This is a genomic window from Idiomarina sp. HB, assembly GCF_048059115.1.
Taxonomy (GTDB): Bacteria; Pseudomonadota; Gammaproteobacteria; order Enterobacterales; family Alteromonadaceae; genus Idiomarina; species Idiomarina abyssalis.
In genome coordinates this window covers 1-57,423 of the sequence record NZ_JAYLVU010000001.1, presented here as the reverse complement: position 1 = coordinate 57,423, position 57,423 = coordinate 1, and the positions used below count along the sequence as shown (strand labels likewise).

At 47.0% G+C, this 57,423-nt stretch carries 57 protein-coding genes, 1 tRNA gene and 1 other RNA gene (1 of these 59 only partly in view); 20 read left to right on the top strand and 39 right to left on the bottom strand.

From position 1 onward, the window contains the following. Positions 1-1,662 carry the 5' portion of an ATP-dependent DNA helicase gene (locus tag VBY75_RS00295; RefSeq protein ID WP_416510512.1) on the bottom strand. Its footprint begins 291 nt before the window's first position, so 1,662 of the gene's 1,953 nt are visible here — the first part of the coding sequence; it begins with the start codon at positions 1,660-1,662; the stop codon falls past the left edge of the window. Positions 1,663-1,712: 50 nt separating this feature from the next. After that, positions 1,713-1,988: a hypothetical protein gene (locus tag VBY75_RS00290; RefSeq protein ID WP_054491036.1), complete on the bottom strand. Its 276-nt coding sequence runs from the start codon at positions 1,986-1,988 to the stop codon at positions 1,713-1,715. A 336-nt stretch (positions 1,989-2,324) separates the two neighbouring features. On the opposite strand from VBY75_RS00290, the gene hisG reads away from it, so the two are divergent. The 8 genes from hisG to hisIE are packed head-to-tail and all read left to right on the top strand — an operon-like array spanning position 2,325 to position 9,364. Then, positions 2,325-3,218: an ATP phosphoribosyltransferase gene (hisG, locus tag VBY75_RS00285; RefSeq protein ID WP_011235066.1), complete on the top strand. Its 894-nt coding sequence runs from the start codon at positions 2,325-2,327 to the stop codon at positions 3,216-3,218. 2 nt (positions 3,219-3,220) lie between these two features. Continuing rightward, a complete protein-coding gene (gene hisD / locus VBY75_RS00280) occupies positions 3,221-4,534 on the top strand; it encodes a histidinol dehydrogenase (protein WP_416510509.1) in 1,314 nt (437 codons plus the stop codon). After that, the gene (gene hisC, locus VBY75_RS00275; protein ID WP_416510507.1) at positions 4,531-5,589 is read left to right on the top strand and encodes a histidinol-phosphate transaminase; all 1,059 of its coding nucleotides are present in this window, start codon (positions 4,531-4,533) and stop codon (positions 5,587-5,589) included. The genes hisD and hisC overlap by 4 nt, the downstream gene beginning before the upstream one ends. Beyond that, positions 5,586-6,662 carry a bifunctional histidinol-phosphatase/imidazoleglycerol-phosphate dehydratase HisB gene (gene hisB / locus VBY75_RS00270; protein WP_416510505.1) on the top strand — a complete coding sequence of 359 codons (1,077 nt, stop codon included), beginning with the start codon at positions 5,586-5,588 and terminating at the stop codon, positions 6,660-6,662. Before hisC ends, hisB begins: the two co-directional genes overlap by 4 nt. Next, entirely contained in the window at positions 6,659-7,249 is a 591-nt protein-coding gene (gene hisH / locus VBY75_RS00265) for an imidazole glycerol phosphate synthase subunit HisH (RefSeq protein ID WP_199493843.1), read from the top strand. The genes hisB and hisH overlap by 4 nt, the downstream gene beginning before the upstream one ends. Next, positions 7,243-7,980, top strand: coding sequence for a 1-(5-phosphoribosyl)-5-[(5-phosphoribosylamino)methylideneamino]imidazole-4-carboxamide isomerase (gene hisA, locus VBY75_RS00260; protein WP_416510503.1), 738 nt, complete (start codon positions 7,243-7,245; stop codon positions 7,978-7,980). The genes hisH and hisA overlap by 7 nt, the downstream gene beginning before the upstream one ends. Then, complete coding sequence (gene hisF, locus VBY75_RS00255) at positions 7,962-8,759, top strand: imidazole glycerol phosphate synthase subunit HisF (protein ID WP_222235613.1); 798 nt, start codon at positions 7,962-7,964, stop codon at positions 8,757-8,759. Before hisA ends, hisF begins: the two co-directional genes overlap by 19 nt. Further along, entirely contained in the window at positions 8,756-9,364 is a 609-nt protein-coding gene (gene hisIE, locus VBY75_RS00250; RefSeq protein ID WP_416510500.1) for a bifunctional phosphoribosyl-AMP cyclohydrolase/phosphoribosyl-ATP diphosphatase HisIE, read from the top strand. Before hisF ends, hisIE begins: the two co-directional genes overlap by 4 nt. On the opposite strand, the gene VBY75_RS00245 is transcribed toward hisIE, so the two are convergent. The 19 genes from VBY75_RS00245 to VBY75_RS00155 form a co-directional block, all read right to left on the bottom strand. Next, a complete protein-coding gene (locus VBY75_RS00245; RefSeq protein WP_416510498.1) occupies positions 9,361-10,749 on the bottom strand; it encodes an MATE family efflux transporter in 1,389 nt (462 codons plus the stop codon). The two genes, hisIE and VBY75_RS00245, sit on opposite strands and share 4 nt — an antisense overlap. 18 nt (positions 10,750-10,767) lie before the next feature. Beyond that, the gene (locus VBY75_RS00240) at positions 10,768-11,559 is read right to left on the bottom strand and encodes an alpha/beta fold hydrolase (protein WP_054491054.1); all 792 of its coding nucleotides are present in this window, start codon (positions 11,557-11,559) and stop codon (positions 10,768-10,770) included. Positions 11,560-11,568: 9 nt separating this feature from the next. Further along, entirely contained in the window at positions 11,569-11,976 is a 408-nt protein-coding gene (locus tag VBY75_RS00235; protein ID WP_054491056.1) for an MAPEG family protein, read from the bottom strand. 75 nt (positions 11,977-12,051) lie between these two features. Then, positions 12,052-12,699: an adenylate kinase gene (adk, locus tag VBY75_RS00230; RefSeq protein ID WP_054491058.1), complete on the bottom strand. Its 648-nt coding sequence runs from the start codon at positions 12,697-12,699 to the stop codon at positions 12,052-12,054. A gap of 117 nt (positions 12,700-12,816) precedes the next feature. Further along, positions 12,817-14,730, bottom strand: coding sequence for a molecular chaperone HtpG (gene htpG / locus VBY75_RS00225; RefSeq protein WP_416510495.1), 1,914 nt, complete (start codon positions 14,728-14,730; stop codon positions 12,817-12,819). A 65-nt stretch (positions 14,731-14,795) separates the two neighbouring features. After that, positions 14,796-15,401: a recombination mediator RecR gene (gene recR / locus VBY75_RS00220; protein ID WP_054491062.1), complete on the bottom strand. Its 606-nt coding sequence runs from the start codon at positions 15,399-15,401 to the stop codon at positions 14,796-14,798. Positions 15,402-15,417: 16 nt separating this feature from the next. Further along, positions 15,418-15,744 (bottom strand): YbaB/EbfC family nucleoid-associated protein, encoded by a 327-nt coding sequence (locus VBY75_RS00215; RefSeq protein ID WP_199493850.1) that lies wholly within the window; start codon positions 15,742-15,744, stop codon positions 15,418-15,420. A 29-nt stretch (positions 15,745-15,773) separates the two neighbouring features. Next, complete coding sequence (gene dnaX, locus VBY75_RS00210) at positions 15,774-17,723, bottom strand: DNA polymerase III subunit gamma/tau (RefSeq protein WP_416510492.1); 1,950 nt, start codon at positions 17,721-17,723, stop codon at positions 15,774-15,776. Positions 17,724-17,748: 25 nt separating this feature from the next. Next, the gene (locus VBY75_RS00205; protein ID WP_416510490.1) at positions 17,749-18,282 is read right to left on the bottom strand and encodes an adenine phosphoribosyltransferase; all 534 of its coding nucleotides are present in this window, start codon (positions 18,280-18,282) and stop codon (positions 17,749-17,751) included. Positions 18,283-18,298: 16 nt separating this feature from the next. Beyond that, positions 18,299-18,676: a response regulator gene (locus VBY75_RS00200; RefSeq protein WP_416510488.1), complete on the bottom strand. Its 378-nt coding sequence runs from the start codon at positions 18,674-18,676 to the stop codon at positions 18,299-18,301. 35 nt (positions 18,677-18,711) lie between these two features. Further along, positions 18,712-18,834: a hypothetical protein gene (locus tag VBY75_RS00195; protein ID WP_268766552.1), complete on the bottom strand. Its 123-nt coding sequence runs from the start codon at positions 18,832-18,834 to the stop codon at positions 18,712-18,714. Positions 18,835-18,900: 66 nt separating this feature from the next. Continuing rightward, a complete protein-coding gene (locus tag VBY75_RS00190; RefSeq protein WP_222235617.1) occupies positions 18,901-19,656 on the bottom strand; it encodes a DNA-binding domain-containing protein in 756 nt (251 codons plus the stop codon). Continuing rightward, the gene (locus tag VBY75_RS00185) at positions 19,649-20,458 is read right to left on the bottom strand and encodes a DUF692 domain-containing protein (RefSeq protein WP_278358822.1); all 810 of its coding nucleotides are present in this window, start codon (positions 20,456-20,458) and stop codon (positions 19,649-19,651) included. The genes VBY75_RS00190 and VBY75_RS00185 overlap by 8 nt, the downstream gene beginning before the upstream one ends. 69 nt (positions 20,459-20,527) lie before the next feature. Beyond that, positions 20,528-21,826 (bottom strand): tetratricopeptide repeat protein, encoded by a 1,299-nt coding sequence (locus tag VBY75_RS00180; RefSeq protein WP_199493856.1) that lies wholly within the window; start codon positions 21,824-21,826, stop codon positions 20,528-20,530. Positions 21,827-21,829: 3 nt separating this feature from the next. Continuing rightward, positions 21,830-22,441 carry an energy transducer TonB gene (locus tag VBY75_RS00175; protein ID WP_054491078.1) on the bottom strand — a complete coding sequence of 204 codons (612 nt, stop codon included), beginning with the start codon at positions 22,439-22,441 and terminating at the stop codon, positions 21,830-21,832. 1 nt (position 22,442) lies between these two features. After that, positions 22,443-22,844 carry an ExbD/TolR family protein gene (locus VBY75_RS00170; protein ID WP_199493857.1) on the bottom strand — a complete coding sequence of 134 codons (402 nt, stop codon included), beginning with the start codon at positions 22,842-22,844 and terminating at the stop codon, positions 22,443-22,445. 12 nt (positions 22,845-22,856) lie between these two features. Next, the gene (locus VBY75_RS00165; RefSeq protein WP_199493858.1) at positions 22,857-23,381 is read right to left on the bottom strand and encodes a MotA/TolQ/ExbB proton channel family protein; all 525 of its coding nucleotides are present in this window, start codon (positions 23,379-23,381) and stop codon (positions 22,857-22,859) included. Positions 23,382-23,384: 3 nt separating this feature from the next. Further along, the gene (locus VBY75_RS00160) at positions 23,385-24,752 is read right to left on the bottom strand and encodes a MotA/TolQ/ExbB proton channel family protein (RefSeq protein WP_199493859.1); all 1,368 of its coding nucleotides are present in this window, start codon (positions 24,750-24,752) and stop codon (positions 23,385-23,387) included. Further along, complete coding sequence (locus VBY75_RS00155; protein ID WP_199493860.1) at positions 24,749-25,537, bottom strand: DUF3450 domain-containing protein; 789 nt, start codon at positions 25,535-25,537, stop codon at positions 24,749-24,751. The genes VBY75_RS00160 and VBY75_RS00155 overlap by 4 nt, the downstream gene beginning before the upstream one ends. A 466-nt stretch (positions 25,538-26,003) precedes the next feature. Between VBY75_RS00155 and VBY75_RS00150 the strand changes: the two genes are divergently transcribed. The 3 genes from VBY75_RS00150 to VBY75_RS00140 are packed head-to-tail and all read left to right on the top strand — an operon-like array spanning position 26,004 to position 27,739. Further along, positions 26,004-26,534, top strand: a complete 531-nt coding sequence (locus VBY75_RS00150) for a primosomal replication protein (RefSeq protein WP_271331187.1) — start codon at positions 26,004-26,006, stop codon at positions 26,532-26,534. After that, complete coding sequence (locus VBY75_RS00145) at positions 26,521-27,474, top strand: histone deacetylase (protein WP_199493862.1); 954 nt, start codon at positions 26,521-26,523, stop codon at positions 27,472-27,474. Before VBY75_RS00150 ends, VBY75_RS00145 begins: the two co-directional genes overlap by 14 nt. Further along, complete coding sequence (locus VBY75_RS00140) at positions 27,464-27,739, top strand: late competence development ComFB family protein (protein WP_054491086.1); 276 nt, start codon at positions 27,464-27,466, stop codon at positions 27,737-27,739. The genes VBY75_RS00145 and VBY75_RS00140 overlap by 11 nt, the downstream gene beginning before the upstream one ends. Positions 27,740-27,756: 17 nt before the next feature. Here VBY75_RS00140 and ffs read toward each other — a convergent pair. The 3 genes from ffs to VBY75_RS00125 all read right to left on the bottom strand — a co-directional run bounded on the left by ffs (position 27,757) and on the right by VBY75_RS00125 (position 29,795). After that, positions 27,757-27,853, bottom strand: an RNA gene (gene ffs, locus VBY75_RS00135) — signal recognition particle sRNA small type. 83 nt (positions 27,854-27,936) lie between these two features. Further along, on the bottom strand, positions 27,937-28,686 hold the full coding sequence (locus tag VBY75_RS00130; protein WP_222235626.1) for an enoyl-CoA hydratase-related protein: 750 nt from the start codon (positions 28,684-28,686) through the stop codon (positions 27,937-27,939). Between the two features lie 20 nt (positions 28,687-28,706). Then, a complete protein-coding gene (locus tag VBY75_RS00125; RefSeq protein ID WP_054491088.1) occupies positions 28,707-29,795 on the bottom strand; it encodes a ketoacyl-ACP synthase III in 1,089 nt (362 codons plus the stop codon). A 129-nt stretch (positions 29,796-29,924) separates the two neighbouring features. Between VBY75_RS00125 and VBY75_RS00120 the strand changes: the two genes are divergently transcribed. From VBY75_RS00120 to VBY75_RS00105, 4 genes are read left to right on the top strand one after another with little or no spacing between them, the layout of a single operon-like run. After that, positions 29,925-30,470, top strand: coding sequence for a YajG family lipoprotein (locus VBY75_RS00120; RefSeq protein ID WP_199493864.1), 546 nt, complete (start codon positions 29,925-29,927; stop codon positions 30,468-30,470). Positions 30,471-30,472: 2 nt separating this feature from the next. Further along, positions 30,473-31,063 carry a peptidylprolyl isomerase gene (locus VBY75_RS00115; protein ID WP_222235628.1) on the top strand — a complete coding sequence of 197 codons (591 nt, stop codon included), beginning with the start codon at positions 30,473-30,475 and terminating at the stop codon, positions 31,061-31,063. Next, positions 31,063-32,406 carry an AmpG family muropeptide MFS transporter gene (locus tag VBY75_RS00110; protein ID WP_199493866.1) on the top strand — a complete coding sequence of 448 codons (1,344 nt, stop codon included), beginning with the start codon at positions 31,063-31,065 and terminating at the stop codon, positions 32,404-32,406. Before VBY75_RS00115 ends, VBY75_RS00110 begins: the two co-directional genes overlap by 1 nt. Beyond that, complete coding sequence (locus VBY75_RS00105; protein ID WP_416511466.1) at positions 32,396-33,289, top strand: ketopantoate reductase family protein; 894 nt, start codon at positions 32,396-32,398, stop codon at positions 33,287-33,289. The genes VBY75_RS00110 and VBY75_RS00105 overlap by 11 nt, the downstream gene beginning before the upstream one ends. Here VBY75_RS00105 and ribBA read toward each other — a convergent pair whose 3' ends face one another. From ribBA to glyA, 4 genes are read right to left on the bottom strand one after another with little or no spacing between them, the layout of a single operon-like run. Next, the gene (gene ribBA / locus VBY75_RS00100) at positions 33,290-34,405 is read right to left on the bottom strand and encodes a bifunctional 3,4-dihydroxy-2-butanone-4-phosphate synthase/GTP cyclohydrolase II (RefSeq protein ID WP_222235629.1); all 1,116 of its coding nucleotides are present in this window, start codon (positions 34,403-34,405) and stop codon (positions 33,290-33,292) included. 12 nt (positions 34,406-34,417) lie between these two features. Then, complete coding sequence (gene ribD / locus VBY75_RS00095; RefSeq protein WP_278356336.1) at positions 34,418-35,545, bottom strand: bifunctional diaminohydroxyphosphoribosylaminopyrimidine deaminase/5-amino-6-(5-phosphoribosylamino)uracil reductase RibD; 1,128 nt, start codon at positions 35,543-35,545, stop codon at positions 34,418-34,420. Next, positions 35,538-35,987 (bottom strand): transcriptional regulator NrdR, encoded by a 450-nt coding sequence (gene nrdR / locus VBY75_RS00090; RefSeq protein ID WP_054491095.1) that lies wholly within the window; start codon positions 35,985-35,987, stop codon positions 35,538-35,540. The genes ribD and nrdR overlap by 8 nt, the downstream gene beginning before the upstream one ends. Before the next feature lie 39 nt (positions 35,988-36,026). Beyond that, positions 36,027-37,283 (bottom strand): serine hydroxymethyltransferase, encoded by a 1,257-nt coding sequence (gene glyA / locus VBY75_RS00085; RefSeq protein WP_222235631.1) that lies wholly within the window; start codon positions 37,281-37,283, stop codon positions 36,027-36,029. Positions 37,284-37,442: 159 nt separating this feature from the next. On the opposite strand from glyA, the gene ettA reads away from it, so the two are divergent. Further along, positions 37,443-39,107, top strand: a complete 1,665-nt coding sequence (gene ettA, locus VBY75_RS00080) for an energy-dependent translational throttle protein EttA (protein WP_416510478.1) — start codon at positions 37,443-37,445, stop codon at positions 39,105-39,107. A 47-nt stretch (positions 39,108-39,154) separates the two neighbouring features. On the opposite strand, the gene radA is transcribed toward ettA, so the two are convergent. Beyond that, positions 39,155-40,519, bottom strand: coding sequence for a DNA repair protein RadA (gene radA, locus VBY75_RS00075; RefSeq protein WP_054491098.1), 1,365 nt, complete (start codon positions 40,517-40,519; stop codon positions 39,155-39,157). 65 nt (positions 40,520-40,584) lie between these two features. Between radA and VBY75_RS00070 the strand changes: the two genes are divergently transcribed. Continuing rightward, complete coding sequence (locus tag VBY75_RS00070; RefSeq protein ID WP_222235633.1) at positions 40,585-43,089, top strand: PilZ domain-containing protein; 2,505 nt, start codon at positions 40,585-40,587, stop codon at positions 43,087-43,089. Here the strand turns inward: VBY75_RS00070 and serB are convergent. Continuing rightward, a complete protein-coding gene (gene serB, locus VBY75_RS00065; RefSeq protein ID WP_199493871.1) occupies positions 43,063-43,725 on the bottom strand; it encodes a phosphoserine phosphatase SerB in 663 nt (220 codons plus the stop codon). The two genes, VBY75_RS00070 and serB, sit on opposite strands and share 27 nt — an antisense overlap. Positions 43,726-43,752: 27 nt before the next feature. On the opposite strand from serB, the gene VBY75_RS00060 reads away from it, so the two are divergent. Then, positions 43,753-44,385, top strand: a complete 633-nt coding sequence (locus VBY75_RS00060) for a YtjB family periplasmic protein (protein WP_416510474.1) — start codon at positions 43,753-43,755, stop codon at positions 44,383-44,385. Here the strand turns inward: VBY75_RS00060 and VBY75_RS00055 are convergent. From VBY75_RS00055 to VBY75_RS00015, 9 genes are all read right to left on the bottom strand, one after another. Further along, positions 44,342-45,139: a TatD family hydrolase gene (locus tag VBY75_RS00055; protein ID WP_416510472.1), complete on the bottom strand. Its 798-nt coding sequence runs from the start codon at positions 45,137-45,139 to the stop codon at positions 44,342-44,344. The two genes, VBY75_RS00060 and VBY75_RS00055, sit on opposite strands and share 44 nt — an antisense overlap. Positions 45,140-45,144: 5 nt before the next feature. After that, positions 45,145-46,734 (bottom strand): peptide chain release factor 3, encoded by a 1,590-nt coding sequence (prfC, locus tag VBY75_RS00050; protein WP_054491102.1) that lies wholly within the window; start codon positions 46,732-46,734, stop codon positions 45,145-45,147. 123 nt (positions 46,735-46,857) lie between these two features. After that, on the bottom strand, positions 46,858-48,054 hold the full coding sequence (locus tag VBY75_RS00045) for a phosphopentomutase (RefSeq protein WP_416510470.1): 1,197 nt from the start codon (positions 48,052-48,054) through the stop codon (positions 46,858-46,860). A 2-nt stretch (positions 48,055-48,056) separates the two neighbouring features. Beyond that, positions 48,057-49,391 (bottom strand): thymidine phosphorylase, encoded by a 1,335-nt coding sequence (gene deoA / locus VBY75_RS00040; RefSeq protein ID WP_416510468.1) that lies wholly within the window; start codon positions 49,389-49,391, stop codon positions 48,057-48,059. Between the two features lie 3 nt (positions 49,392-49,394). Next, entirely contained in the window at positions 49,395-50,141 is a 747-nt protein-coding gene (gene deoC, locus VBY75_RS00035; protein WP_416510466.1) for a deoxyribose-phosphate aldolase, read from the bottom strand. A 10-nt stretch (positions 50,142-50,151) separates the two neighbouring features. Next, positions 50,152-50,613 carry a ribosomal protein S18-alanine N-acetyltransferase gene (gene rimI / locus VBY75_RS00030; RefSeq protein WP_222235638.1) on the bottom strand — a complete coding sequence of 154 codons (462 nt, stop codon included), beginning with the start codon at positions 50,611-50,613 and terminating at the stop codon, positions 50,152-50,154. Further along, positions 50,594-50,920, bottom strand: coding sequence for a hypothetical protein (locus VBY75_RS00025; protein WP_054491107.1), 327 nt, complete (start codon positions 50,918-50,920; stop codon positions 50,594-50,596). Before VBY75_RS00025 ends, rimI begins: the two co-directional genes overlap by 20 nt. Before the next feature lie 67 nt (positions 50,921-50,987). Beyond that, a tRNA-Trp gene (locus VBY75_RS00020) sits at positions 50,988-51,064 on the bottom strand. A gap of 95 nt (positions 51,065-51,159) precedes the next feature. Then, positions 51,160-52,017, bottom strand: coding sequence for an HDOD domain-containing protein (locus tag VBY75_RS00015; RefSeq protein WP_054491108.1), 858 nt, complete (start codon positions 52,015-52,017; stop codon positions 51,160-51,162). A gap of 86 nt (positions 52,018-52,103) precedes the next feature. Between VBY75_RS00015 and VBY75_RS00010 the strand changes: the two genes are divergently transcribed. Together VBY75_RS00010 and VBY75_RS00005 are read left to right on the top strand one after the other, a co-directional pair. After that, complete coding sequence (locus tag VBY75_RS00010; RefSeq protein WP_416510463.1) at positions 52,104-53,831, top strand: autotransporter assembly complex protein TamA; 1,728 nt, start codon at positions 52,104-52,106, stop codon at positions 53,829-53,831. Beyond that, entirely contained in the window at positions 53,828-57,202 is a 3,375-nt protein-coding gene (locus VBY75_RS00005) for a translocation/assembly module TamB domain-containing protein (protein WP_278356344.1), read from the top strand. Before VBY75_RS00010 ends, VBY75_RS00005 begins: the two co-directional genes overlap by 4 nt. The last annotated feature ends 221 nt before the right edge of the window (positions 57,203-57,423 follow it).

Sequence of the window (57,423 nt, the reverse complement as noted above, 5' to 3'; positions counted from 1 at the left end):
ATTCAACAATGGATCATCGGGTGATGCAAACGGGAGTTTATCAATAATAACGCAGCGTAGCGCCTCACCACGTACATCGACCCCTTCCCAAAAAGAAGAGGTCCCCAGCAGAACGGCATTGCCCTTTTTCGTGAAGGTTTCCAATAATTCTGTTTTGCCCGACTCGCCCTGAACCAGAATATCCCGGTCCAGCCGGTCCCTTAATATTGCTGCCATTTGTTGCAGCATTCGGTGGCTGGTAAACAACAAAAATGTGCCGCCTCGGTTTACCTGAACGCACTGCTCAGCAATTTCTGTCAGCATTTGATGCCGGTTTGGATCATTGGCCTCGGGCAAATAACGTGGCAGACACAATTTAGCCTGGCTGGCGAAGTCAAATGGGCTTTCCAGCAACAGCGTATCGGCCTCTTCTATACCCAGACGCTTGGTAAAGTAGTCAAACTGGCCGTTAACAGCCAGCGTTGCGGAGGTAAACACCCAGCTCATTTTGTTGCGTTTGATATAACCACCAAAGGTTTTAGCAACGCTTAACGGTGTCTGGTGCAAACTGACATGCCTCGGCGTGGTTTCGAACCAGAAGCTGTAACCCGTGCGATCCACATCCATTAACTGACGCCAGATGTAGAGGTGCTGCTCGGCACGTTCATGCAAGTTATCCAGGTCTTTATTACGGCCTATGGCGGTTTTCATAACCTCGGTCAGCAAAGTCAGACGTTCCTGCACACGCTCTGCAACTTCCGCCACCTCCGGCTTTTTACGCCAGTCACGCCAATTGCCGCGCATAGGGTCTCGTGGAAACAGTAATCGCCAGTCTTTCAGAGTCTGCAATAACGTACGAGCCATAGCGCTGCCCTGAGACAAGTCCTTAAGCTCAGTCATACACAAACGTTGAAGCTCTTCACACAATTCGGATAATTGTCGACTGGAAACTGTTTCGCCAAAGTACTGGCTGGCGATATCCGGAATTTGATGCGCCTCATCAAACACCACAGTATCAACACTGGGAATCAGCTCGCCAAAGCCCGTGTCCTTTAGCGCCATATCGGCAAAGAAAAGGTGATGATTCACCACCACAATGTCGGCTTCCATGGCTTCTTTGCGGGCTTTGACTAAGTGGCAGTCTTCATACACCGGGCAGTCTCGGCCCAGGCAGTTGTCCTGAGTACTGGTAACCTGAGGCAAAACCGAGGCGTCTTCCGGCAGAGCGTTCAACTCCCCCATGTCGCCGCTGCGTGTCGATGTCGACCAACGCTTAACGGTAATCAACTGACTCTGAATGTCTTTATTGAATTGGCCTGCTTGCTGAACCGCCTGTTCCATGCGGTGCAGGCACAAATAATTTGAACGACCTTTAAGTAAGGCGACAACTTTTTCAGGCGCCAGCACTTTTCTTAGCGTGGGTAAGTCACGGTGGAACAATTGTTCCTGGAGGTTTTTAGTTCCGGTGGAAATAATGGCCTTACCTTTACCCAGCAGAACTGGAGCAAGGTACGCAAAAGTTTTCCCGGTACCAGTTTCGGCCTCAACAACAAGTTGGCCTTTTTTCTTAACGGTGGCAGCTATGGCTTCTGCCATTTGCTGCTGAGCAGCCCGCGGCTGGAAGTTTGTAATTGCCTGCGCCAGTTCGCCTGTCGGCTTAAATACTGATAGAACTGTTGCCATAACCCTAACCGCTAAAAAAAATAGACGCGTATTATGACATAGATGTTTGCTCAGGCGTAGGTGTCTATATGTCCTGAAGATGAGGTTTCATCGTCATCTGCAAGCTCTTCAACTTCCGTTTGAGCAGATGGCTGGCCTTGCTGCTGGTGTTGCTCATTTTCCTGTCTTTGCTTGTCGCTGTTAACAGTCGAACCTTCTTCTTCATTGACGGCGCGAAGCTCTTGTATTTTTTCAACCTGGTTGATTTTCATCTGCTCACGGGCGTGGTCCACAGGCACACGAGTGTCTTTGGGGATCAGCGGAACCATTGCATCAAAGTTAGCCATTGCTTTTGTCTTACGCCTCTTCAGAAGGTTTGTTATTTATTTGACTATACAACCACTGGTTAAATAATAACCTGATATCGACTGAATAACCAATAAGTTTACTCTTGCATTACATTTCTCAAGTGTTATAGTGCTATACAACTTAACGAAGTACATTTATTTCTTTGGAGCGTTAATCATGCATTTTGTTCACAGCCACCACCATCATCATTGGAATTGTATGGCTTAGCCGTGAACTTAATGTTTGGGCTAGCCGTATAAACGCTAGCCTTTCGATTGACTATACAACCCCCGAAAGGCATCCACCTTCGGGGGTTTTTTATTTTAGGAGCTGTTATGACTGACCGTTTAACCATCGCGATACAGAAATCTGGACGACTGAGTAAAGAATCTATGGCACTGCTGAACGCCTGTGGCGTGAAATTCAGTGTTAACGAAGCGCGTTTAATTGCGCACAGCACCAGTCATCCTATCGATTTACTGCGCGTTCGTGATGATGACATTCCCGGTCTGGTTATGGACGGTGTGGTAGATTTAGGTCTGGTTGGCGAAAACGTGCTGGAAGAAGCCCGGTTAGAGCGCATTGCAACCGACTCTGTCGCGGCCTATCAGCCATTACGTGGACTTGAGTTCGGTCAGTGCCGATTGTCACTGGCGGTTCCACGAGAAAGCCAGTATCAGTCATTGAAAGATTTAGACGGCTTAAGAGTCGCAACCACCTACCCTCAGTTGCTTAAGCGTTACCTGAAAGACAACGGCGTGAATGCGCGTACGGTAATGCTGACTGGTTCTGTGGAAGTTGCTCCCCGTGCCGGTCTGGCTGAAGCTATCTGTGACTTAGTATCCACCGGTGCTACGCTGGAAGCGAACGGACTCGTAGAGAAAGATGTGATATTCCGTTCCCAGGCTCAGCTAATACAACGCGCTGACAGCCTGTCGGAAGAAAAACAAGCCATGATAGATCAGTTGCTGCCACGCATAGACGGTGTGCAAATGGCGCGGGAAAGCAAATACATTATGCTGCACGCTCCAAAGAACAAATTAGAGCAAGTGGTCGAGTTATTACCCGGTGCAGAAACACCCACCATTTTGCCGCTTAGCCACACCGACGAACAAGTTGCCGTACACATGGTCAGCACCGAGAAGTTATTCTGGGAAACCATGGAAGATCTTAAGTCTATGGGCTGCAGTTCAATACTTGTATTGCCTATTGAAAAAATGATGGGGTGATCATGAGTGGATTACAGATACCCATTGAAAAATGGATGAGCCTGTCGGAAGCGGAGCAAGCTCAACGTTTAGCGCGCCCCGGACGGGCTCAGGCGGAATCTTTACGTGAGAAAGTCTCTGTTATTCTAAGCGACGTGCGTGATAACGGTGAGCGCGCGGTACTGAATTATACCCGTCAGTTCGACAATTCGGAGGCGACATCACTGCGCATGAGCAGTGGACAAGTCGATGCGGCTATAGCGGGTTTAGGTGACAAGATAAAACGCGCCATAGATACTGCGTACCAAACCATTTACCGCTTTCACGAAGCACAACGTCCGCAGAACTTAAGTATTGAAACCGCGCCAGGCGTGCAATGTGAGCTACGTTATGCGCCGTTAGATGCGGTCGGTTTATACATTCCCGGTGGCAGCGCAACCTTGCCATCCACTGCATTAATGCTGGGTGTGCCGGCGCAAATTGCCGGGTGTCAGCGTGTGGTTATGGTTAGCCCGCCTAATAAGCAGGGTGAATTACCAGCCGCCCTGCTCTACGCGGCTAAGTGTTGCGGAGTGACTGATATTCTGCTGTGTGGCGGCGCTCAGGCAATTGGCGCGCTGGCCTACGGCATAGAGTCATCGCCCGCGGTGGGTAAAGTCTTTGGTCCGGGAAACAGTTTTGTGACCGAAGCCAAGCAACAGGTTAGTCAAAATGACAGCGGCTGTGCCATGGACTTACCGGCAGGCCCCTCCGAGCTTTTGGTTATTGCTGATGACAGTGCAAACCCCGCTTATGTGGCGGCGGATTTACTCTCGCAGGCTGAGCACGGCCCTGACTCTCAGGTTATTTTGCTTACGCCATCAATGGCTGTAGCCGAAAATGTACGACAGGAGCTGATTGCACAGTGCGTTCAGTTAAGCCGTGCCGATATTGCCGAGCAGGCATTACAGGCCAGTCGTCTACTGGTGGTTTCAGACATGAATGAAGCCATAGCCATTAGCGAAACCTACGCGCCCGAACACCTCTCTATTCAGACGGATAACGCGCGTGAGCTGCTGCCACAGTTAACCCGCGCAGGCTCTGTCTTTGTCGGACACTATACGCCGGAATCCGGCGGTGATTACGCCACCGGCACCAACCACGTACTGCCAACCTATGGCTATGCCCGCAATTACAGCAGCCTTGGACTGGTCGACTTTTACCGTCGCTATACGGTACAGGAAGCCAGTCAGGATGGGCTACGCCAGTTAGCAGAAGCCATTACCACTCTGGCCGACGTTGAAGGCTTAGACGCACACAAGCGTGCCGTAACTATTCGCACGGAGGCTAAGCCATGAGCATTGTTGACCAGTTACAGCGCCAGCACCTGAAGCAGTTAACGCCTTATGCGTCAGCGCGTCGCAGTATGAGCGGCGGCAATATCTGGCTGAACGCAAACGAGTCTCCGTACAGTAACTCGTACACGGTCGATGACAGCAAGCTTAACCGTTACCCGGAGTTTCAGTCTCAGCCTTTAAATCAGGCTTACGCTGAATACGCTGGAGTTGAATCCTCACAGGTATTAAGCAGCCGCGGCTCAGACGAAGGTATCGAGTTACTGATACGAGCCTTTTGTGAACCCGGTCAGGACAAGGTACTGATTTGCCCACCAACTTACGGTATGTACGCTATTTCGGCTAAAACCTTTGCCGTTGGTGTTACCGAAGTTCCGTTACTGAAGAGCTGGCAACTGGACACCGAGTCAGTGATAGACGCAGCAGCTGATTCTAAGGTTATCTTCTTATGTTCACCTTCAAACCCTCTGGGCAACAGGTTGAATCCGGATGACATTGAACAAGTTTTACAACACTCTCCAAGCTCTATTGTGGTTGTCGACGAAGCCTATATTGAGTTTAGCTCTGGTAACAGCGTTGCCGGTTGGCTGGAACGATACCCGAACCTGGTAGTGCTACGCACCTTGTCTAAAGCTTTTGCTCTGGCCGGAATTCGCTGCGGTTTTTTGCTGGCGAATGACGACATCATTGAGTTACTGCAAAAAGTTCTGGCGCCGTACCCTTTGCCAGACCCGACAGTGCAAATTGCGGTTCAGGCTTTGCAGACAAGTTCGCTGGAACGACTTCAGCAGCAGGTAGCAAGCTTATTAGCCGAGCGCGACCGTGTGCAAACAGCTTTAGAGCAAACACCACTGACTCTGGTATCGGAAAGTGACACAAACTTTTTACTGTATCAGTGTGAAGATGCCACTGGTTTAGTGAAGGCACTTGCCGATAACGGCCTATTAATACGTAATCAGTCGGCGCAGCGGGGCCTAAACAACGTTGTTCGCATAACCATTGGTAGCGCCGCCGAAAATGACGAACTGATTCAACAGTTAAAGGATTATTTTTCATGAGCCAGAAGCCTATTTTATTTATCGACCGTGACGGGACTCTGGTAGAAGAGCCCGCTATAGACAAACAGCTGGACAGCTTTGAGAAGCTGGTATTTGAGCCCAACGTGGTACCGGCTTTGCTGAAACTACAACAGGCCGGTTATCAGTTGGTGATGGTATCGAATCAGGATGGTCTGGGGACGGACAGCTTCCCGCAGGCTGACTTTGACGCACCACATAATTTGATGATGGCGGTGTTTGAATCACAAGGTATTCGGTTTAATGACGTTCTGATTTGCCCTCACTTTGACAGTGATAACTGCAGCTGCCGTAAGCCTGCGCTTGGGCTGGTAAAGTCGTATCTGAAAGAAGGCCGTGTGGATTTTACCAATTCCTACGTTATTGGTGACCGTGAAACCGACCTGCAACTGGCTGAGAATATGGGTGTTGAAGGCCTGCGCTACAGCCGTGGCGAGCTTAACTGGGATGCCATTGTTCACCAGCTACTGGACAACCCGCGTACAGCGTCAGTTACACGTACCACCCGGGAAACGGATATTAACATTAAGGTGGATTTAGACAGCCAGGCACCGCGCGAATTTGATACCGGTATTGGCTTCTTTGATCACATGCTTGAGCAAATAGCCACACACGCAGGTTTCTCGCTTTCGGTTAAGGTTAAGGGTGACTTGCACATTGACGATCACCACACCATTGAAGACACCGCTCTGGCACTGGGACAGGCATTGCGCTCTGCACTAGGTGACAAACGTGGCATTGGTCGCTTTGGCTTTGCTCTGCCTATGGATGAATGTCGCGCGGAGTGTCTGATCGATTTATCCGGACGTCCCTATTTGAAATGGGAAGCCGATTTCACCCGCGACAAAGTCGGCGAGTTATCCACCGAAATGGTTGAACACTTCTTCCGCTCGTTAACCGACGCCATGGCAATGAGTCTGCACTTGTCGACGACTGAAGGTAATACTCACCATCAGGTTGAAAGCCTGTTTAAGGTGTTTGGCCGGGCTCTGCGTCAGGCTATAACAAAAACCGGAGACCAACAGTTGCCGTCGAGTAAGGGGATGCTGGCATGAATGTGGTGATTGTCGATACCGAGTGTGCCAACCTGACATCGGTCCGCTTTGCGGTTGAACGGCTGGGCTACTCGGTTCTTATTACCGATAGCGCAGAAAAAATAAGAGCCGCAGACCGTGTCATTTTGCCCGGTGTAGGCACTGCTGCGGCGGCTATGCGTAACTTGCAGCGAAAGCAACTCGTAGAGCCGCTGCGGGAATTAACCCAGCCCGTGCTGGGTATTTGTCTGGGCATGCAATTATTGACCTCGCACTCAGAAGAAGGTGACGTTGATTGTCTTAACCTGATTCCGGCGAAAACCAAACGCCTTCGCGAGCATGGTCTCCCGTTGCCGCACATGGGCTGGAATACACTGCAGCCAACCGAGGACAACCCGTTAGTCGACACAAACGACAGCTACTGCTATTTCGTACACAGTTTTGCTGTAGCCGTTGATGAGTACACCATTGCCAGCAGCGAATACGGTGAACGGTTTGCCTCTATGATACGGCACAACAACTATTTTGGTGCGCAGTTTCACCCCGAACGCTCAGGTAAAACCGGCGAAGCTCTGTTGAAACGTTTTTTGGAGTTAAAATTATGCTGATCCCTGCTCTGGATCTTATCGATGGAAAAGTTGTACGTCTGTATCAGGGCGACTTTGCACAAAAAACTGAATTTGATTTAACACCTTTAGGCCAGGCTCAGCTTTATGCTGAGGCAGGTGCAAAATGGCTGCACCTGGTGGATTTAGACGGTGCCAAAGATCCTGACAAACGACAACAAACCTTACTAGCTAAGCTTGCCTCAGAGTCAGGAATGCGGTGTCAGGCAGGAGGCGGAATACGCACAACAGCAGATTTGGAAGCCTTATTTGAAGCCGGCATTGAACGTGCTGTAATTGGTTCAACTGCGGTGAATAATCCGGATAAAGTCACTCGCTGGTTCCAGACCTACGGACCTGAAAAGATAGTCCTTGCTCTGGATGTCAATATTGACGCAGATGGCAATGCAATGGTGGCTACGCACGGCTGGCAAGAGGCCAGCACGCATACACTGGATGATATTCTGAAACGCTATCTGGATTTAGGTTGTCGCCATGTGCTTTGTACCGATATCAGTAAAGACGGCACCATGACAGGCACCAATGTCGAGCTCTACAAGCGCTATAAAGCACTTTACCCACAAGTGGTCTGGCAGGCATCCGGTGGTGTCAGTTGCTTAGATGATCTTAAAGATTTGAAAGCCGTTAACTGTGACTCAGTTATTCTTGGTAAGTCTTTACTTACCGGCGCTTTCACGATGCAGGAGGCACTGGCATGCTGGCAAAACGCGTAATTCCTTGTCTGGATGTTCGTGACGGACAAGTGGTAAAAGGGGTTAAGTTCCGTAATCATGAGGTTATTGGTGACATTCAGCCTCTGGCTAAACGTTATGCAGAAAGCGGCGCCGATGAGTTAGTGTTCTATGACATTACAGCATCGGCTGACGGACGTACGGTAGACAAGTCCTGGGTGGAACGAGTAGCCCGCGAAATTAATATTCCATTCACTGTGGCCGGTGGCATCCGTTCGGTTGAGCAAGCACAGACCATGCTGTCTATGGGTGCGGATAAAATTTCCATTAACTCGCCTGCTCTGCTTAACCCGGACTTGATCAATACCCTGGTCGAAGAGTTTGGTCAGCAGTGCATTGTTATTGGCATCGACAGCTTTTATAACGAACAGTCTGATCAATATGAAGTCCACCAGTTTACCGGTGACGAGAGTAAGTCTCGTAAATCGGCCTGGCAAACGAAGGACTGGCTGCAGGAGGTTATCTCTCGCGGTGCCGGTGAAATTGTTCTGAATTGTATGAATCAGGACGGTGTTCGCCGGGGTTACGATATCGCTCAATTGTCAGCTTTACGTGAATACTGTTCTGTACCTTTAATCGCCTCTGGCGGCGCCGGCGAAATTCAGCATTTTGTCGATGCCTTTCAGCAAGCGAAAGTTGATGGCGCACTGGCAGCGTCGGTTTTTCATAAGAATATATTCAGTATTAGCGACGTAAAAGCCGCTATGGCAGCGAATAATGTTGCTGTTCGCCCTATAGAAGCGGTTCAGGAGACACAATGAGAATTAAGTTAGATACGATAGACCAGCTAGCCTGGGATAAAATGTCGGGGCTGCTACCCTGCACGGTGCAACACGCATTAACCGGTGAAATCCTGATGCAGGCCTATATGAACGCTGACGCTGTTAAAGAGAGTTTAGCAACTGGCAAAACAACGTTTTACAGCCGCAGTAAAGAGCGTTTATGGACTAAGGGCGAGAGCTCAAAAAACTACCTTCAGCTTGAAGGTATTTATTCAGACTGTGATAACGACGCATTACTGGTTCAGGCTCTGCCCGATGGCCCTACCTGCCACTTAGGTAACCGCAGCTGCTTTGCCGAAGCACCTAAACCTTTACTGCACGAGCTGGATGCGCTTATTGCCAGTCGCAAAGGCGCGGATACCAGTAAAAGCTACACCGCCAGCTTGTTTACCAAAGGGTTAAAACGAGTTGCACAAAAAGTCGGAGAAGAAGGCGTTGAAGTTGCTCTGGCCGCAGCAACCGCCGATAAAGACGAGCTGGTTAATGAAAGTGCGGATTTACTTTATCACTTGCTGGTCGCGTTGCGAGCCAATGAGCTTAGCCTGGACGACGTGCTGGAGGTGTTAGCTAAGCGCCGCGGTTAAGCGGCACTGTTTAACTGCTCACGAAAGTGCTTACGCTCGTATCGACGGGATACGCGGCGTAAGCGCAATGACAACAGGACAGCTGCAACACTTAGACCGCTGATAAAACCTATCCAGAAACCTGCGGCCCCCATTGCCGGCACTACCCAGTCGGTACGCCCCAAAATAAAACCCACACTTAGACCAAATGGCCAGTAGGAAATAAAAGCGAGGATCATCGGGTACTTGGTGTCTTTATAGCCACGAAGTGTACCTATAGAAATAGCCTGGAAAGTATCTGACACGGTGAATATAGCCGCCAGCCCCATAAGAGTGGCTGCTAAGTTAATGATGTCCTGGTCAGGTGTATAGAGGCTTGCCAACCAGCCTCCCCCCAAATACATGATAAGCCCATTAACCGTTGCGAATGCGCCACCAAACAGCATAGCGATTTTAAAGCTCAACATGGCATTTTTCGGGTCTCCTGCTCCCAACGCAAAGCCAACCCGTAACGTTACCGCCATAGAGATACTCAACGGCACCATATACACCAGCGAACTGATGTTCAACGCAATTTGATGAGCAGAAACCACCGTTGGCCCCAAAGGAGCTATGAGTAAGGCTACGGCCGCAAACAAACTCACTTCAAAAAAAAGTGACATTGAAATAGGAAAACCGATACGAATAACGTAGGTGACATCGTCCCAGTTCGGACGATACCAGCGGCGCAGTAACCTTAACCGTTTGTAACGTTTGGCGGTAAAGGTATAAATGGCCATAGAGAGAGCCATACCCCACAGCACGATAGCGGTAGCAAGACCACAACCCGCACCACCAAGCTCCGGCATGCCAAATTCACCGTACACAAAGACATAGTTTGCCGGTATGTTGATCAGTAAGCCAATGAAGCCAATGATTAGCGATGGCATGGTATTCGACATACCTTCGCAGAAATTTCTTAGTACCGCGTATATAACAAAGCCAGGTATACCCCAGGCTATATAAAATAGGTAGTCCAGCGTAATAGCACGGAAGTCATCTTCCACTTCCATAATATCCAGTAACCATGGAGCGGAGGACATTCCAATTAAGGTAATGACACCGACAATGGCACACGCATACAAGCCCTGCTGCAATATATTGGCAACGCGCTTGTGCGAGTTAGAACCATCGAGATGAGAGATAATTGGCGCTAATGCCAACGCCAGACCGAACACCAATAACGTGGCGGGCACGAAAATACTTCCGCCAACGGACACAGCCGCCAGGTCAAGCGCGCCCTTGCGTCCTGCCATGACCGTGTCGACCACACTCATTAGCATTTGAGTGAGCTGGGCAACCAGAATGGGACCGGTCAGTTTGGCCAGTTTATAACATTCGTCTTTGTTATTGCTCCACCAGTTCACTCGTTCTTATTCTCTGGGTTAATGAGGTTGGTTGCGCAAAAAGCGCAGAATACGTTGGTTAACATCCGCCGGGTGAGTTAGTGGTCCCATATGCCCGGCAGTAACCGATTCTCTTGTAATATTAGGCAAAACCGTGGACAGTGCCTCAGCAACCGCCTTAGCACTACGCCGAGTGTGATCGCCCTGCAACAGCAGCAGGTTTTGATCAACACCACTGTAGTCAGCCAGGCGCCTTGGTTCGTTAAGCAATGCATCAAAGTCCAGCGCTACTTTATCGGCCTGGGCAACCATTAACTGTTGGATTCGCTCCGGCAGAGCATCGAAATAACCGGCATCGTTCCAGTAGTCGACAAAAGTGCGAGTGCATTCTTTCGCGTCTCTGCCATGCATTGCCTGACTAATTTCCTGAATTTCCAGCATGCCCGGCGAGTCATCCGGTAGCACATGAAAGGCCACAGGCTCATAAACCACCACGTCGGCAATCTCAAATGGCTTCTCTAATGCCAGTTTTAGCGCAACGGCACCTCCGTATGAGTGCCCGACCAGCTGAACGGGCTGCTTCAGCTGTAAACTTTCGACAGCAGAAAGGATACGTGGCAGCTCCTGCTCCAGCCGAAAGTTCGCCGTATATTCAACTTTAGGCGCCTGCCCATAACCAAGGAGATCAACCGCAATAACAAAGTGGCTGCTCACTAGGTCCTTTAACAGAGCTCGCCACTGTGTACTGGCACTCTGCGAGCTGTGCAACAAAATGACCGGGGGATTTTGCTGCTCGCCATATAAATGAATTCCGGGTTCTATTTCAGACATAACTTCACTTTAAGATAAACTGACACCAACAAACTGACCGATACCGTAGCCAGCAGCTAATAGCAAAACGGCAAAAGTTGTTAATACACCAATGGTTCTTGGCAGGCTAACACCTACACTGCGAGTTAACCCAATGGCATGGCATAAACGAGCAATAACCAGCGCAATACCTAAGCCATGCAGTAAGCCTAAAGGCGCATTCTGAACTTCCATCATAGCAAATAGAATAAGAGCCAACGGCACATATTCAATAAAGTTGCCATGAATGCGAACGGCTGCTTTTAGATCCTGAGCTTCGCCGGTACCAATACCGACTCGGTGCTTCCAGCGTAAGCGTATAATACGCGCCGCCAGGGCAAGATAGATTAACGTTAAGACTCCGGCATAAAAACCGGTAATTGTAAGTTGTGATGTCACTTGCTGCCCCTTCTTTTTCTTTGTTAGTCGGCGTCATCAAAAAAGGCTCACCATGTGAGCCTTTTGCTAAACCTGTTATTTTCTAAGCAAGTCACCAAGCTGCTCACTGACTTTGTCGACAGGCTGCGTACCATCAATTTTGTGGTACTCTGTTTTCCCTTCCTCAGACAGCTTCTGGTAGTACTCAACCAAAGGCTCTGTCTGCTCATGGTAAACCGACAAGCGTTTGCGAACCGTCTGCTCCTGATCGTCCGGACGAATCACCAGCTCTTCACCAGTTTCATCATCTTTACCATCTACCTTCGGAGGGTTGTGCTCAATATGATAAACACGACCTGATCCAGGGTGGACACGACGCCCACTCATACGATCAACGATAATTTCGTCCGGAACATCAAATTCCAGTACATAATCAATTTCAATACCGTTATCGCGCATTGCATCGGCTTGTGGAATGGTTCTTGGAAAACCATCGAGCAAAAAGCCGTTCTGGCAGTCCGGCTCGGCAATACGTTCTTTAACCAACTCAATGATGATATCGTCAGACACTAGTTGCCCGGCGTCCATCACTTGTTTGGCTTTTTTACCCAATTCCGAACCCGATTTTATTGCTGAACGCAGCATATCACCAGTGGAAATTTGAGGGATCCCAAAAGTGTTCATCAGAAACTGTGCCTGAGTTCCTTTTCCAGCTCCTGGGGCGCCTAACAAAATAATGCGCATAGAAAACCTCTTTGTATGATTCAAAAGTCTGCCCCGAACTTTACCCTGACGGGCGGGCTATTACAAGCTCAGAAAGACGCTGCGGGCAATGACTTACCCGCAGCAGCAGGTGCAAAATTAAGCGTTTAGCATTAATTTATTAAGGCGGGTGACAAAAGAGGCCGGGTCTTTCAGATTACCCCGTTCTGCCAAAGTAGCCTGGTCCAATAAAACTTCAGCCCACTCTTTAAATGTGTCCTCGTCCTTAGTCAGCATCCGTTCTATCAGTGGATGCTCGGGGTTCACTTCAAAGATGTACTTAGTTTCAGGAACCGCCTGTCCAGCAGCTTCCATCAACTTGGCCATCTGCGTGCTCATATCATTGTCATCCGTAATGATACAAGCTGGCGAGTCGGTTAACCGGTGAGTTACGCGAACCTTCTTCACTTTATCGCCTAATGCTTTTTCAAAACGCTCAAGGTTCGCTTTGAAGGCCTCTTCGGCTTTTTCCTGTTCAACCTTATCTTCCTCGTCGTCCAGTTCACCTAAGTCCAGATCACCACGAGTAACCGACTGCAATTGCTTCTCTTTAAACTCTGTCAGGTGGCTCATTAACCACTCATCGATACGCTCAGAAAGCAGTAAAACTTCAATGCCTTTCTTATTGAAGATTTCCAGCGCAGGGTTGTTTCTGGCGGCTTCGTAGCTGTCGGCCACAATGTAGAAAATCTTATCCTGACCTTCTTTCATACGCTCAATGTAGTCATCCAGGCTGACTGACTGAACCGCGCCTTCATTGTGGGTCGAAGCAAAACGCAGGAGTTCAGCGATACGTTCACGGTTGGTATGATCTTCTGCCGGACCTTCTTTCAGAACGTTACCGAAAGTATCCCAGAACTGTTGATACTGTTCTTTATCGTCTTTTGCCAGCTTTTTCAGCATCTGCAGCACTTTTTTGGTACTGCCGTTCCGCATAGCACGGGTAATTTTATTGTCCTGCAGAATTTCACGTGAAACGTTCAGTGGTAAGTCGTTTGAATCGACCAGGCCACGCACAAAACGCAGATAAGTGGGCATTAACTGCTCAGCGTCATCCATAATGAATACGCGCTTCACATAAAGCTTAACACCGTGCTGCTGCTCACGGTTCCACAAGTCCCACGGAGCGCGTTTAGGAATATACAGTAAATTAGTATACTCGGTCGTGCCTTCGACTTTGTTGTGGCTCCATAAAAGTGGCTCATCAAAGTCATGTGCGACAGTCTTGTAAAACTCTTTGTATTCTTCGTCAGTAATTTCTGACTTCTCACGAGTCCAGAGTGCCTGACCTGAGTTTACAGTTTCCCATTCGCCGGGTTGCCCTTCTACTTTGTTGCCTTCGTCGTCTTCTGACTCAGGTACGGGTTCTTTCCACATTTGAACCGGGATACTCAAGTGTTCTGAATATTTATTGATAATGCCACGCAGACGGTTTTCATCTAAGAATTCATCGGCATCGTCTTTCAGGTGCAGAATAATGTCAGTGCCGCGACGAGCTTTATCAATGTCAGCAATTTCGAAATCACCCTCACCTTGCGAGCGCCATTCAACTCCGCGAGCGTCTTTATCTAATGCTGAACGAGTTCTTACGGTAACTTCATCAGCAACGATAAAGGCTGAATAGAAGCCAACACCAAACTGACCAATAAGCTTGCTGTCTTTTGCTTCGTCGCCGGACAGTTGACCAAAGAATTCAGCGGTACCTGACTTGGCAATGGTTCCCAGGTTGTTCATGACATCGTCACGAGTCATGCCAACGCCATTGTCACTGATAGTGATGGTGCGGCTGTCTTTATCAACAGAAACCCGAACGTGCAGGTCGCTGTCGTCGCCATACAGGGAGTTGTCGCTTAAGGCTTTAAAACGCAATTTATCCGCTGCGTCGGACGCATTTGAGACCAGTTCGCGTAAGAAAATTTCTTTATTGGAATACAGAGAATGGATCATCAGGTGAAGCAGTTGTTTTACTTCTGTCTGAAATCCATGTTTTTCCATTTGACCGGCTTCCGCCATAGTATATTTCTCCTGCTGTTATTACCTATGCCAATAACAATGGGGGCGCAGGAGATATTTTCAAGTCATCGGGAAAATTGTTTTCGACCGCTGAAAGCGTGACCTAAAGTCGTTTGGTCGACATAGCCCAACTCACCACCAACCGGCACGCCATGAGCTATTCGAGTAGTATTGATATTCTGTTGGGCGGCAATATCGGCAATATAATGGGCGGTGGCATCACCTTCTACCGTCGGATTCGTTGCCAGAACAATCTCTTCAACGGGTTCATTCTGCAACTGTCGCTCAAGCTCATCCAGACCAATGTCTGACGGCCCAATACCGTCCAGCGGCGACAAATGCCCCATTAACACAAAATAGCGGCCCTGGAACTGCGAAGTTTGTTCAATCGCAAGCACGTCGGCGGGTGTTTCAACCACACAGAGCACACCGTTCTCACGCCGCATCGGATTGCTGCAAATTCGACACAGCGGCTCTTCAGTTAAGGTCCGGCAACACTCGCAGTGCCCCACTTTTTCAACTGCGGACTGCAAAGATTCGGCAAGCCGGGAGGCGCCGCCGCGATCGCGTTCAAGCAAATGAAATGCCATACGCTGTGCTGATTTCTGACCAACACCTGGCAGACGTTTTAAATTATCAACAAGCTGATCAATTGCCGGACTAATACTCATGAACTGACCTTACGACTTAGAACGGCATTTTAAAGCCAGGAGGTAAGCCCATGCCGCCTGTAATTTCGGACATACGCTCTTTGCTGGTCTCTTCAACACGACGCACGGCATCGTTAGTTGCCGCTGCAATCAAATCTTCCAACATTTCCTGGTCGTCTTCCATTAGGCTTGGGTCAATACTCACACGTTTAACATTGTGGTTGCCAAGCATCGTCACTTTTACTAACCCGGCGCCGGCTTCACCAGTGACTTCCATGTTAGCCACTTCTTCCTGGGCTTTTTGCATGCGCTCCTGCATTTGTTGCGCCTGCTTCATCATGTTACCCATTCCACCTTTAAACATAATTATTTCCTCGTTTAAGCTTTATAAAATTAACGCGCTTGAATTGATGATTCATCAACCTGCGCTTGAAACCTTTGCTGTAATTCCTGTACACCGGTGTCGGCCTGCAGTATTTCGCAAGCACGCCGATGCCGGTACTGATCAATATGCTGCTGCACCATAAGAGGCGTCGGCTGACTCGGAACGCCAATATCAAACTGCACCCGTGCAGCTGGCCCTAACAATCCGGTTAGTGACTCTCTGACGGCTTCACTGGTTGAATCGTTCAATAAACTCTTCTGCTCTTCTGCAACCAGAATGAGCCAGTCATCGTCCCCAACCTTTTTTAACTCTGAATTAAGTAGTACCTGACGCGCTAAACCTGAAATGTCCATGCCGGCGATCATCGCACTCCATTTATCGATTTCTGCGGCTTCTCGGATATCGTCATTTAACTCGGGAAATTGGTAGTCTCTGACTGGTGTAGCTTCAGCCAGGGGCTCTTGTCGTGTTTCGGGCTCAGGGTCTGGAACGGTTGGCCTCTCTTCACTAACGACCGGAGTGACTACCGATTCATTACTGTTGTCTGGCTTTTTTTTTTCCGCCAACTGCTCACGAACACGCAATAGATCGGAAACACCGGAGTCTTGTTGCTGTGTTTCCGTTGGTTCCGAATAACTGAAGTCAGGTTCCGGTTGATGCTTGGATTCTGTTTGGTGCTCGGGCTCCGATTGGTACTGGGACTCGAGCTCCGACGGCATCGGCTCTGCCGGTTCCGGTTCTAACTCTGATTCAGGCACTGACTCAGGCATAGCTTCGACAGCGGGCTCATTCACTTCGGCGCTGGCCAAATTTGAATGAGGAACATCGGTATGCGCGGTGGCACTCAGTTCACTGGTATCGTTATAGCTATCGTTTTCTGCAGGGCGAAAGCAGAGCATTCTCAACAGAGTCATTTCCAGACCGCTGCGCGCGTCAATAGCATAGGCTTGCTCACGACGCCCTTCCAGAACAATACGATAAAATACCTGAATTAACTCGGCCGGCATGCGCCGTAAAAGCGGCTTTAATACATCGCTATTCTCAAAGGCGTTTGCTGCACCTGGCACTTGCTGTACCAACGCCAGTTGATGCAGTAAACTTTGCAGCTCAACCAGCACGGAGCTTAAGTCCGGCACCATAGAAACCATAGCATCAACACGCTGCATGACACTTTCGGCTTCACCATCAAGAACACAATCCAGTAAGGCCGCAATGTCAGCGACCGGTACATTACCCAGCATGCGTCTGACACTGTCAATACTCACAGCGCCGTTGCCCTGAGCAATTGCTTGATCGGTTAAACTCAAGGCATCACGCATGCTGCCACGAGCAGAACGAGCTAATAATGGTAACGCGTCAGCGTCCGCCTGAACCTGCTCCTGTCCCAGAACGTAATTAAGCTGCTGTGAAATATCGTCGTTCGACAACGCCTTTAAGTTAAATTGCAGACAGCGTGACAAAATGGTCACTGGAAGTTTTTGAGGGTCTGTTGTCGCCAGTAAGAACTTTACGTGTTCCGGTGGCTCTTCCAGCGTTTTAAGCAACGCATTAAAACTGTGCCGCGACAACATATGGACTTCATCAATCAGGTAAACTTTATAGCGTCCGCGGGTCGGACGATATTGAACGTTATCCAGTAACTCCCGGGTATCTTCAACTTTCGTTCTTGACGCGGCGTCTATTTCGAGCAAGTCGACAAAGCGCCCCTGCTCTATCTCAAGACAAGCACTGCATTGCCCGCACGGGGTCGAAGTAATGCCTTTCTCGCAGTTAAGAGCTTTAGCTAATATGCGCGCAATGGTCGTTTTACCGACGCCTCGTGTTCCGGTAAACAAGTAGGCATGGTGCAACCTTTGCTTATCCAGCGCATGTTCAAGCGGTTTCAAAACATGTTGTTGACCAACAACTTCCGCAAACTGGGAAGGTCGCCATTTTCTTGCCAGTACCTGATAGCTCATAGGGGAGATTCTTAACTCTGTCTCGTTAAAACTGACATAAGGTATAGCACGCAACGCCTGCCTGCTGCAATTTATCTTCACCACCTAACTCAGGTAATGAGACCACAAAAGCGGCTTCCTCTACTTCGGCGCCGGTTGCTTTAACCAGCTTATGAGCCGCAACTACGGTCCCGCCAGTGGCCAGCAAGTCGTCAACAATTAAGACCCTGTCGTTTGCAGTCAATGCGTTCTCGTGCATTTGCAGTTCATCAGAACCATACTCTAAATCGTAACTCTGGCTTACAACCTTGCCGGGCAACTTTCCGGGCTTACGCAAGAGAGTGACGCCACAGCCCATTGCATAAGCTAACGCTGAGCCAAATATGAAGCCTCGCGCTTCAATTGCCGCTATTTGAGTTATTCCGCTCTGCTTATATCTTTGTTTTAAGGTGTTAATTGCCAGTTCAAAAGCCGCAGGGTTTTGCAACAATGGCGTGATATCACGAAAGATAATACCCGGCTTAGGGTAATCAGGAATAGCACCTATTGAATCCCGAATACCTTGTACAGTTAACTCCATGTTTTTGCTCTCTTTACTAGGCAACAAAGCGCACCGCCCAGGTTTTCAAAGTATCGAGCAGGAAGTCCTCATGCAAAGGCTTTGCAAGGCATTGAGTTGCACCAGCTTTTAACGCTTTAGGTTCTATTTCTACCATGTCCTGAGTAGACATAAATAATAATGGGCTGTGCTGATAAGCCTCTAATTCACGTAAGTTTTTCAGTAATGACAAACCATCCATCACCGGCATTTTATGATCCAGCAAAATAATATCAAAATACTGCTGTTTCGCCTTACTTAAACCGTCCAGTCCGTCGCGGGCTATCGTTACCTCGAAGCCAAGCGGTTCTATCATCGTACAAATGGACTGAAGGGTTTTGTCTTTATCCTCGACAACGAGCAAAGAGACTGACATAAATGTCGCTTACCTGATAGTTAATGAGGAGCTGATTAAGCGGAAAAAACCTGTGCTAAACGTAAAATTAATGGCAAGCAGCCAGCAATTAGAAATAAAACCACGGCTATAAGCAAAAAGCCTTTGCCTGCCGGTTCTTTAAATGTTTCTGATGACATAACTTTTACCTCTCGATGAAATCGGTGCTGATCATACTCGATCCTCAGCAACGATAAAAGTTGAATTCAGCTCTTTACTCTCAATAACAATTGCTGCGAAGCGAACTGTTGCAACGTCTGCTCAGCCCCCTCCTGAATTTGTTCAGCCGGCCATTGAGGAAGCAGCTCCGGCAACAAATCAAAAAAATCTTGCAGCCTAATATAATTGCGGCTTTGTAACTCTGTTAAAAGCAGGTAAGTCATTGCATTTATACGAACAAAACGAACCTTTCCTTCCGCGTCGCGAAACACAACTAAAAAACGCGGTTGTGAGAGCGGTCTCTCCGGTTTAAATTCAATGCCGATTTCGTCAACCGGATACTGATATGCAGAAATAACCGCCGTTGGGTTTAGGCCTATGATTTGCTCTTCATGAAGCTCATCTGTCACACAAATATGGCTTTCCGGCCACGGCTTTTGCTCCACTTCGAGTTCAAGCCATTCGTAATGCGCGAGTTCCGGAGCAAAGACAAAAAGTGCATTATCAGACTGCAAATACTCAACAAAGCTTTTAGCAATACCAGTAAAGTATGGAGAGTTTGACGAAAAAGAGCGAAAGAACTGCTCTTTAGTTGCTTGCCATTGTTCTTCATCGCATAGCTTTTTGAGGACCGGAAAAGCGCTGTCTACAAAGCGAAAAATATTATTACGGAGTAACCGCTGATAAATTGCCAGCCGCCGCTCTTCAATATCAGCTAACCACGGTTCTTCTACGGACTTTTGTGGATCTTTCAGTTGCTGAACAAAGCGATCCTGAATTTGTTTGAATGTGTCATTACTCATGGCGCTTTTGTATCACTCTTATTTGGTTCAACTCGCCATTTAACTCAGACAAAGCCGGGAAGTTAAAATCCCTTTCCAAAAGAGTCGGATAAACGCCATGGCACTTATAAGCGTAATCCAACAACTCATACACTTCATCTTTTACTTTAGCACCATGCGTATCAACATAAAGATCGTCGAACTCCTCATGATGCCCCGCTATATGCCCGTAGGCGATTTTTTCTGAAGGTAAGCCAGCTATAAAATCGCGAGGGTTATAATCGTGATTCACGCTGTTTACAAAGACATTATTCACATCAAGTAGCAGCTTACAATTGCTTCGCTTCAACACCTGACAGATAAAGTCTAACTCACTTAACTCAGGTGCCGGACTCGCGTAATAAGATACATTTTCCAATATTAGAGGTCTTTCTAAATAGTGCTGAACATCTTTAATTCTGTCTATAACATGAGAAACCGCATCGGCCGTGAAAGGTATAGGCAATAGGTCGTATAGCTGCCCTTTATGTGAGCAGTAACTTAAATGCTCACTGTAGATTTCAACATTAAATTGCGACACGAACTGTTTAACGTCTTTCAGAAAAGTATAATCCAGAGGGTCCTGGCTACCAATAGACAATGACAACCCGTGGCTGGTTAAGCGATAATTCTCGGCAACTTTCGCCAGAGTTTCTAAACGACGCCCTTTAAAAGGGATCCAATTTTCCGGCGCGAGCTCCAGGAAGTCGGCATCAATATCACCTGCTAAAGCAGCATCCAGTAACTCATTTCTTAAGCCGAGACCTATTGAATTCGGTTTCATATTACCCTCTGAAAAACAAAAACCCGACACAGTGGCCGGGTTTTACAGTGCAGTTCAAACGAAAAGTGATTAATCGAGATCGATACCTTTTCGCTCTGCTGTCGACCTAATGTAGCCTCTCCAGCTGCGAGCACTGCGACGTTGACCGTCAAAGGTTGCCGCTTCATCAACATACCGCATTGCCTGGCGATAGTCACCACCATAGAAATACGCTTCTGCTAATGACATATAGACACGACCTTCGTCTTCACGCTCAAGGTAGTCCAGGGCTCTCTTCAAAGGTTCAGTTGCCGCAATATACTGTTCATTCAACAGCATCAAGTTACCTTGCTTACGGTAATATTCACCTTTGTCGCCAGAGTCGTTAGTTGCTTCTGCTGCGCGCTCATACCAAGAAACGGCTTCATCAAGCTCTTTCGCTCTGTGGTAACTGTTTGCAATAGTTGCAAAGTTTCGAGCAGATTCCTCAATATCACCGGCTTCTACATGCTTTTCCATGGTAGTAGCTGCTTTATACGGAATACCCTCATTGTCGTACAACTGAACCAACATTTTAAACTGGCTCTCTGTACTCAGGTATCCGGCTAAATACGCCACTTCCAAAGTTTGAAGAGACTTAGATAAGTTTTCTTCTAACATGTAGAATTGAGCTAACTGTGGCCACCAAGTAGTAACCTCTGGAAGCTTATTCAAACCTTCTTCAAGAACACCAATTGCTTCAGGATACATCTTACGCTCGTAGTAAGAGGCCATCATCAAATTGTAAACGTTCTTTTCTGGCTTATCTGCAGCTTCTAAAGATGCCTCTGCAAACGGAATGACCTTAGCAAAGTTCTTTAACTGATAGTGGGCATTAGCCATATATAAGAAAACTTGAGAGTCACGTTTACCTGTAAATTGAATCCAATTTTTAAGGTATTCAAGACTCTGCTCGTACTTTTCTTCCTGAAGACTAATCTGCCCTACCAGTTTCATCGCTGCTGCCTGGTCGTTCCAACCAAGCACGTCTTGATCAACAGCGTCTTTCAAAACTTCTAAAGCGTCGGCCATGCGCTCATCAGCTGCATAAAGATTTCCAAGAAAGCGGCCCAGGTAAGCAGAGTCGTAACCTGGGTCAGGATCCTGTTCTTCAAGAACAGCTATTGCTTCCTTAATTTTTTCTTCTTCATACAGCTCAAAGGCGTCCATGATAGCTCGTCCAATACTCTGCGAAGCAGCTTTATTGTCGCGAGCTTTTTTCTGCGCCTCAACGGTCTCTTGATCCGGTATGCTGAAGCCAAAATCCTGAGCCGAAGCCTGAACCGTTGTCATCGACATAACCGAAGCAAAAGCCAGGACACTAACAAATGTTTTTAATATATATTTCATTTCTTAGTTCCCATCCATTGTGAAGTCGAGCTGAACGGTCATGCCTTCCTGACGGACAGGCTTACCATCAACAACCTTCGGCTTATACTTCCAGCGCAACAAAGCGCGGCGCGCCTCTCGGTCAAACACTCGACGAGGTTCAGAATCGATGACTTCAACGTCAGTTACACCACCTTGTTGATCGATAGTGAAGCGCAATTGAACCCAACCTTCGGTGCCATTTCGAGCAGCTGATGGCGGGTAACGCGGTTCAATTCGAACAATTGGTGTTGCGTCACCGTCAGAACTTAAACCTCCGCCTGGACCAGAAAGTCCTGTATCAGCTCCACCAACATCAACATCAAAACCCATGTTCATGTTCATTCCACTGTCTGTTGTATCTGGCTCAGACTGTGGTGTTTCTGGTGGTTGCTCCGGCGGCGGCGGTGGCGGCGGCGGAGTACGCCGACGCTCCTGAACGTCAGACTCAGGTGGCGACGTTACGATGTCAATAACCGGGGTTGGAGGCGGCGCTTCGTTGCGCTGCGCTCCTCCGCCGATTAAGTAAGCCATGAAAGCAAACAGAGCAAACGTAACGGCGGCACCTAGTAGTAAAGATACTAAAAAGCGCACCATATTAGTTATTCTCCGCAGCTATGGATATCTTATCGATACCCGCTTCCTTAACCTGGTCCATGACTTCTACAACGACACCATGCTCAGCTTTCTTATCGGCCTGGATTACAACAACGTCAGTCGGCTGTTCAGCCAACATACGTTCAATGTTAGCGCCTACACGCTCTACATCGACCTGACGCTTGTCCATCCAGACTTCACCGGTTTCGCGAATTGCGATAAAGATGTTAGCTGAAGGCTCCTTGGTCGTGTTACTGGCTTCAGGTTTGTTAACCTGAATACCTGCTTCTTTGACGAATGAGGTCGTTACGATAAAGAAGATCAACATAATGAAGACGATGTCGAGCATCGGCGTCATGTCGATCGACGCATCTTCCTCTTCTCGATTACGATTACGTGCCATAGTTTTACTCTCTTAGTGATGTGGCAAACTGTCAACAAGGCCTTCTTTCGCTCTACGCACTTTACTCTCAAGACGTGTCGCGAAAAACATACCGGATAACGCTGCAACCATTCCCGCCATTGTCGGGATAGTCGCCATCGAAATACCCGATGCCATCAGACGAGGGTTACCCGTCCCTTGTACTGCCATGATTTCAAACACCGTAATCATACCTGTCACGGTACCCAACAGTCCGACCAGCGGACATAAGGCAACACAAGTTTTTATCAACAGAATACGTGCATTCAGTTTTTCGTTCGCTTCGGAAATCCATGCTTCACGGATTCTATGGGCGTACCATGAGGTGGTGTCCTTACGGGCATCCCATTTCGCAATAATTTCTTTACGAAATTTAGGGAACGCACCTGTAAGGTACCAATAACGCTCAATCATCAGTACCCACATTAGAAAGAGCACCCCCATGACGATGTACAAGACATCGCCACCGGTAGCCAGAAAATCCCTGATAGATTCCCAAAGTTCCATCAGGTAAAGCATGGGTTACTCCTTCTCCGAGTGCGAGGCTACGATACCCGCTGCTTGCTCATCCAAAATATGAACAATAGACTTGCCGCGAGCAGCCACAATACTGTGAGCCAAAATCAATGGTATAGCAGCGATCAGACCCATAGCGGTTGTTACCAACGCCATAGAGATGTCACCTGCCATGATCTTCGGATCACCGGTACCAAACAGTGTAATCGACTGGAAAGTACCAATCATACCAACAACTGTACCTAACAGACCAAGCAGCGGTGCGATAGCCGCAAGAATCTTGATGACATTAATGCCACTTTCAACTTTCGGTGTTTCGCGCAGAATAGCTTCGTCCAGTTTAAGCTCTAAGTTTTCAACATCAGCGTTCTTATTCTCTTGGTAAACCTTAAGAATACGACCTAATGCGTTATTGTCTTTAGGCTGTTCAGGATTCTTCAACTGAGAACGGATTTTTCCGGCAGCTGCTGTCAAGGTAACCAACTTGAATACAGAAATTAACAGACCCAGAATTAATACCGCAGTAATAACATAACCAACAGTATCACCCGAGTGATAATGCTCTTCTAGAGTCTTCTTTCCCGTCAACAGACTAAGAATCTGACCTTTTGAAGGATCAAGGTATACACCTTCGTAACCTTCTTCTGTACTAGTAAACTCTTCAGCTTGTGAAGTTGCAGCACCCTCCGGTTGACGACCTAACGGCTGAACTTGTTCAGTTGTGTCGTTATAAACCAGGTACTGATCGCCTGAAATCAAGTTAAAGGTACCAACGCGAACCACTTCACGGTTTTCAGTTCCACCGTCTAGAAGGGTAACATCAGTATTAAATTTAACCACTTTACCCGATTCGACCATTTCAGTCAGAAGCGCTTTCCAAAGCTCTTCAAGTTCTTCCAGAGTAGGAAGTTCTTTTGCTTCAGATAAACTCTCCAAGACGTCTTCACGGCCTGGGTACTGCGCACTAACAATTGACGTTGCAACACGACCGATAGTTTCTGTCGCTGCACCACGAACAACACCGAACATTTCACCTAAGGTGCCTTTGGCGTTCTCAAGTTCCTGTTCTTTATTAGCCAGCTGGACTTCGTTTTCAGAAAACTCTTCCTGTAAACGTTTGCCCCGAGCTTTCTCTTCCTCTAGCTCCTGCTTAGCCTGGTTAAGCAAAGCCTGCTTATCGGCACGGGCAGCTGTAAACTCACGCTCACGTTCAGCGTTAAGTTCACGAGAAGAAACACGATTTTTCTCAACAAGCTGTAGCAGCTCATTAAGGTTCTTAGCTTCAGTTTCATCCTGAGCCTGTGCAGCGAGAGTCGTACCGGCAGAAAGGGTGACTGCTGCTGCAATCATTAACGATTTAACTAATTTATTCATTCTGCACTCTCCGCTGCGAATACTGGAAGTTTCACCAGATCGTAAGCAAGTTGCTTACGAGACATACGAATCGCTTGGGTTAGAGGACGGATAAATTCGTCTTCCAAAGCAGTCCACTCATCGGTTTCGTTGTTGTAGATCCAAGCATTTTTCAAGTCTAAAGACTGTGCTAAGAAAGCAACACGACCCATGTGGAAATAATCAACAGCAATTTCCTTACCATCAATTTCCAGGTTGCCCTGGTAAGAAATCAAACCTGAACCGTAGTCCATTTCTGTCTGATAAGCTTCGATGATTTGGCGGAACTGCTCTGATGTAGAAACACTTGAGCTGTCCATGATGTCACGCAGACGCTCAACACGATCCATACGCTTTTCACGGTGAATTGGAATGTCCAATTTCACGAACTGTTCAAGCGAATCAATCATTTCATACATCAAAGGAACAACGCCCTGCTTAGTGCGTTCGATTCCATCAATTTGTTTCTGAAGAGACTCAAGCGTCGCGTTTTGGTCATTGACCAAACGCTGAACGTGATCGTTATAGACTTTCAAGTTCTCGTACTCAGAAACAACTGAGCGATACTCGATAAGAAGATCTTGGCTCTGCTCGAACAAAGAGTTGATTTTCTCTTGCGACTGTTCGTCAGCGTTCAAAATCTTCTTCTCTTCGTTTTGTAGCTTAGCTACATCTACTTGCTGTGCAGCGGCAACGCCGGTGCCAGCAAACGCCATCACACCCATCAGGGTTGCAGCGAGTTTGGTTCTTTTGATTACTTTGGTCATAGTTCCCAACCAATTTGACTTAACTTCCGCTTCAACGCCTAAGGCGCGAAACACCAGTTGTTTGAATGACGAAAAGATCTAGTTCTACACTTTATTTTTATTGCCTAAAATGCAGCAATACCAATGAATACTCCCACGATGACTATACGCTGTCAACCAAGTAAACTGAGTCAACCGCGCTATAGCTGTCGCTATATATCCAGTGTAGAACACGGATCTGGAGTCGCGTAATTTCCAGATTTTTTCTCGGACAACATCCTGTCGTCAACTCTTTTCATACCCTGAATTTAGGTGCTTATCTACCTAACTCTGGATATTACTCCTTCTAGAATAGTATCACTTTTTGATCGGCGAACAACACTGACTTTTGAATTTCAACGTTTTTTAAACAACTAATTCGTCGACCTATATTCAATGACAGACCCAATTTAGTGACCTAAGTTCCAAATTCCTTTAAGATAAAGGCATGAGAGAGATATTAAATGCAACGTCAATACAACATATTGAACAGCTGCTCACTAATTTAAGTGAGCGTGCTGAGCAGATCGATGCAAAAAATCGACAAAAACAGAACGAACTGAGCGAAAAATGGTTCAGTCCATCACTTTTCAGCAAACGCTCTAACCTGGCAATTGATTACGTAACCGAAACTCGGGACACCTTTGTACAACTTCAAAGAACAGAAGGTCAGCAAGCTCAGTATTATCTTGCGGAGCGTCTGAGCCTGCAATTGGAAGCTTTAACCACGGCATTGCGTATTAATAAGCTTCCTAAGCAAGAACAAGACAGCCGCATTACGGCACAAAATAAGATTCAGCAATTGCATCAACAGCTTGTTACTTACAGAGACTATGAAAGACGGTTGACCGAAAACCTGGATAACGCCGTTTCTCAAAACAATCCGGTGTTAATACAACGAGCCCAGCAACGACTTAACCGATGCCAAATGGCTATTGATACTCTGGAGAAAAAGATCAGTCGTTATGAAGAAGGTTGACGTCCCTTTTATTTATTCACCTATATATAGTGAATTAAACTTACCTCCCCGGCATCGGTACCCAATAGAGAAATACCGTTTATTAAAAAATTGGGCAATTAAGCACGGGGCCAAAGAACACCAATGGCATAGACCAAGCGCTCTTAATTGGCAGCAAGTCGCCCGTACGCATTGTTCAGGTTACATTGAGCAGCTTCGCCAAAACAGTATGGAAAAGACACTCTGGCGCCGCATTGGCTTCCCCTGGTCGGAAAGCTTATTGCAGCGCACATTAACCTCAGCCGGAGGAACTCTGTTAACCACTGAGTTGGCATTAACTCGTGGTATCGCCATTCACTTCTCCGGAGGTTACCATCATGCTCATAAAGACTGGGGAAGTGGTTTTTGCTTAATCAATGATTTGGCAATTGCCTGTAATGAACTGTTGCTTAAGTACCCAAGCTTAAAAATCGCGATATTGGATACCGATGTTCACCAGGGAGACGGAACGGCTACTCTGTTTGCTAATGACGACAGAGTTTTTACTTGCTCACTCCATGGCGAGCGCAACTTTCCGTTCTCTAAAGTTGAGTCTGACTTAGACAAACCCTTAGCCAAACATACGTCCGATGAGCAATACCTGGATACTTTGAAGGAGACCCTGCAGTTTATTAAGCGGGACGTTAAACCCGACCTTATTTTATACGACGCCGGTGTTGATATTTATCAACGTGATGAGCTAGGCCACCTGAATATTAGCCTTGCCGGAATTTTTCAACGTGACCTTTCTGTACTAGGCTTTGCAAAGCGTGAAGATATTCCCCTGGCTGCCGTTATCGGAGGCGGTTATCAACGTAACTTAGATCGTTTAGTCCGCGCTCATGCTCAACTACTAAGAGCCAGCTATCATGTTTATACTGAGAGTCAGCTACTAACAGAAGGAAAGACGTATGAAGTTTGACGATGACATCCACAATTACTATGAACGCTTAGTTGCCGACCGAATAGAAGAGTTGGAATTAGAAAAACAATACAGTCAGGAGTTTCTTTCTGACCTGTGTTGTCTGGTACTTAATCAGTTACCGCCCCGCTACATTCGACACGAGGTGGATATGGCATTCTTCTTGCCCCCTTCAAAGCGACTGGATATGGAGATGCAAGTACATAAAGCAATAACGGAAGCATTGGAATTTCTTAAAGGAAGGAAACGCCCCGACGGCGATTAATAAAAATTGGGTGGCGACTCTACCAGCCACACCTCGGCACACACATCCCTGACTACGGCTGCTCCCTTCCGGGCCTGACCGGGTTCGCCAGTTAGCGTTGCGAGGGGACCCGCAGAGTCACCATAAACGCTTTATTCAAAGCGGGCTGCATTATGAACCAGTTATTCGACCGAAACAACCCGCAGCTAACCTTTTGCTTACTTTTTCTGCAGCTTTTCCGCAATAGCCTGACGAGCTTCATCTGAACTTAATGCTTTAGCAAAAAACGTCGCTTCCCGACTGATGCGATCAGCGACAGATTCAGCCGGCTGCTTAAGTAACCGCTTAGAAATTCGTAGCGACTTACTGGATTGTTTACGCAGCTTATCGAGCGTTTCATCAACCACAACGGGCAGACGTTCAAGCGAAACAATATGGTTAACAAAGCCAGCTTGCTGCGCCGCCTGCGCATCAAAGCTTTCACCAAGTAGCAACAACTCCGCCGCTTTTTGATAACCACAAATTTGCGGTAGTAAGAGACTAGAGGCGGCCTCAGGTAACAGCCCCAGCTGTACAAAAGGCAAGGCAAATACGGCTTCATCGCTACTGTAAACAATATCGCAATGCAACAGCAAAGTAGTCCCAATACCTATCGCTAACCCGTTAACAGCCGCAACAACAGGAACCTCGACACGCGCCAGCGTATGCAAGAATTTAAATGGTGGCGCCGACTCGTCTAAGTTCTCAATCGCTAAGAAGTCATTTAAATCGTTCCCCGCAGAAAAGCTGTCACCACTGGATTCAAAAAGTACCGCATGAATTGAGTTGTCAGCGTCCGCAGCTTTCAATGCTTCGTTACACGCTGTGTACATATCCTGGGTGAAAGCATTTTTCTTTTCAGGTCGATTTAGCCGTATACGAACAACGCCGTTATCTTGTGAAACCTGTACGAGCTCTTCAGTACTCAAAATCCGTCTCCTGTCACCGTCTACTGACCGCGGTTTTTCCACGCTTTTTTTGTCGCTTCATGCATTGGGACAATAAGTTCCAGCGCGGTTTTATCGCCGGCTGGTAACTCCATCTGGTTAGGTCGTTTCGGCGTGACTCTCTGCCCCCACTTAATTAAACCGGCTCCGCAAGTGAGTCCACCACCAAATACCGCCGACATAATACTATCACCCGGCTTAATAATGCCGTTATCAGCTGCCTCAGCAAAGGCAATAGGTAGGGTTGCTGAAGAAGTATTTCCGTACTTCTGAATATTAATAACCGTTTTTTCACTCGGTACTTTGCACATTTTACCGAGAAAATCGATGAGTCGCTTGTTCGCCTGATGCGGGATAAGCGCGTCGATATCGTCGGTTGTCATTCCCGTTTGCTGGAAGACATTCTCTACTGCAGCACTCATACCTTTTACGGCACGTTTAAAGATTTCCTGGCCAACAAAATCAAACTGCATAATTCCGTCAAAACCGAAACGGTCAAAGCTTAAGCCAAAATCAAGGCTGAGGACATCACGGGCATCCGCATCACAGCTAATATGACTGGCCAGTAAGCCGACTTCTTCGTCTGATGCTTCAAGCACCATAGCACCGGCCCCGTCACCAAATAGCACGGCACTTTCGCGTTTAGTCCAGTCAAGAATCCGGGTAAGACGCTCTGCTCCAATGAGCAAAACCTTTTTATGAGCACCAGTCTTTATCGACTGAGTCGCCACATGCATAGCGTATAAAAAGCTGCTGCAAGCAGCATTTAAGTCAAACGCCGCAGCGTCTTTAGCACCAATGTTCCGCTGTACAGCCGAGGCAACGTTTGGGATGATTTCGTCCGCAGTGCAAGTACCGACAATAATGAGATCAAGTTCGCTGGGGTCTAAGTCAGCTGCTGCCAGCGCGTTTCGCGCCGCTACAGTTGCCAGCTCAGATGTCCCGACATGGCTCACTCTACGTTCAGAAATTCCTGTTCGTGAAACAATCCATTCATCAGATGTTTCAAGAAAGGTCGCAAGGTCATCATTGGTCATTACAGCCGGTGGCAGACATTTTCCCCAACCGGTAATTTCAGCAAATTTAGTCACGGCAAAACCTTTTACTTCTGTCGGCTAGTATCCTCATAATGATAGAGTGTTTTATGACGATACCGTTTCATCGTATCATAGCACGAATCGACGTCAGGTGAATGACCGCCAGGAAAAAGGATAAATCATATGTTTCGAATAATACTTACAGCTACTTTTGCGCTTTTTATTAGTGCCTGTCAAAGCCAACCTGATCCATTAATCATCAGTGCTGATGCTGTTACAAATAGCCTTAATACTAAAGTAAACCAGTTGAAAGTTGAGGATAAACGCTCCTACTCCTACCTGTATCGTCATAAGAAAGAAGAGGACAAAGCAGAGTTCGCGCCCGCTCAAAGACCTTTAACAGCTATCGTTGAAGAAGCACTGCAGCCGGTAACAGGCTCGAGCAGCAACAACGGCTTAACCTGGTATGTCACTATTGAAAAAGCGCTGGTTGACGCCACCCTGCACACGATTAAATACGAGCTTGAGCACAGTGTGACCATACGAGTCGAAGCAATGCGCGCTAATCGTAGATACAGTAACTTTTACTCCGGAACCTACAGCTCAACAGGCGGTCTGAAACCTGCTCAGGCCACAATTGAACGACAATTTAAACAACTGTTGAACTCTGTGCTGTCTGACATTGCCAATGATCCTAAACTGCGTCTGCCAGAACAAGAGGACTTTTAATCATGAAGTGGTCGAAGTATTTACTGGGCGTTGCCGCTACTTTCTTTCTCAGTTTCAGTCACGCTGAAATTCAACCAGATAATCCTTTTCCACGAGTAAAGATGGTGACCTCTATGGGTGATATTGTGGTTGAGTTAAACCGAGACGCTGCTCCCTTAACGGTTAAAAACTTTTTCCGTTACGTTAAAAAAGCACAATATAACGGCACCATATTCCACCGCTTAGTACCCGGTTTTGTCATTCAGGGCGGTGGTTATGACAAAAACTTTCAGGACAAACCCTCTTACGAGAAAATCGTCAATGAGTCAGGTAATGGCTTGAAAAATGAATACGGGACTATTGCTATGGCGCGGGAACGAGAGCCTCACAGCGGCACCCGTCAGTTTTTCTTTAATTTAAACGACAACACCTCTCTCAATCCTGATGATGGTGACTGGGGATACGCTGTCTTTGGCCGCATTGTTGAGGGAGTTGAAGTGCTGGAGGCCATGGCTGAGCTAGAGTCACAGGCTTACAGTGATGACATAGGCTGGGCCGACGTACCGGTTGACCCGCCGACTCTGAAACGCATTGAGGTTGTACCGCAAAACTGATGGCAGTCACTAAACCGACGTTCTGGCAGGATCTACAAGTTTATCGTCAATCGCGTGTATGGGTAATATTCGTGCTGGGTATTGCCAGCGGATTTCCATGGGTGATGATTGGCTCGGCTTTATCTGCCTGGTTACAGGAAGTAGGACTCACGCGCTCGGTCATCGGCTATTTTGGAGCGGTTTTTGGTGCCTATTCCATTAACTTCTTGTGGTCCCCTCTTATTGATAACCTCAAGCTTCCCCTCCTGACTCGTTGGTTAGGACAAAGACGGAGCTGGATATTTCTGTGTCAGGCACTCATTGCAGCAGGATGCTTTGCGCTGGCGAGCCTGGATATTACAAGCAATTTGCACTTAGCCGGCTTTATTGCTCTGGGCATAGCGGTTAGTTCCGCGACTCAGGATATAGCCATTGATGCCTATAGGATTGAGTCTTTTGCTGAAACCGAGGGACGTCTACAAAATGCCGGGGCTGCAATGACGACAGCTGGCTGGTGGACAGGTTACAGCGGCTTAGGTGCTTTACCCTTTTTCATTGTCGATGGCGTTGACTGGCAGTGGCAGCATGCTTATTTCGGTCTGGGCTGCGTTATGCTTGCTCTGGCCGTTGTTGTACTCTTTGTGCGTCGTACGACTTATCATAGCGATCCCACGATAAAGACAAAGCTGACTAACTTTTGGCCAGCAATGAAAGAACGCATTTCTATTACTGTTGTTCAGCCAATAGCCGAGTTCTTTTCCCGAAACGGTGTAAAGCTGGCCTTATCCATTCTTGCTTTTATCTTTTTGTTTAAAATTGGTGAAGCCTTTCTTGGTCGTATGTCGATAGTCTTTTATAAAGAGATTGGGTTCACAAACGCAGAAATTGGTACCTACTCCAAACTCGTTACCTGGTGGGTGACTATTGTATTTGCGTTACTTGGCAGTGCAGTCAACCTGCGTCTGGGCATTGTTAAAGGCTTAATGATTGGCGGTATTGCTATGGCGTCGTCTAACCTGATGTTTTCCTGGATAGCGTTAGTCGGCCCCGATACTAACCTCTTTTTAAGCGCAGTATTGATTGATGGCTTTACCAGCGCCTGGTCTACCGTTGCCTTTGTTGCTTTTATCAGTCTGCTCTGTAACCGAACTTTCACCGCAACCCAATATGCATTGATGGCCTCACTGGGAACCCTGGGTAAAACCATGCTAGCGTCCTACAGCGGTGTTATTGTCGACTCTATGCAGGGTAACTGGGCACTGTTTTTTGTCCTAACCGCGGTTATGGTCATACCCAGTCTGGCTTTCCTTTGGCTTATTCGCAAGCCGCTAACGGCATTGGAGAAACAGCGTGATGCCAATTAAATACCACTGGATTACGCTAGGCCCCGGAGCCGTAAGTGGGCTTATTGCCAGCGGGCTATGCGATAACGGCGAATCGGTTTCTGTTTTATCACGTCATAACCGGGCGGCAACTATTGAGTGGCAACTTGTTCGCGCACATGAGAAAAGAAACTATAAAGTTCCTGCAACTCAATTACCAATACCGAAAAATAGTGTCTTCATTGTTGCCGTTAAAGCTTTTGATGTTATTAGTGCCTTGCAGCACATAACAGCGCTTGAAGGTTTTGATAAAAGTATGCCTATTGTTTTGAGTCATAACGGCATGGTTGAGCTACCTAAGACATTAAGGCAGCTTAATCTGCATCCTATGGTGACGACTCATGGAGCAGTTAAGAGCAAAAACGAAAACGGTATTATTCGTATTGAGCACAGAGGCACGGGTCGCAGTTGGCTCGAAGTCAGGCAAGAAGAGCCAGAGCCCTGGTCAACCCTTCAGCAAGCCTTCCCGCCACTTGTACTTGAGCAGAATACTAGCCAGCGGCGCTGGTTAAAGTTAATAATTAACTGTGTAATAAATCCACTAACAGCCATTTATAAGTGCGAAAACGGAAAGTTACTTGAGGATAAGTGGCAATCGCAAATCGTAAGCTTGGTTAACGAAGCCGTTGCTGTGGCTGAAACTCAGAACGTAGTCTTAGACGCTAAGATGTGCCACCGGGAAGTATTGAGAGTTGCACAAGAGACTGCGCTAAATAGCTCATCGATGTTGCAGGATATCAAGCAGCAAAGGCACACTGAAATAGAGCAATTAACCGGTTACTTGATTAAAACAGGTGAGTCGGCAGACGTCGCCACGCCAACTCACCAACAGCTGCTGAATGAATTTCAAAAGCGTTACGGTTAATTAGTCTTTATCTTCAATAAAGTCGACCACTTCAAGCCCAAAACCCGATAAAGCCGAATAACGTTTTGGTGAACTCATTAAATGCATCTTATGAATATCAAGGTCAGCCAAAATCTGTGAACCTAAACCGACATTACGAGAAGCATTTGAAGCTGACGCAGTAGGTTTGTGCTCACCTTTGTCCTGTGCCTCAAACTCCTGAACCTGTGCAATGATATTATCCGGTGTTTGTTGACGACCAATAATAACCAGTACACCGTCATGTTCAGCAATATAAGACATCGCCTTTTGAATTGGCCAGCTGCGCTTGGCAGCTCGCTCGGTTAAAAAGGTGTCATGGAAAGTGTCCTGTAAGTGAACACGCACATTCGTTACCTTATCCTGCGATAAATCGCCATGAACCAGTGCATAATGCACCTGCTTGTCTATCGTGTCCTGATAAGTCACCAAATGAAACTTACCAAAGGCTGTAGGCAGGCTGCATTCTGCGACACGTTCAATGGTTTTTTCCTGGATTGAGCGATACTCAATAAGGTCAGCAATGGTGCCTACTTTAATGTCATGCGCTTTAGCAAAAGCTTCAAGGTCAGGGCGACGCGCCATGGTACCGTCTTCGTTTAACACTTCGACAATAACCGAGGCGGGCTCAAAACCAGCTAAACGCGCTAAGTCGCAACCGGCTTCGGTATGCCCGGCGCGGTTAAGCACCCCACCCGATTTAGCTTTTAACGGAAAAATATGACCCGGCATAACTAAATCTTCGGGCTTCGCATCTTTTTTAACGGCGTCCAGCACTGTTTTCGCTCTGTCGGCAGCAGAGATCCCCGTTGTTACTCCCTCTGCGGCTTCAATGGAAACCGTAAAGTTTGTTGCATAAGGCGCGTTGTTTTTATCGACCATTAACGGAAGATTAAGTTGTTTACAGCGTTCCTCGGTTAGCGTCAAGCAGATAAGTCCACGACCATAACGCGCCATAAAGTTAATGGATTCAGGCGTTACGCACTCAGCGGCAATAATAATGTCGCCTTCGTTTTCGCGATCTTCATCATCCATCAGGATAACCATTTTTCCCTGACGAATGTCTTCAATAATCTCTTCTGTGCTATGCAGTGACATACCGCTTTACCCTTAATCTTGTGTTTGAGGTACTGCTACCAAGCGTTGATCCGGGCCAACCTGCCGGCGATCAATAACTTTAAATCTTGGCGCTGAAGCTAATTCTAATGGTTCACTCATGTCGATAACCGAACGACCATGGTGACCCAGTATTTGACCAGAGCTGTATATCATCATTCGGTCACAGAGTTGCTGTTCAATAATCGCACCTGCCAGACTAGCGCCGCACTCTGTCCACACCTGATTGATTTCACGTTTAGCTAATTCAATCATCAGTGCTTTTAAACACACTTTGCCGTCTCTGTCCGCTTCAATAATAAGCTCATGGCAATGTGGGTGCCGAGTGTCCTTGCCCGGCGTTGTGCGTACCAGCCAAACAGGCGCCGGTGACTCAAACACCCGGGCATCATCATTCACCCGATGTTGGCTGTCGATAATAATACGTACTGGCTGTTTTAATGGTTCAGGCAGTGGTCGTGATGCCGGCCATTGATTAACTCGTACGGTAAGCTTCGGGTTATCCGCTAAAACCGTTGCTGCGCCGGTCAAAATAGCATCTGCCTGAGCGCGATAAGTCTGCACGTCACTGCGAGATTCCGCAGAGGTAATCCACTGGCTGCGACCGTCCGCCAAAGCGGTTTTCCCATCGAGTGAAGTCGCCATTTTTAAGGTGAGCCACGGGCGTTGTCGTGTCATGCGGGAAATAAACCCGGGGTTCAAACTCTCGGCTGCGGACTGCAACGTACCAACGTCAACACGTATGCCTGCCTCTTCTAAACGCTTAATCCCGTTACCACTGACGCGAGGATTAGGATCCCGCATAGCCACAACAACGCGGGCAACGCCAGCTTCAATCAGAGCGTCGGCACAAGGCGGAGTTCGTCCAATATGGCTGCAGGGTTCAAGAGTGACATAAGCGGTTGCCCCTTTTGCCTTTGTACCTGCAAACCGCAAAGCATGAGCTTCGGCATGAGCTTCACCTGCCTGATGATGCCAACCTTCTGCGATAACTTCTTCGCCGACAGTAATGACACAGCCCACAGCCGGGTTAGGCCGGGTTGTCATTAACCCACGCCGCGCGAGTTTTAACGCGCGGTGCATCATTATATGGTCAAACTGTTGTTCTAATAAATTAGTCATTCAGGCGTGCGATTTCTTCACCAAACTCACGGATATCCTCGAAAGAACGGTACACCGACGCAAAACGAACATAAGCAACTTTATCAATCTGTTTCAGGTTTTCCATAACCAAACTACCGATAAAGTTGCTGCTAATTTCGCGCTCACCGGTGGCGCGTATGCTCGACTTTATTTTGTTGATTGCCTGCTCCATCAGCTCAAGACTCACAGGACGCTTTTCCAACGCTCTTAATAAACCGTTGCGCAGCTTATCTTCGTTAAATGGTTCACGCGAACCATCGGTTTTGATGACTCGCGGCATAATCAGCTCTGCCGTTTCAAAGGTCGTAAAGCGCTCTTTGCAATGGTTGCATTCACGCCTGCGACGAACCGAGGCCCCATCCGCAACAAGTCGCGAATCGATAACCTTAGTATCTTGTGTGCCGCAAAATGGACAATGCATTGCCTGACTCCTTTAAGTGCGCTTTACAACTGCTATTCATTAACCGTAAACAGGAAACCTGGCGCATAACGCTTTTACTTGCTCGCGAACTTCGCTGATTTTGCTTTCATCAGAAATATCATCCAGAACATCGCAAATCCAGTTCGCAACCTGCTCGGCTTCGGCTTCTTGAAAACCACGACGGGTAATAGCCGGTGTGCCTAAACGCAAACCTGAAGTGACAAACGGTGAGCGCGGATCATTAGGCACGGCATTTTTGTTCACGGTAATAAAAGCATTACCTAAAGCTGCATCCGCATCTTTACCGGTAATGTCTTTGTCAATTAAGTCAACCAGGAACAAGTGGTTCTGAGTGCCATTGGAGACGATTTTATAGCCGCGCGCCTGCATGGTTTTAACCATAGCGTTGGCGTTCACTAATACCTGCTTTTGATATTCTTTAAATTCCGGCTGCAAGGCTTCCTGGAAAGCAACCGCTTTACCAGCAATAACATGGCAAAGTGGGCCACCCTGGTTACCCGGGAATACCGCGCTGTTTAACTTCTTGTGTAATTTCTCATCGTCACTACCTGAAATGATCAAACCGCCACGTGGACCCGCAAGAGTTTTGTGTGTGGTCGTCGTAACAACGTGAGCATAAGGTACCGGGTTAGGATATTCACCGGCGGCAATTAAGCCTGCAACATGAGCCATGTCGACCATTAGATAGGCATCGACTTTGTCAGCAATTTCACGGAACTTTTTCCAGTCAACAATACCAGAGTAGGCTGAAAAGCCTGCAACAATCACTTTCGGCTTATGTTCCTGCGCCAGCTTTTCAACTTCGGCGTAATCGATTTCGCCAGTGGACTCATCCAAACCATATGAAACCGCGTTGTAGAGTTTGCCTGAAAAATTAACTCCGGAACCGTGAGTTAAGTGACCGCCGTGAGCCAGACTCATACCAAGGAAAGTATCACCGGCTTCCATAAGAGCCATGAAAGCAGCGGTATTTGCCTGAGAACCTGAGTGCGGCTGAACGTTTGCGTACTTAGCACCAAACAGTTGCTTTGCGCGCTCAATAGCTAAGTCTTCGACTTTATCGACAAACTCGCAGCCGCCGTAATAGCGCTTATGCGGATAGCCTTCTGCGTATTTATTGGTTAGCTGCGAGCCCTGAGCCTGCATAACCCGCGGACTGGTATAGTTTTCTGATGCAATCAGTTCAATGTGTTGTTCCTGACGTTCAACTTCACCTTGCATCGCCTGCCATAAGTCCGCATCAAAGTCGGCAATGTTCATCTCAGATTTCAGCATTACAGCTCTCCAAATCATTAAATGGTCTTAATTTGTCCGGTATTTTACCTTAAAACACAAATGAGTGCCTAGTTCAGCGCAACAAAGTTTGGGGATGTTCGTAAATAACAGTAAACTATGCAGTAACTTTTTTGTTGATAGGAAGGATTTTACGTCGCTATGGCGCAATATATCTATTCAATGTCTCAGGTGAGCAAAGTTGTTCCACCTAAGAAAACCATCTTAAAAGATATTTCTCTGTCGTTTTTTCCGGGGGCCAAAATTGGTGTTCTGGGTGTCAACGGTGCCGGTAAGTCAACCTTACTACGCATTATGGCGGGTGTTGATAAAGAGTACGAAGGTGAAGCCCGCGCTTTATCGGGAACTCAAATTGGTTATCTGCCTCAGGAACCCCAGCTAGATGAAAACAAAACGGTGAAAGAAACCGTTGAAGAAGCGGTGGCGGACGTTAAAGAGGCTTTCGCTAAGCTCGATGAAATTTACGCGGCTTACGCTGACGAAAATGCTGACTTTGATGCTCTCTCAAAAGAGCAAGGCGAACTAGAAGCTTTACTACAGGCTAAAGACGGTCACAATATTGATAATATTCTGGAGCGCGCAGCCGATGCGCTTCGTCTTCCCGAGTGGGATGCCAAAATAGGCAACTTGTCAGGTGGTGAACGCCGTCGTGTGGCTATCTGCCGCTTGCTGTTATCTAAGCCCGATATGCTGCTACTCGACGAGCCGACTAACCACTTAGACGCAGAGTCCGTTGCTTGGTTAGAGCGCTTCCTGCACGATTACACCGGCACCGTCGTTGCCATTACCCACGATCGTTATTTCCTCGATAATGTTGCTGGTTGGATCCTTGAACTTGACCGGGGCTATGGTATTCCATGGGAAGGTAACTATTCTTCCTGGCTGGAACAGAAAGAGAAACGTCTGGAGCAGGAAGAGCGTTCAGAAAAAGCCCGCCAGCGCACCATTAAACAAGAGCTGGAGTGGGTACGAACTAACCCCAAAGGCCGCCAGGCGAAAAGCAAAGCACGTCTTAATCGCTTTGAAGAGCTGCAAAGTGGCGACTACCAAAAACGCAACGAGACCAACGAGTTGTTTATTCCGCCAGGTCCTCGTCTGGGTGACAAAGTCATTGAAGTTAATGGTATTAGCAAAGCTTACGAGAAGCGCCAGCTTATCGATAACCTAAGCTTCAATGTTCCTAAAGGTGCCATTGTCGGTATTATTGGCCCTAACGGTGCGGGTAAATCCACCTTATTCCGCATGATCAGCGGCCAGGAGCAGCCAGACAGCGGCTCTATTGAGCTCGGTGAAACAGTGCAGCTAGCCAGTGTTGATCAGTTCCGTGACAGCATGGACGACAGCAAGACTGTTTTTGAAGAAATTACTGACGGTAACGACATCCTGAAAATTGGTAACTTTGAAGTGAATGGTCGCGCTTATGTCGGCCGCTTTAACTTCCGTGGTACCGACCAGCAAAAACGTATTGGCGAATTGTCTGGTGGTGAGCGTAACCGGGTGCATTTAGCGAAGCTGTTAAAAGCCGGCGGCAACGTACTGTTACTCGATGAGCCAACCAACGACTTGGACGTTGAAACCTTACGGGCACTTGAGGAAGCCATTCTGGAATTCCCGGGCTCTGTCATGGTTATCTCGCACGACCGTTGGTTCCTTGACCGCATCGCTACCCATATTCTGGATTACCGTGATGAAGGCGAAGTGGTCTTCTACGAAGGTAACTACAGCGACTACGAAGCTTACATGAAAGAAAAATTCGGTGAGCAGGCAATGGAGCCACACCGCATTAAATACAAACCTATTGGTTAATAGACCGGGTATCAAAAGGGAGCATAAAGCTCCCTTTTTTCTGCAAACTACATCACATCCAGTGCTTGTTGAAGGTTTTTCACGCCAATCACTTCCATGCCTTTTGGTGACGTTTTTGGCGCATTACCGACAGGCACAATGGCTTTTTTAAAACCGTGTTTAGCCGCTTCGTTTAATCGCTCCAGGCCATTAGGTACCGGGCGTATCTCACCGGCCAGACCAACCTCACCAAACACAATTAATTCGCGCGGCAATGGTTCTCCTTTAAAGCTGGAGACAATGGCAAGCAACAACGCTAAGTCTGCTGACGTTTCGGAGACTTTAACGCCACCAACAACGTTCACAAAAACGTCTTGATCAGACACCTGCAAGCCACCGTGCCGATGCAAAACAGCCAGTAATAATGCTAATCGCGTTTGTTCCAGCCCCACAGCAACCCGGCGTGGGTTTGCCAGAGCCGAGTAATCAACCAGCGCCTGAATTTCAACCAATAGCGGTCGCGTACCTTCCCAAACCACCATAACAACCGAGCCATTTCCCTGGTCCTCCGCTCGTTGCAGGAATATAGCCGATGGATTTGAAACCTCTTTCAAACCACCGCCTGTCATCGCAAATACGCCAAGCTCGTTCACTGCACCAAAGCGATTTTTAGTACCGCGCAGAGTGCGATAGCGCGAGTCTGATGAGCCATCCAGAAGTACAGAGCAGTCAATGCAATGCTCCAGAACTTTAGGCCCCGCCAAATGCCCTTCTTTGGTCACGTGTCCTACCATAATAATGGCAACGTTCTTTTGCTTTGCGTAGCGCGTTAAAAAAGCTGCCGCCTCACGAACCTGCGAAACACTGCCCGGCGCTGACTGAATGTCAGCCATATGCATTACCTGAATCGAATCAATGACCATAATGGCAGGTTTTTCTTTGTCGGCCAGCTGACAAATACTTTCTACCGAGGTTTCAGAGAGCATGCGCAATTTGTCGGTTGGCAGATTAAGCCGCTGTGCCCGCATTGCTACCTGCTGCAAAGATTCCTCACCGGTCACGTAAAGCGCTGGCATACGCTCCGCCAACTTACATAGGGTTTGCAATAATAAAGTACTCTTACCGGCACCGGGTGAACCACCTATCAGTATTGCCGAACCGGGGACTACACCACCACCTAAAACCCGGTCAAATTCCTGAAAACCCGAGCTGAAACGCGGGACTTCCTGCAAGTCGACCTCGTTAAGAGTCTGAACCCTGGCATCGGTAATACCGCTAAAGCCCCGACGGTCTGACGAATTAGAGGTTGTTTTAGACGTTAAACGAATTTCAGTAAGCGTATTCCAGGCCTTACATTCCGTGCATTGTCCCAGCCAACGAGGGAAGTCTGCACCACAGTCATTACACACATATGCACTTTTTGCTTTTGCCATTCGTCTGCTTCTCGTTTTATGATGAGGTATTACTCAAGAATAATTATAAAAAATAGTAGACTTCGATGCCTAATCAGTATTTTGACCAACTTATCGATCAGTTAAAGCCGCTCGTTTACGATACCGACTTTGATACGCTGTTTCAGTCTTTAACTGAAAACGAAGATGGTCCGACCCGCTTCAAACTAAAAATGGAGCTTAGACGTTTGGCGGCTCCTTGTCACCGTACCGTTGATTTACGTAATCAAGTCGACGGTGAATGTCACCCTTACGAGTACAACGGCCGCAGGCATCAACTTGACGATGTCGCCATTGAAATTTTTGAGCGCGGCCTGGAAACCTATAAAGGCGTTTTCACACAAGATACTTTCGAGCAAATTCTGGATGCTGATAACCATCTGCGCCAGGCTCGTGAAGAAGAAAGAGCTTTTGCCCAAAGTTTAGCCGACCATAACGCCGAGCCTTTAAATGGTCAATCGCCCTTTCCTAATGCTGATAATGAAGCCGAATCCTACTTGTTGGAAACCTTTCACTTTGGTCAATACCCGTATCGTGCCGAAGAACGGATGAATTTTACCATCGAAGTTGGTCTTGAAGACAGTAAAGGACAAACTTATAACGCGGTAACAACGGATATTTCAATTACCGGCATGCGCGTGCGTGTAGATGACGAGCATAGCTTTCAGTACGACGAACTGATATCGCTTTACTTTACCGGGCTGGCAAAAGAGTTCACGGTAGATCCCGATACTCGCATCCCATACCGCGTTGTTGGTGTACAGGAGGTTGACAACAAGCACTACCTCAAATTAAACCGTGACCCCGACTACCACTCTGCCGAACTGGATAAGTTTTTTCACCGCTTTATCAACGGCTACAAAAAGCGCTACCGAGTCAATGTCGATAACACCTACAACACCATCATCACTAAAGGTCATGAACAGCTTCTGTTGCCCAGAATGCAGCAACTTCCGGTGTTCTTTTCTGAATCTAACCGTCAACTTGTTGCCGATTATGTCTTAACCACGGATAACAACCGGTTCATCTTAAATAACTGGATAAACGAACTGAACCAAATCAGTTTCGGCTCAGTCTTTAATGTCCGTCGTAGCCGCTGGTTACTGCAGGACTTACTCAACAAAAAAAGTGCACGGTTACTGATTCTGACCTTTTCAATAACGGCACGAGGTAAAATATATAACTACTCAGCAACGGTTGAAGAGCTACAGAAAACCGGGTTATGGGAAACCTATGTTGCGTTTGGAAGTCAGAAAGCCTCGTGGCGAGTCTACCAAATTGATTTGCGCCCAGTTGACCTGAATCAGGCCTGGCAGCCGCAGAGTGTGCCAAAAAATATCAATGTCCCGTTCCGGTTAAATCCGCCTACCGCGCAGGTCAAAAGAGCAATTTCTCCATTGCGGTACATGGGGGTCGTTAACGATATTACCGACAGTTTAAATGGCTTTTTCGATACCGAACTGGACAAAAACAACCTTTCATCACTGAAGGCGTTTGCCCATCCCCCTGCGGTACCAATTCGAACAAAAGAGGCGCGGCTGGAGTTTATCAATTTACGCAGTGAGAAACGTTTTAGCTACCGTAGCCGCTGTCGCGTTCGGGTTGGAAAGTATGTCCGGGACGGCATGATCATTGACCTTTCCGTTAGTGGTTTGCAGGTTCAGATTGATACCCCGGTTGCCGCTGAGAAAGGTGATAACGTCGAAATATCGATGACTGGCTTTAAGAAGCTGTATAAAAAAGCAAAGCTTGAACACTTGCCTTATACCATTGCTTCAGTTGATGACGCTCGCACAACATTACGATTAAAGATAGACGGCGATCATGAACAGCATATGGGTTCTGAGTTCATCCGTTTTTTAATTCGGGAACAAAGAGACCTATTAAAACTGCAGGTTGAGAACACCTCGATAAACGGCCTGGAGCTTTGTCTTCGCAATTTGTATTGTGATGCACCCGGCTCACTCCCCATTTTCTTCTATAGAAATAAAAAACGAAAAACATCAGTACGTCGTGCTGGTTTGTCTAACTGGCCGTCTGACTGGGTCAGGCTCTTGTCTAAACTTCCGGGAAGCCAACAGAGTGCTCTAAACTTGCAACCGTTAATGCGCGGCTCTTCAGTAACGGAAAAGCTACTGCCAAAGCTTGAGGATATGGATCGCACATCGGAACCGGTTACATTGCTGCTGTTATTACGTCTTTATCGCCAAAGTGGTGAAGATATTGTTCAAACTCAATGGCTGGAAAGTAACGACAACCACGCCATTGAATCTTTTATTGAGCAATGCTTGCCTAATTCTATCTTCCGCGCAGTAAGGGTTACTTTATCAAGAACCGGGAAACCTGATACTCAATTTATTCAGGCCGAACTTAACTACATTAGCCGGTACGCGGCTTACCGGGCACAGGAAATAGAAGAAGACTTGTGGCAAGTCTATGCCATTGCCGATACCGTTGATGTTACTGAAAGCTTACTCGAGTTTGCCCTGCCTGATACCAATACAATTGAAGAGCAACAAGAACGGCTAAACACCTGGCTCAATAAGTTTTGAATGCTGCAGACACGGAATGATCTCAAGTAGACTGTTCGAATTTATCGAGTAATCCGCAACAGCCTGCAAAGCAGGCTTTGCATTGTAAGCAATACCAATTGCTGCAGTTTCAAGCATAAGGGCATCGTTAGCGCCGTCACCGACAGCTACCGTTCTTTCCCGTGGAATGTTCCACTTGTCAGCAAGTATTTCCAGCTGTTGTGCTTTCATTTTTGCATCAACAATACTTCCCAGAACTTTCCCCGATAAACAACCATTAACGACTTCAAGTCGGTTCGCCAATACAGCATCCAGTTTGAGTGCCTTTTGCACTTTATCAGCAAACCATGTGAAGCCACCGGAAACTAAGGCAGTTTTCCAGCCTCTATTTTGCAACGAAAGCAGTAATTCTGATGCGCCGGGGTTAAATGGAATTGGATTAAAAAGGCTTTCTAAGTCACTTTCTTTAACTCCCGATAAACAAGCGACACGCAGCTTAAGGCTCTCACTAAAATCAATTTCACCTCGCATAGCGGCTTCCGTTATTGCTGAGACTTTAGTATAACGGTCATTTAATCGTGCAATTTCATCGATACACTCAATACCAATTAAGGTAGAATCCATGTCGAAGACGATTAAACCGGAACTGTGTTTCATTGAACGGAAAACTCCTGAGCTGGGCCCATGCAACTAACAGAATTTAAGCAATGGCATCGATTAAAAAACACCTTGCTTAACAACAAAACCAAAGCGATTGCTCGTATTATGTTTAAACGAGCGCTTCGTCTGGCTACTGCTGGCGGCTTGTTGCTGATCATTATTAATGTTTGGAATATTGCCAGTGTCCAGTCTCAACAGCAACTGTTCTCTCAAACTCAGTCAGTTACTCAATTAATGATTGAGCAGGCTGAGCATGAGGCGCATTACTGGCTTGAGCACCAAAACACCGAACGTTTGACTGCCTTAACCGATCATATTGCCAGCAACCCGCAGGTAATGGCAGCCACAATCCGTAACCGTTTTGGTGAGTTATTGGTTCATAGTGGGGTCAGCGCATCGATGATTGATTGGCCGGCAACCGATGATGCATCAGAGCCCTGGGTTCTCATAGAGGAAATAAGCCTTGAAGATAACGTAAGTGGTTACTTACAAGTAGTCTTTGATAAGAATCTTTTGCTTAAAAAAAGCCAGACCGCCCACAATGGGCTAATGCAGCAAGGAAAGTTACTTCTGCTGCTGGCTATGTTGGCAGGCGTATTTATTATGCTTGGTTTTAACCGGATACGTGACCGCTACTGGCAGACGGAACATCACTAAAAAGTTCGCAACTGTTTTGCCACAAAGTATCACTCAGTGACTCTTTACTCATGTCTCTAAGCTCTGCTAAAACATCCAAAACCTTTGCAATTCTGGCCGGCTCGTTACGCTGGCCCTGATAACCGCAAACCGGCATATCCGGTGAGTCTGTTTCCAGCACTAATGCAGATACAGGAACTTTTGCTATTGCTTCACGCGTTTTTTTTGCCCGAGTGTAAGTGATTACTCCGCCAACACCCAGTTTATAGCCGCAATCGACAAATTTCATAGCCTGCTCGTAACTGCCACTAAAGGCGTGTATAACACCGGAATCAGGGCCGTGCTGCTTCACCAGCGGATGCGTTGTCTCCAGAGTTTTGCGGTGATGAATAATAGCCGGGAGACCGTATTGCCGCGCCAGCTTCAACTGTTCAATGAAAAGTTTACGCTGGAGCTCTGAGTTTTCACAGGTGGCATCCAGCCCTATTTCGCCTACCGCCAGTAAACGTTCCTTTGGTTTATCCAGCGCCTGTTCCAACTCATCAATTTGATTCAGGCTGTGCTTCTCTATAAACCAAGGGTGCAAACCTAACGCAAAACGCCAGCTCGAAAACTGTTCAACCAGTTGCTGCAACCGGGGCCATTGCTCAGCACTGACACCCGGCACCATAAAACGCCCTAAGCCTACCTCTTTAGCGTTCTCCAGAACCTGCTCCCGATCGTCATCAAATGCCTGAAAGTCGAGATGGCAATGCGTATCGTAAAGCCTACTCATAAGCCTTAATGTTCGCGTGTGTGAGTAAATTCAATATCGGGGTAACGCTCTTCCGCCAGGCTTAAGTTCACCATAGTGGGTGCAATGTAGGTCAGATTATCACCACCGTCTAATGCCAGATTAGATTCCGCTTTACGACGAAATTCGTCCAGCTTCTTCTCGTCTTTACTACTGACCCAGCGCGCTGTCGCAACATTGATGTTTTCATACATGGCATCTACTTTATATTCTGTTCTCAAACGATGCACAACAACATCAAACTGCAGAACTCCAACAGCTCCAACTATCAAGTCATTACTGATAAGTGGGCGGAATACCTGCACCGCGCCCTCTTCGGATAACTGCACCAAACCTTTCAGCAGTTGCTTCTGCTTTAGGGGGTCTTTTAAGCGAATGCGACGGAAAAGTTCAGGCGCAAAGTTAGGAATGCCGCTAAATTTAAAATCCTCACCTGCAGTAAATGTATCACCAATTTGTATAGTGCCATGGTTGTGCAAGCCGATAATGTCACCAGGATAAGCCTCTTCCACATGCGAACGGTCACCGGCTAAGAAGGTTAAAGCATCGCTAATACGCACGTCTTTACCCGTACGCACCTGCCTCATCTTCATGCCCTTCTCATATTTGCCTGAAACAATTCTTAAGAAAGCGACACGGTCGCGATGGCGCGGATCCATATTCGCCTGAATTTTAAAAATAAATCCGGAGAAATCTTTGTTATCTGCACTGACGCTTTCTTGTTGATCAGTCTCCCGGGGCTGAGGTCTTGGAGCCCAATCAACCAGGCCATCCAGCATATGATCAACACCAAAATTACCTAATGCGGTACCAAAGAAGACCGGGGTCAACTCACCGGCAAGAAACAGTTCTTTATCAAAAGGATTAGAAGCACCGTTGACCAGCTCTATTTGCTCACGCAGCTCGTCCGCCCATGCACCTATTTTTTCATCCAGCTCAGGGTTATCCAGACCTTTTATAATGGTCTCTTCCTGTATTCTGTGTCCCTGGCCTGTTTTGTACAATATGGTTTCATCTTTAAGTAAATGATAAACACCTTTAAAGTTCTTACCGGAACCTATTGGCCAGGTAATTGGTGCACACATAATTTTCAGTACGTCTTCCACTTCATCCAGCAACTCAAGAGGGTCACGAATGTCACGGTCAAGCTTGTTCATGAAAGTAATAATTGGTGTGTCGCGTAAGCGAGTCACTTCCATCAACTTAATCGTCCGATCCTCGACACCTTTGGCACCATCAATAACCATCAGGCAGGAGTCAACCGCTGTTAGTGTGCGGTAAGTATCTTCAGAAAAGTCCTCGTGTCCCGGTGTATCGAGTAAGTTTACCAAGGCATCGTTATATGGAAACTGCATGACTGAGGTCGTTACCGATATGCCACGCTCCTGCTCCATCTGCATCCAGTCTGATTTTGCATGCTGCCCCGATTTCTTCCCTTTAATTGTACCGGCCTTCTGAATCTGATGACCGTGCAGCAATACCTTCTCGGTAATCGTTGTTTTACCAGCATCCGGGTGAGAGATAATGGCAAAGGTACGACGTTTCGCGACTTCATTCTGCAAGCTGGATTCCGACATCAATGACACTCTTTGTGGTTAAAATGGTTTATGCGGCTTATTTTCGCTGATCTTATACCGATACACAAACCAAGGATGGTTATCAAATGGTAGCTACCGTATTTATACCAGAAGGATAGCTCTCTACAACTTTATAGCCTGCCCTTCTTCCATGGGCGGTAAATCAAATAGATGACACAGGGTCTGACCTAAATCGGCAAAGCTTTGTCTTTTACCCCGGTTGCCTGCAGCTACATGGTGACCAGACAGCAACAGGGGAATGTATTCGCGAGTATGATCGGTACCTTCCCATGTAGGGTCACATCCATGATCAGCTGTTAACACCAGGATATCCTCCGGCTTCATTGCAGACTCAATTACTGGCAGCCATTTATCAAAGGCTTCAAGCTCACTTGCATACCCTTCAATGTTACGGCGATGCCCGTACAAGGTGTCAAAATCAACAAGGTTCGTAAAAATGAGTGAGTTGTCCGGACCTGTTTCCATCGCATTTAATGTTGCGGTTAACAGCCCTTCCAGACCGGATGCTTTTATTGACTGAGTAACACCCTGCCCTGCAAAAATATCGGCTATTTTTCCAATAGCGATAACCTCTCCACCCTTCTCCTGCAACTTATCCAGTACCGTCGGTTTAGGCGGTAAAACCGAATAGTCTTTGCGATTTGCGGTCCGCTCAAAAGTGTCGGCATTTTCACCAACAAAGGGCCGGGCTATAACCCGGCCAATATTATAGGGCTCCAGAAGCTCCCGTACTTTTTCACAAACCTGATATAAACGTTTAAGGCCGAAGTGCTCTTCGTGAGCCGCAATTTGAAAAACGGAATCGGCAGAGGTATAAAAAATTGGCCAGCCGGTACGAATGTGTTGCTCACCTAACTGTTTAATAATTTCTGTACCCGATGCATGACAGTTGCCAAGTATGCCTTGAAGTTCACAAGCTTCGGTTATCTGAGCTAATAGTTCCGCCGGAAAGCTGTTTTCCTTATCTTCAAAGTAGCCCCACTCAAAGTGCACAGGAACGCCCATCAACTCCCAGTGACCTGAGGGTGTGTCTTTTCCCGATGAAATCTCTGCCGCACAGGCATAGGCACCGCTTAGAGCGGAAGGTTTGTGACCTCTGGCATAAAATCCCGTAGCCTCTTTATGAGCTTCAAATAGTCCCAGACGGGTTAGGTTCGGCAAGTGCAGAGGTTTACCCTGTTTGTGCCGATACTCCGCGATATGACCAAAGGTATCAGCTCCGGCGTCGCCAAACTTTTCAGCATCCGGAGCGCAGCCAATACCAAAAGAATCTAATACCACGACAATGGCTCTGCTCATGCTTAATTTCCCGCTATTCTTTGATAGATAACACCAGTGGTGGATGGCTTTTGCGTACTAAAACTTATCGCTTTTAAGATACGTTCAGCAGCCTCATTCCAGTCAGACTCACAACTTGCATGTAATGTTGCCAGCTCTGTATATGAATCAACTTTTGAACCAATACCAAGGATACCGCTAACACCAACACTTAAGTCTAATATATCATCTGCTTTGCGGCGCCCTCCTCCCAAACACACTACTGCCATTCCCAGCTCTCGGGTATCAACTCCAACAATATAATGCCCGTTGTATTCAGCGGGAGCGATAAGAGGCTTAACGATTTTTGCCTGCGGCAGGTATTCATGACTTTTATCCAGAAAGTCACCGGGGCCACCCAATGACTTAACCATTTTAGCAAAACGCTCTGCCGCACTTCCGTCACTCAGTACTTTCTCTACCATGGCTTCCGCTTGTTCAGTATTGCCCGCCAACTTTCCTGAAACTAAAAGCTCAGCAGACAAGGCTTTGGTTACCTCGTGCAAACGTAAGTCACGGCGCTTCCCACTTAAGTAATCTACAGCTAACTGAACTTCAACGGCATTACCGGCAGCTGAGCCTAAAGCTTCATTCATATCCGTTATTAGCGCCGAGGTCTCAACCCCTAACTCACAACCAACAGTAACCAGACTCTGCGCCAGTTCTTTTGACTTCTCAAAGCTGGGCATAAAAGCGCCGTTACCCGCTTTAACGTCCATAACTAGACCGTCTAACCCTTCAGCAAGCTTTTTTGCCAGAATCGAGGCCGTTATCAGAGGAATTGATTCTACCGTCGCACTGATATCCCGCGTTGCATAAAAACGACTGTCTGCAGGAGCTAAACGCCCCGTCTGACCAATAATTGCGACCCCGGCATTTTTAACGGTATCGCGAAACAACTGATTATCGGGAGCCGTCTGATATCCGGGGATAGAATCAAACTTATCGAGTGTGCCGCCTGTATGCCCTAACCCCCGGCCGGAGATCATCGGGACGTAACCACCGCAGGCAGCAACAATAGGGCCCAACATTAAGCTGACCACATCGCCCACACCACCCGTAGAGTGTTTATCCAGTAAAGGGCCATTCAGATCCTGCTGTCGCCAGTCAAGAACGTCCCCTGAGTCACGCATCGCAACCGTCAGGGCTTTCTTTTCCTCTGCTGACATTCCCTGAAAGTAAACCGCCATAGCAAGAGCAGCTATTTGGCCTTCACTGACCGACTCGTCACAAATGCCGTTAATAAATTCCTGAATATCGGCTGCAGACAAGAAGATACCGTCTCGCTTTTTACGAATGACCTCTTGTGGCAAAAACATCGGTTAAGCCTTAACCAAAATCTTCTGAATGTCCTGTAACAAGCTACTGGCACCAATGCGGAAATGACTCGCGGTGACCCAGTCTTCACCCATCAGCTGTTCAGCTAATTCAATATACTGAACGGCATCGTCGACTGTACGAATACCTCCGGCAGCTTTAAACCCGCAGTCGGTTTGACTGGCTTTTATTACTCCTAACATAGCTTCAGCTGCTTTTAAGGTCGCATTCACTGAAACTTTGCCCGTTGAGGTTTTAATAAAGTCCGCGCCATTTGCAATTGCAAGTTCACTAGCAAGAACGATTTTATCGTGCTGCTCCAGTTCTCCGGATTCGATAATGACTTTTAATTGTACTGAGTCACCGCAAATATCCTTGCATTCTCTTACCAGCTCGGCTGGCGTACTTTCATCACCATTTAATAAAGCTCTGTAGGGCAGGACAACGTCCACTTCATCGGCACCGGCAGCAATCGCACGCTCTGTCTCAGCGGCTGCCCGCTCAACGTCACTGTTGCCATCAGGAAAATTTGTTACGGTAGCAACCTTAGTGCTAAGTCCCTGCTCTTCTAAAAACTGTTTAGCTAAAGCAACCCACTCCGGAAAAACACAAACTGCAGCGACGCTTTTTTCATTGATAGATGCACGTGAGCATAAATCTTCAATGACCTTGCGGTTATCGTCATTATTCAATGTCGTTAAGTCCATGAAGGACAAGGCTTGTAACGCCCGCACTTGTTGCGTTGATGGCATAATTACTCCGTTAGTCTTGTTGACGGCTCCAGCGCATAACTAAAGCATCTTCTCTGCCGCCATCCAATGGATAATAGTTTAACCTGCGACCTACGGTATCAAATCCATTGTGTTCATATAAGCGAATAGCCGCTGAATTCGATGCGCGTACCTCCAGAAAAACAACATACTGATGGTCATAGGCGTAGTCTAATAAGTCCTGCATGAGTTTGTTACCATAGCCCCGCCCCTGAAAAGCGGGATCGACCGCAATGTTGTGCAAGGTCAATTCATCTGCCACTCGCTGACAGATAGTAAAGCCTATAACTTGTGAACCTTGCATTAATCGCCTGCAACGGTAATGCTCGCCAACACTTTGACTGAATACCGTCCATGACCAGGGGTGGCTGTGTGCTTTGTTTTCGACCTCAAACTCGGGTTTACCGGGTTCAAAACTTTCAATTTTAGTGTCTTCAGTACTCACGGTCTTCATTTTGCAGCTGCAGCCAAAGCGTCTTTTTCTGCTCAGTAGAAAGGGGCTTAGCCAGCCAGTCGGTGTAATTAAAACACAAGCCTGGCGTTTGAACTGGCGCTTTTACGGCAACCGGACGTTGCTCAAAATACAAACTAAGATCGTTAATCCAGCCAGGAAGGGAAACCGGCAATTCAACAGCTCCCTGCAAGTAGAGCGGGCCCAGTCGGTAGTAAAATACAGGTGCTGTCGCACTTTTGGTTTGCCATACGGGAATACCCATCAATTGCAAAGCAGTGCGTTGTTGACTGGTCCATTCAGGAAGCATAACGATTACCGTTGAAAACAGATAAGTGCAGTTTACTCAAGCTTTGGAAGGATAGCCAGTCAGAAACTGGCAGGGGCGGAGGGATTCGAACCCCCAACCGTCGGTTTTGGAGACCGCTGTTCTACCAATTGGAACTACGCCCCTAACACTTGAGCGGAGAATTATACCGACACCGAGCATTCAAACAAGCGATATTTGCAAGTCTACTTATCGTTTGCAGATTAATTAAACAATTCTGACTAAGCTTCTGCGTCAAAGAGCTCTTCATGAACAATTTGTAGTATTTCTTCTACCTTAAACTCATCAATTTGAAAATGTTCCAGCACCCCATCCTGAACTTGCTCCCATTCTTCTTCTCCCGCCAGGCTCCGAGTTCTCATATCCACCGCGTAACGCGCAATTTTAAGTATTCCCAGAAGATCCAACGTCAGGCTATCCAACTCACTAGAGTGAGTGAAAATAGAGCTGTCTTCAAACAAGTAGTAAATCACTTCGACAACGATTTTGGGCAACTTCCAATGCTGAGCCAATAAGGCGCCTATCGTAGTATGTGTTGTCTGAAATAACTCTTGTTCTTTTATCTGCACCTTGGGCCAGGGAGTGCTTGCTGATGCGTTAAGCAAGTCGGCATAATCATCAAATTCAGCCAGCATGACCGGTATGCCGGAGCTTTGAAATAACCCGAGCATATACGCATGGTCTCTTAATTCGGGGCGTCCTATAGATTCTGCGACCAAAACACAGGCGCTGGCAACCCACTCGTTATACCGCCAGAACTCGTTAAGATCGTAGTCGGAAGTTAACGCTGACTTTAGCGCAACGGCCCGAACAATAGGAAACACCCGACGGAATCCAAGCGTCATAACAGCCTGTTGGATAGAGTCGACCTCTTTAGCCCGACGGTAAGCAGCGGAATTAACTACCTGCAAAACAGCTGCAGCTATACTCATATCGGCAGAGATCGATTCCGCAATAACACCAACATCAGGTTCATCTTTTTTGGCTTCACTACTGACAGTTAACAGAGTTTGAGGGCGCGGAGGAATACTGACTCTTTGTAGCAATCGTTTCTCTGCTGTCGTAATTTCTATCGCCATAGTATCTCCAGATTGAACCCAATGATTTACATGAAATCTTAAAGCATGTCATTATGTTGAAACGTTTTATCAGGTATAACACTTCAATGTCTTACTTTCGATGTATTCTCTTTGTTTGTGCGTTAATTTTCAGCACCTTTGCTCATGCTTCGGTAGAAGTTGAGGTTTCAGGTGTTGAAGGCGATGAGTACAACAACGTTATGGCATTGTTGCAAATAGCCCGTCTGGACGAAAATAAAAGTTATGCCGCTTATCGAGTTCGGTATTTACACCGACAAGCGCCTAAAGACATCAAAAAGGCACTACGTCCGTACGGATATTATCAGGTTGAAGTGAATGCTCAACTAGAAACTGTCGATTACGGCTGGTCAGCATCGTACCAGGTGAGCTTAAACGAACCGGTTCGAATTTCGCAAAATTCATGGAAAATAAAAGGCGATGCGACGGACGATAAAGCTTTTAAGAAAGTTATTGAAAGCAGTAACCTGAAGGAGCAGGAGCGCTTTATTCACAGCCACTATGAAAGCGTCAAATCGCGTCTTTTATCCTTAGCCAGTCAACGCGGCTATCACGATGCCCGTTTCATAGAACACAACGTTGAAATAGATGTTGAAAAGAATTCAGCCGCAATTAATGTCGTATTTGATTCCGGACAACGCTACAAATATGGGCAAATTACCTTTGAACAAGACATTCTGGATGACGAGTTACTGCAGCGCTACGTTCCCTTTGAACAAGGTGAAGGCTACAACACTCAAGAGCTCAGTCAATTACAAATAGCTCTGGGCGATAGCGGATACTTTTCATCGGTTCAGGTCAGTCCGCAGTGGAATGAGTCTAAGCAACACAGAGTGCCTATTACTGTCAATTCTGAGCCAAACTTCAGAAACCAATACCAATACGGCATCGGCTACGGTACCGATACCGGAGCCCGCGTGAGAGCCAGTATTAACCGCCGCTGGGTGAATACAGAAGGCCACCAGTTGCGTGGAACGACGCAAATCTCTGAAGTCGAAAGCACTGTCGGCGCTAATTACATCATTCCCGGTAAGAAGCCACAATCCGATTATTACCAAATACGAGCAGAAGCCTCGGATAAAAACAACGAAGGACAGAACAACCGACTCTATCGTCTGGGAGCTTCTAGTATCGTGGCAATGAATAAGTGGCGGCGTGAATATGGACTGCACTGGCAACGCGACGACTTCGAAATCGGTGAAAGTTCCGGAACCAGCCAGTTCCTTATTCCTCAGGCAAGCTGGAACTATATGACCGCTGATGGTCGCTTAAACATTGATAAAGGCTTCCGGTTTGATATTACCTTAAAGGCTGCCAATGAGGCTCTGTTATCCGATGCAGACCTGGCGAGCCTGGAACTTGGCTTTAAAGCTGTTGTCCCTTTAACTGACAGAATACGCTTTCTTGCCCGGGCAGAAGCCGGGGCGACTTATATTAAAGACTTTGATCAACTACCACCGTCACTACGTTTCTTTGCTGGTGGTGACAATAGTGTACGTGGCTATGCCTATGAACAACTGGGGCCGGAAGATGATACAGGAACTGTTATCGGTGGCCGTTACCTAGCGGTCGCCAGCGCGGAAATCGACTATCGATTTAAGGATAACTGGCGTGTCGCCCTCTTCACCGATATTGGTAATGCCATGATTGAACCTAATGAAAAACTCAAACAAAGTGTCGGTTTTGGTGTTCGCTGGATATCGCCCATTGGCTCAATCCGTCTTGACTTGGCACAGGCGATAGACGAGCCAGGTAAACCGTGGCGCCTGCACTTTACATTAGGCCCCGATCTATGAGGGTATATCGCTGGTTAGCAGGGACTATCCTGAGTCTGGTTCTCTTGGTTCCTATTATAGCTTTTAGTCTGGTTGCCAGCGAAAGCGGCAGTCGATGGGTATTAACCCAGGCGCAGAAGTATGCCCCTGTTGAATTCAGTTATAGTCAGTTTAATGGAAGCCTTTTAAATGAGTTTGAGTTCAGAGACTTTAGCTTAGAGGCCGGTACTTTTTCTTATGCCCCGGAACAGCTCAAAGTAAGCTGGAAACCTTTTGCTCTATTATCGGGTGTGCTTAGAATAAACAGCGTTAAAAGTAACGGCGGTGAAATAAGGCTGCGAGCGGCAGAACAAGAGCAAAGTGACGCCTCAGAAACTTCTATTCAAGACATTTCAATTGAACTCCCTATAGACTTCAATGTGCTCAAGTTATCCATTGAAAAAACGCAATTTTTTATTCTAGAAACTCCTGCGCAGAACCTAAATATTAATGCGTCAGTGAGGCTTGATACAAGTGGGAGCCTAAACATTCGGGAGCTGCAGCTCGAGCATCAATACATGACAACGACAATTAGCGGCAGAACCAAGCTTTCTTACCCGTTTGATAGCAACCTTAATAACAACACACACCTGCACTCGCCGGACTACCCCGAGCTAAAAGTCAAAAGTCGTATAGTCGGTAACCTGCATAAGCTATCGACGACTAGTGAATTATCAGAAGGCCTTATCGGCACGATCTCGGCTGAATTACAGGACCCAATTAGTGACCTTAAATGGCAGCTTACGAGTCAATGGCAAGACAATAATATAACTCCATGGTTGGCGAGTTTCGGCGCAGATACCCTCAACCTGAGTTTCAACGGAACCCTTAACGGACAAGGCGGTATGGATCATATCGAGCTGGAGCCTTCGATTTCCGTCATGGTTAATAAGCAACAAGCAGATATTGATGGCAACCTGAACTACAGGAACAACGTACTGGCCCTGAACGCTCTTAATATTCAGCCCCAGGGAGACATTGACGGTGTGTTAACTCTTCAGGGAGAAATCTCATCACTGAAAGCTAATCCGGAAATAAATGTATCGGCAACCTGGGATGAGATTATCTATGAACCCAATCAACTGACTAGCCGAAATGGCAAACTGACAGCGCAGGGCACGATAGGTGATTTGGCTATCTATTTGGACAATACGCTTACCGGATTACTAGGGAATGATTTAAACCTTACAACAGAAGCCGAACTAACGGAGAAAAGTTTAAAGCTAACTCAGTGGCGACTGTCTCAAAACGACGAGCAAGTAAATGGCAACGCGATCATTGAGTGGAAAGATAACCTTTCGCTGGCCGCTAACCTCACAGGTAGTTTTCAACAGCAGACAGTAGACGCAAAAGTTAGATTGCGTCTGTTAGATCCCTATTTATTTGTCGACCAACTAGAAGCACGCTGGGGCCCACACTCGTTATTAGCCAATGGGGCGCTCAGTCCTGGCAGCAAATTAAACTGGAAGCTAAGCTCCGCAGACTTAAGCACGCTATCAGATATCAAAGGTGAACTGGCAGCGGAAGGAAGTATCAACGGTCAACTCAACCAATCAAGGTTTGATTTTGATATTGCAGAGTTTCACCTGAAATTACCTGACTATAATGCGATTACTCTGAACCAGTCAGTAGCCGGCTCTTTTAATTATCAAGAAAGCACATTTGACGTAACTCCGGTTTGCCTAAACTATAAAGGACTACGTAAACCGTTATGTGCTCAATTAGAGCAACAAAAAGATTCAGTAAACTTTACTGCAGACGCCAGCCAAGTGCCTTTGAATTTGCTTCAGGCAATTGTCTTACCTGACAGTCCTTACACCTTAAGTGGAGAGCTCTCTTTAGAAATTGATGGTGAATTTAATAATCAGACAATGAGATTGGAAAAATTCGAGGGAGTCGTCAACGCAGATAACTCTAAAATACAAGCGGGTGAAGAAGTCATAACCTTAAATCAGCTAGTGCTAAAAGCAAAAAACGGCGCAGAGCAAGATCTTGATATTTCACTGACTGCTAAAGCCAATGAACTGGACTTTGATCTGTCTGGAGAGCTGAATATTGAGCAGTTAAATACCAATAGCCCAATATCGGGAAAAGTGCTACTGAGCTCAAAAAGCCTGGAGTTGTTAAATCTATTTGCACCACAGATTAATATAGGTGACGGAAACACTAAAGCCGAACTGACTATAGCGGGTAAGCTTAACGATCCAACCGCATCAGGAAGCATGAACTTATCTGCAGACAGAATTGTTTTGCTTTCTAGCGGTACTTTGATAACGAATTTAGAGGCCGAGCTAACAGCCGACGCAAATGTTGGGCAGTTTACCGTTAGTGCTAATGGTACGGTAGGTCAAGGAGATGTCGATATTAAGGGTCGATTCAATGTCCTTAAGCGAGTTGGCCTGCTAACGATAAAAGGCAAAGACTTATTAATTTTAGATACGCCGGATCTCTTACTATCGGCTTCGCCTGATGTCAAAATTGAGCTGCAAGAGAACCTCATAACTCTTACTGGGGACTTAGACGTTCCCAAAGCACGCATTACCCCGGTAGAGTTAAACCAGGCTGTTACAGAGTCTGCTGACGTCAATATAAAGAACGAGAAGAAAGAAGAATCTTTGTTCAGAACAAAAGCAGATATTACGGTGAGTTTAGGAAAAAGTGTACGCGTTGAAGCTATGGGGTTCTCCGGGAACCTGCAAGGACAGTTACGAATTAGCCAACAACCAAACTCTGCCGCTACAGGAAATGGAAGTATTGGCGTTGTTTCAGGAGATTACGAAATCTACGGGCAGAAACTGGCTATAGAGCGCGGCGATCTCTTATTTAACGGCGGGCCTTTAGATACACCGTCTTTAAATCTACGAGTAACGCGAAATATAAAAGGTAACGGTGCTTCACAACGTCCTCCTGAAATTATCGGAGCACGAGTAACAGGGACAATAGAACAGCCTGAACTCAGCTTATTTTCGACACCACCGCTTCCTGACAGCACAATTCTTTCTTACCTATTATTTGGTAAACCACCAGGAAACCAGGGAGATGTCAATAACCTTGAGTTACAAGCTGCACTATTAGTCGGGGGGCGGAGCACGGAGTTTCTGACTGAAGGGATAAAAAGTACTTTTGATTTAGATGAAGTGTCGTTGGACTCAGAAACCAACGATGTAAATGATACATCTCTTTATATTGGTAAATACTTATCGCCTCAATTATATATCAAATACGGAATAGGTTTACTCGAGCCCACTTCCACTTTCATATTGCGCTACACACTATCTGAAAGGCTACTGTTCGAATCGACCTCAAGTACAGAAGGTCAAGGTGGTGACTTGATATATACCATAGAAAACTAAAGTTAAGCCTTGCACTCAGAAGTAAGTTAAATGAGCATCCCCCTCTTCGAGGCTACTTCCATATTATAATCAGACAGTTTACCTGACCTTTTAGTACCTGATGCTGCTGAAGTGAGGTATTTTGTGACGGACATAAAAAAACCCCGGCGCGTTAGCACCGGGGTCTTCCTATTTGTAGTCTGGACAAGGTTTCGCAGAGCTCAACCTGTTCAGCGGGGTAA

Bases quoted from the DNA above. Each gene is read 5' to 3' on its own strand.
- VBY75_RS00290 (WP_054491036.1), bottom strand. From the start codon at position 1,988: ATGGCTAACTTTGATGCAATGGTTCCGCTGATCCCCAAAGACACTCGT.
- hisG (WP_011235066.1), top strand. From the start codon at position 2,325: ATGACTGACCGTTTAACCATCGCGATACAGAAATCTGGACGACTGAGT.
- hisD (WP_416510509.1), top strand. From the start codon at position 3,221: ATGAGTGGATTACAGATACCCATTGAAAAATGGATGAGCCTGTCGGAA.
- hisC (WP_416510507.1), top strand. From the start codon at position 4,531: ATGAGCATTGTTGACCAGTTACAGCGCCAGCACCTGAAGCAGTTAACG.
- hisB (WP_416510505.1), top strand. From the start codon at position 5,586: ATGAGCCAGAAGCCTATTTTATTTATCGACCGTGACGGGACTCTGGTA.
- hisH (WP_199493843.1), top strand. From the start codon at position 6,659: ATGAATGTGGTGATTGTCGATACCGAGTGTGCCAACCTGACATCGGTC.
- hisA (WP_416510503.1), top strand. From the start codon at position 7,243: ATGCTGATCCCTGCTCTGGATCTTATCGATGGAAAAGTTGTACGTCTG.
- hisF (WP_222235613.1), top strand. From the start codon at position 7,962: ATGCTGGCAAAACGCGTAATTCCTTGTCTGGATGTTCGTGACGGACAA.
- hisIE (WP_416510500.1), top strand. From the start codon at position 8,756: ATGAGAATTAAGTTAGATACGATAGACCAGCTAGCCTGGGATAAAATG.
- VBY75_RS00240 (WP_054491054.1), bottom strand. From the start codon at position 11,559: ATGTCTGAAATAGAACCCGGAATTCATTTATATGGCGAGCAGCAAAAT.
- adk (WP_054491058.1), bottom strand. From the start codon at position 12,699: ATGCGCATTATTTTGTTAGGCGCCCCAGGAGCTGGAAAAGGAACTCAG.
- htpG (WP_416510495.1), bottom strand. From the start codon at position 14,730: ATGGCGGAAGCCGGTCAAATGGAAAAACATGGATTTCAGACAGAAGTA.
- recR (WP_054491062.1), bottom strand. From the start codon at position 15,401: ATGAGTATTAGTCCGGCAATTGATCAGCTTGTTGATAATTTAAAACGT.
- VBY75_RS00215 (WP_199493850.1), bottom strand. From the start codon at position 15,744: ATGTTTAAAGGTGGAATGGGTAACATGATGAAGCAGGCGCAACAAATG.
- dnaX (WP_416510492.1), bottom strand. From the start codon at position 17,723: ATGAGCTATCAGGTACTGGCAAGAAAATGGCGACCTTCCCAGTTTGCG.
- VBY75_RS00205 (WP_416510490.1), bottom strand. From the start codon at position 18,282: ATGGAGTTAACTGTACAAGGTATTCGGGATTCAATAGGTGCTATTCCT.
- VBY75_RS00200 (WP_416510488.1), bottom strand. From the start codon at position 18,676: ATGTCAGTCTCTTTGCTCGTTGTCGAGGATAAAGACAAAACCCTTCAG.
- VBY75_RS00195 (WP_268766552.1), bottom strand. From the start codon at position 18,834: ATGTCATCAGAAACATTTAAAGAACCGGCAGGCAAAGGCTTTTTGCTT.
- VBY75_RS00190 (WP_222235617.1), bottom strand. From the start codon at position 19,656: ATGAGTAATGACACATTCAAACAAATTCAGGATCGCTTTGTTCAGCAA.
- VBY75_RS00185 (WP_278358822.1), bottom strand. From the start codon at position 20,458: ATGAAACCGAATTCAATAGGTCTCGGCTTAAGAAATGAGTTACTGGAT.
- VBY75_RS00180 (WP_199493856.1), bottom strand. From the start codon at position 21,826: ATGAAATATATATTAAAAACATTTGTTAGTGTCCTGGCTTTTGCTTCG.
- VBY75_RS00175 (WP_054491078.1), bottom strand. From the start codon at position 22,441: ATGGTGCGCTTTTTAGTATCTTTACTACTAGGTGCCGCCGTTACGTTT.
- VBY75_RS00170 (WP_199493857.1), bottom strand. From the start codon at position 22,844: ATGGCACGTAATCGTAATCGAGAAGAGGAAGATGCGTCGATCGACATG.
- VBY75_RS00165 (WP_199493858.1), bottom strand. From the start codon at position 23,381: ATGCTTTACCTGATGGAACTTTGGGAATCTATCAGGGATTTTCTGGCT.
- VBY75_RS00160 (WP_199493859.1), bottom strand. From the start codon at position 24,752: ATGAATAAATTAGTTAAATCGTTAATGATTGCAGCAGCAGTCACCCTT.
- VBY75_RS00155 (WP_199493860.1), bottom strand. From the start codon at position 25,537: ATGACCAAAGTAATCAAAAGAACCAAACTCGCTGCAACCCTGATGGGT.
- VBY75_RS00150 (WP_271331187.1), top strand. From the start codon at position 26,004: ATGAGAGAGATATTAAATGCAACGTCAATACAACATATTGAACAGCTG.
- VBY75_RS00145 (WP_199493862.1), top strand. From the start codon at position 26,521: ATGAAGAAGGTTGACGTCCCTTTTATTTATTCACCTATATATAGTGAA.
- VBY75_RS00140 (WP_054491086.1), top strand. From the start codon at position 27,464: ATGAAGTTTGACGATGACATCCACAATTACTATGAACGCTTAGTTGCC.
- VBY75_RS00120 (WP_199493864.1), top strand. From the start codon at position 29,925: ATGTTTCGAATAATACTTACAGCTACTTTTGCGCTTTTTATTAGTGCC.
- VBY75_RS00115 (WP_222235628.1), top strand. From the start codon at position 30,473: ATGAAGTGGTCGAAGTATTTACTGGGCGTTGCCGCTACTTTCTTTCTC.
- VBY75_RS00110 (WP_199493866.1), top strand. From the start codon at position 31,063: ATGGCAGTCACTAAACCGACGTTCTGGCAGGATCTACAAGTTTATCGT.
- VBY75_RS00105 (WP_416511466.1), top strand. From the start codon at position 32,396: ATGCCAATTAAATACCACTGGATTACGCTAGGCCCCGGAGCCGTAAGT.
- ribBA (WP_222235629.1), bottom strand. From the start codon at position 34,405: ATGTCACTGCATAGCACAGAAGAGATTATTGAAGACATTCGTCAGGGA.
- ribD (WP_278356336.1), bottom strand. From the start codon at position 35,545: ATGACTAATTTATTAGAACAACAGTTTGACCATATAATGATGCACCGC.
- nrdR (WP_054491095.1), bottom strand. From the start codon at position 35,987: ATGCATTGTCCATTTTGCGGCACACAAGATACTAAGGTTATCGATTCG.
- glyA (WP_222235631.1), bottom strand. From the start codon at position 37,283: ATGCTGAAATCTGAGATGAACATTGCCGACTTTGATGCGGACTTATGG.
- ettA (WP_416510478.1), top strand. From the start codon at position 37,443: ATGGCGCAATATATCTATTCAATGTCTCAGGTGAGCAAAGTTGTTCCA.
- radA (WP_054491098.1), bottom strand. From the start codon at position 40,519: ATGGCAAAAGCAAAAAGTGCATATGTGTGTAATGACTGTGGTGCAGAC.
- VBY75_RS00070 (WP_222235633.1), top strand. From the start codon at position 40,585: ATGCCTAATCAGTATTTTGACCAACTTATCGATCAGTTAAAGCCGCTC.
- serB (WP_199493871.1), bottom strand. From the start codon at position 43,725: ATGAAACACAGTTCCGGTTTAATCGTCTTCGACATGGATTCTACCTTA.
- VBY75_RS00060 (WP_416510474.1), top strand. From the start codon at position 43,753: ATGCAACTAACAGAATTTAAGCAATGGCATCGATTAAAAAACACCTTG.
- VBY75_RS00055 (WP_416510472.1), bottom strand. From the start codon at position 45,139: ATGAGTAGGCTTTACGATACGCATTGCCATCTCGACTTTCAGGCATTT.
- prfC (WP_054491102.1), bottom strand. From the start codon at position 46,734: ATGTCGGAATCCAGCTTGCAGAATGAAGTCGCGAAACGTCGTACCTTT.
- VBY75_RS00045 (WP_416510470.1), bottom strand. From the start codon at position 48,054: ATGAGCAGAGCCATTGTCGTGGTATTAGATTCTTTTGGTATTGGCTGC.
- deoA (WP_416510468.1), bottom strand. From the start codon at position 49,391: ATGTTTTTGCCACAAGAGGTCATTCGTAAAAAGCGAGACGGTATCTTC.
- deoC (WP_416510466.1), bottom strand. From the start codon at position 50,141: ATGCCATCAACGCAACAAGTGCGGGCGTTACAAGCCTTGTCCTTCATG.
- rimI (WP_222235638.1), bottom strand. From the start codon at position 50,613: ATGAAGACCGTGAGTACTGAAGACACTAAAATTGAAAGTTTTGAACCC.
- VBY75_RS00025 (WP_054491107.1), bottom strand. From the start codon at position 50,920: ATGCTTCCTGAATGGACCAGTCAACAACGCACTGCTTTGCAATTGATG.
- VBY75_RS00015 (WP_054491108.1), bottom strand. From the start codon at position 52,017: ATGGCGATAGAAATTACGACAGCAGAGAAACGATTGCTACAAAGAGTC.
- VBY75_RS00010 (WP_416510463.1), top strand. From the start codon at position 52,104: ATGTCTTACTTTCGATGTATTCTCTTTGTTTGTGCGTTAATTTTCAGC.
- VBY75_RS00005 (WP_278356344.1), top strand. From the start codon at position 53,828: ATGAGGGTATATCGCTGGTTAGCAGGGACTATCCTGAGTCTGGTTCTC.